The sequence below is a fragment of the Plantactinospora sp. KLBMP9567 genome, from assembly GCF_033446045.1.
In the GTDB taxonomy this organism is placed as follows: Bacteria; Actinomycetota; Actinomycetes; order Mycobacteriales; family Micromonosporaceae; genus Plantactinospora.
Window position 1 is genome coordinate 170,401 of record NZ_JAWQRR010000038.1, and the last position, 55,160, is coordinate 225,560.

Consider the following 55,160-nt stretch of genomic DNA (forward strand, 5'->3'; position numbering starts at 1 on the left):
GATCACCGTACCGGCTGGGATCACCCTGCACGCGCTCAACGAGGTGCTCGCCGGACACGATTTGGCGCTGGCCAATCTCGGCGACATCGACGCGCAGACGCTGGCCGGGGCGATCTCCACCGGTACCCACGGCACCGGCGCCGGCTACGGCTGCCTCTCCACCTTCGTCGCCGGACTCACCCTGGTCACCGGGACCGGTGAGTTGCTGGAGTGCTCCGCCGACCGGAACGCCGACGTCTTCGCGGCGGCCCGGGTCGGGCTCGGCGCCCTCGGGGTGATCACCGAGGTGACGCTGAACTGCGTGGACGCCTTCGTGCTCCGCGCCGACGAGCGCCCGGCACCGCTGCCCGAGGTCCTCGCCGAGCTGCCCGAACTGGTCGCCGGAAACGACCACTTCGAGTTCTACTGGTTCCCGTACACCGACCGGGTACAGGTGAAGGTCAACAACCGGGTACCCGCCGACGACCGGCCGCTGCCCCGGTTCCGGAGCTGGCTGGACGACGACTTCCTGGCCAACTCCGTCTTCGCCGGAGCCTGCCGGCTCGGCCGGGCCGCCCCGGCCCTGGTACCGACGATCTCCGCCGTCTCCGCCCGGGCGCTCACCGCGCGCAGCTACACCGCCCGCTCCGACCGGGTCTTCTGCACCCCGCGCCGGGTCCGGTTCGAGGAGATGGAGTACGCCCTGCCCCGGCCCGCCCTGCCGGAGGCACTGGCCGGGCTGCGCCGGGTGATCGACGAGCTGCCGTTCCGGGTGCTCTTCCCGGTCGAGGTCCGGTTCACCGCCCCGGACGACATCTGGCTCTCGCACGGCCACGGGCGCGAGTCGGCGTACGTGGCGATCCACCAGTACGCCGGGATGCCCGCCGAGCCGTACTTCCGGGCCTTCGAACGGATCGCCACCGAACTGGGCGGCCGGCCGCACTGGGGCAAGCTGCACTACCGGGACGCCGGGTCGCTGCGCCCGGCGTACCCTCGGTTCGCCGACTTCCTGGCCGTGCGGGACCGGCTCGACCCGGACCGGCTCTTCGCGAACTCCTACACCGAGCAGGTGCTCGGGGCCTGACCCGGCCGGAAATCGTTCGGCCCCGGGCCGGGCGATGCCTTATACAGGCCCGGTGACGAGCCACATGCCGCGGATGCGACCCTACTCGGACGCCGACCTGCCGCGCCTGTCGCGGACCTTCGCGGCCTGGATCGCCGAGGCCGGCCGGTGCGGATACGACCACGTCGGCGAGGTGCCGCACCGGATCTACGAGAACCTCCGGGGCCGACCGCCGGGTGAGCTGGTCCAGCTCTGGGAGTCCGCCGACGAGATCGTCGGGCTCGCGGTCAACCTGCGCTTCGGCGCCGCGTTCGACGTCTTCACCGCGCCCGCGCTGCGCGGCACCGCCGCCGAGGTCGAGATGCTTCGCACGGCGTACCGGACCACCACCCGGGCGATGACCGCCGACCAGCCGTACGTGCTGACCGACGTCTTCGACTGCGACAGCATCCGGATCCGGCTGCTCACCGAACTCGGGTTCGCCCGGTTCCGCACCTGGGACGACGTCACCGTCCGGCAACTCACCGGCCCGGTCGACGCGCCGGTCGCACCGGAGGGCTTCGTACTGCGTACCGCCCGGCCGGCCGACGCCGGGCAGCTCGCCCTGGCCCGCAACTCGGCGTTCGACGCGGACTGGACCGCCGAGCTGTACCGGTCGGCGGTGATGACCCGGCCCGGCTACTCCGCCGAGCGGGAGATCGTCGCCGAGGCACCGGACGGGCGGATCGCCGCCTTCACCGTCTACTGGCTCGACGGGCGCAACCGGGTCGGCCACTTCGAGCCGGTCGGCACGCACCGGGACTTCAACCGGCGCGGGCTGGCCCGGGCGGTGATGCTGACCGCGATGCACCGGATGCGGGCGGCCGGGATGGCGACGGTGACCGTCAACTACAACGCGGACAACCTGCCGGCCCAGCGGCTCTACGCCTCGCTCGGCTTCCGCCGCGAACACCAGACGTACGGCTTCCGCCGTCCCCGGCCCGACCCGCCGACGACCTGACCGCCGCCGGCCGGCTTCAGTCCGAGCCAAGATCTCGGCGAGTTGTGGCTCGCGGGAACCCCCAACTCGCCAAGATCTCGCCGACCCACCCCCGCCGGGCGAGTGCGGGGGTCAGTCGGTCGGGTCGGCGGCGGTGGTGGCCTTCCGCGGGGCGGCCTTCTTCGCGGGAGCCTTCTTCGCCGCCGCCTTCGCGGCGGTGGTCTTCTTCGCGGCGGTCTTCTTGGCCGCGGTCTTCTTCGCGGCCGTCTCGCCGTCGGTCGCCTTCGCCGCCGCCTTCTTGGCGGTCGCCTTCTTGGCCGCCCGCTTGCGCGGCGCCGGACCCTTGGCCCGCTTCTCGGCCAGCATCTCCGACGCCTCCTCCAGGGTCAGCGCCTCCGGAGTCTGGCCGCGCCGCAACGACGCGTTGGTCTCGCCGTCGGTGACGTACGGCCCGAACCGGCCGTCCTTGATCACCAGCGGCTTCTCGGTCAGCGGATCCGCGCCCATCTCCCGCAGTGGCGGGGCCGCCGCCCGGCGCTGCCGGGTCTTCGGCGCCGCCAGCAGTGCCAGCGCCTGGTCCAGGGTGACCGTGAAGAGCTGCTCCTCCGACTCCAGCGACCGGAATTCGTCCCCGCGCTTCACGTACGGGCCGTAGCGGCCGTTCGCGGCCAGCACCTCGGCGCCGTCCGCAGCCACCCCGACCACCCGGGGCAGGGTGAGCAGTTGCAGCGCCTCGGTCATCGTCAGCGACTCCGGCGACTGCGAGCGGAGCAGCGACGACTTGCGCTCGCCACTGGCCACGTACGGGCCGAACCGGCCGGACTTGAGCACGATCGGCTCGCCGGTCTCCGGGTGCTCGCCGAGCTTGCGCTCGCCGCCACCGCCGAGGAACAGCTCGTGCACCTTCTCCGGGGTCAGCTCGTCCGGGGCCACACCCTCCGGGATCGGCGCCCGGTCGCCGGCCGGGGAGGTGTCCTCGGGCGGGCCGCCGTCGCCGGTGTCCCGGGCTGCCGGCTCCGCGCCGGGCAGGCTCCGTTGCAGGTACGGGCCGTACCGGCCGACCCGGACCACGACGTCGCGCCCCTCGTCGTCCCGGAACAGCGGGATCGAGTTCACACTGCGCGCGTCGATCTCGCTCAGGTTCTCGGTGACCATCTTCTTCAGCCCGCCGGACCGGGCCACCGACTGGTCGCCACCCATCTCGCTGCCGAAGTAGAACGAGGTCAGGAAGTCCACCGCCGCGTGGTCGCCACCGGCGATCTCGTCCAGCTCGTTCTCCATCGCGGCGGTGAAGTTGTAGTCGACGAGTCGCGGGTAGTGCCGCTCCAGCAGGCCGACCACGGCGAACGCCAGGAAGGACGGGATCAGCGCCTGGCCGCGCTTGAAGACGTACCCCCGGTCCTGGATCGTCGCCATGATCGAGGCGTACGTGGACGGCCGGCCGATGCCCAGCTCCTCCAGCGACTTGACCAGCGACGCTTCGGTGTAGCGGGACGGCGGCTGGGTGTGGTGCCCGGTAGCGGCCAGTTCCTCGGCGGTCAGCGGCTGGTCCTTGACCAGGTTCGGCAGCCGCCGCTCGGCGTCCTCGGCCTCGGCGTTCTCGTCGTCGGACGACTCCACGTACGCCCGCAGGAAGCCCGGCTCGGTGATGGTCTTGCCGGTCGCGCCGAAGTCGGCCTCCTCGCCCGCGCCGGAGACCGCCCGGATCCGCACCGAGACGCTGGAGCCGACCGCGTCGGTCATCTGGGACGCGATGGTCCGCCGCCAGATCAGCTCGTAGAGCCGGAACTCCTCGGCGGAGAGCTCGTTCGCCAGCTCACCGGGGGTGCGGAAGTTGTCCCCGGCGGGACGGATCGCCTCGTGCGCCTCCTGGGCGTTCTTCACCTTGCCGGTGTAGCGGCGGGGCTCCGGCGGCACGTTCCGCTCGCCGTACAGCTCGGCGATCTGCCGGCGGGCGGCCGAAATGGCCGTCTCCGACAGGTTCACCGAGTCGGTACGCATATAGGTGATGTAGCCGTTCTCGTACAGCCGCTGGGCGGTACGCATCGTCTGCTGCGAGGAGAAACGCAGCTTCCGGGCCGCCTCCTGCTGGAGCGTCGAGGTGATGAACGGCGCGTACGGGCGGCGCCGGTAGGGCTTCTCGTCCACCCGGGTCACAGTGAAAGGCCGCCCGTCGAGGCGGGCGGCCAGTCCACGGGCGCCCGCCTCGTCGAGGTGCATCACCCCGGCACCCGGCTTCACCTGGCCGGTGGTCGGTTCGAAGTCCTTGCCGCTGGCGATCCGGTCGCCGTTGAGCGCGACCAGGGTGGCGGAGAAGTTGCGCGGGCCCTCGGCGGTGCCCCGCACGGCGAGGGTGGCCAGGATGTCCCAGTATTCTGCCGTGCGGAACGCCATCCGCTGCCGCTCGCGCTCGACCACGATCCGGGTGGCCACCGACTGGACCCGGCCGGCGGACAGCCCGGAACGGACCTTGCGCCACAGCACCGGGGAGACCTCGTAGCCGTAGAGCCGGTCCAGGATCCGCCGGGCCTCCTGGGCGTCGACCAGGTCGCGGTCGATCTCGCGCGGGTTCGCCACCGCGGCCTGGATGGCCTGCCGGGTGATCTCGTGGAAGACCATCCGCTTGACCGGCACCTTGGGCTTGAGCGTTTCGACCAGGTGCCAGGCGATGGCCTCGCCCTCGCGGTCCTCGTCGGTGGCGAGGAAGACCTCGTCCACCTCCTTGGCCAGTCGGGTCAGCTTGCTGATCTGCTGCCTGCGGTCCGGCGACACGACGTAGAGGGCGGCGAACCCGTTGTCGACGTCGACCCCGAGCCGGGCCCACGACTCGCCCTTGTATTTGGCGGGCACGTCGTCGGCGTTGCGCGGCAGGTCACGGACGTGACCCAGGCTGGCCTCGACGACGTATCCCGGGCCGAGATAGCCCGAGATCGTCTTGGCCTTCGCCGGTGACTCGACGATGACCAGACGGGTACTCCTGGCGTTGCTCGGCACGTCTCTCCTGACCTCACTCACGATCTTTCCCCCTGCGGACCGCCCTGTCCGCGCTCGCCGCCGGGGCCGGATCGGCCGCCCGGTGGCCAGACGTCCAACGTAACGCGCTCCCCGACCGCAGAGTTGCGCGGCCCGAGAAGAGCACCGCTACGCTGCGGTAACACCGGGTGCAACAACACGGGACGGGCGGTCATGCCGGACGGCGACACCGTACACCCACGGGCGATCCGTGCGGGACCAACCGGACGGATCATGCCCCACTCAGTGGGCCGCTAACCGGATTAACCGAACAAATCTGACTTCCGGCTGTCCGGGATACGACACCGGTCGATCCCTCCGGGGCCTCCGGCGGGCACTCCATCGAGGGTACTCACGACGACAGACCACCCGGCCACTGGCTCGGCGGCGCGGTCGGTGGGCGGTCACCCACCAACTCGGCCAGCCGGGCCAGCCGGCGTCGCCCGGTGATCCGGTACGCCGGACCGCCGGCCCCCGCGTCGAGCAGCACCGCCGGCAGGCCGATCGCGGCCAGCGCCGCACCGACCGGCTCCCAGCACGCCTCGTCGGCGGCACCGAGCCGGAGCACGAAACCGAGCGGCTCGGGAGCGCCGGCCGCCGCCGCCCAGAGCCGCAGCCGGGGACCGGTCAGGAAGAAGTTGCCGGGCGGCCGCTTCACCGTGCCGCGCAGCCAACCCGCCGCCAGCGGGGCGAGCAGGGTGCTGTAGGAGGTCTGCACCCCGTGCTGCTCCGCCACCCGCCCCAGCCAGCTCGCGGTCAACCCCCGGCGGGCCAGCTCGGCGACGAGTACGTGCACCCGCCAGGCGGCGTCCACCATCGTGGTGATCCGGGCGGTGCCACCCATCCGGACCAGCTCGCCCGGCCCGGCCAGCAGCCCGGCGAGGTCACCGACGGACGGGTCGGCGGCCTCCACCCCGAAGAGCGAGAGCTGCCGTACCGGCGGGGCGGCCGGACTCCTCGTCCCATCCGGCCGCGCAGGCTGCTCCCCTGTTGCCCCGGCCGGCTCGGCACCCGGACCGGGCCGCTCCCGCACCACCCCGACCAGCTCAGGCTGCTCGCCCGTTGCCCCGGACCGCTCATCCACAGCCTCGGGCCGTTCGGCCGTTGCCTGGGACTGCTCATCCACAGCCTCGGGCTGCTCGGCCCCTGCTGCGCCGGGCGGCTGGGGCTGGGACTGCTCATCCACGGCCCCGGGCTGCTCGCCCCCTGCCACGCCGGGCGGCTGGGACGGGGGCGGGGCCGGGATCGGGCCGGTCGGCTCCGAGGGCGGGTCGGGCGGGTCGGGTGGCTCGGAGGCCATGCCGGCCGGGTCGGGCGACTCGGCCGGTACGGGCGGGACGGGGGGCGTCAGCGACACTCCGGAACCTCGTCGAAGGCCCGCTTCAACTCCACCGAATCCAGCTCGCTGGTGTCGAGCGAACTGGATTCGTACTCCTTGTTGAGGGTGTCGACCGCGGCCTTGACGCCGTCGTAGAACTCGCCGGCCTGCCCGGTGCCGAGTGCTTCGATCGCCGCGCCGGCCCGGCCGTAGGCGTCCCGGACGGCGGTCAGCGAGGCGACGAAGCCCTTGGAGACCGCCTCACCTTTCTCGGTGTCCGGTACGCCGGCCGCCTCCACCTTCTGCCGGGCGGTCTCGCTGGCCTGTTCGGCACCTCTGAGCAGCCGGACCAGATTCTCCTTGGCCTGCGCCGGACTGGTCTGCGCGGTCATCTGCTGCTGGGTGCTCCGGGTCAGCGTCCCGATCTCGGCCCGCCACGGTGCCAGCGCCGCACAGACCGCGGCGGCCCAGACCTGCGGGGTGGGTCCCCCGGCGCAGCCCCCGAGGAGCAGGGCGATCGTGCACAGGGCCGCCGTGAACCTTCCGGCGGATGCCGTGCGGGGGGTACGCATGCGTTGCAGCGTACGGGTTGGAGCGGGCTTCGCGAGGGGGGTAATCGGCCGAGCCGCCCCGGACCACCCGTCGAACCACCCCGACCCGCCAGCGGTGCCGCACATCGGGCCGCCTCCAGCCGGCCAGCGGTGCCGGACACCAGTCCACCCCGAGCCGGCCGGTGGGAGGGCCCGCCGTCGCCGGTGTGGGGAACGGATCCGGGCCCGTCACGCGTACGCGACGGGCCCGGATCCGGACTGTCCCGCCTCAGACGTTGGCGGTCTGCGGCTGCTGGTCGGAGCTGCCGCTGCCGGCGCCGGTGTCGGAGTCCGACATGGCCACCGGCTTGCGCTTGCTGAACACCACCGCCGCGACGATGATCAGCGCCGCGACGACCGCGACCCCGATCCGCAGCCCGGTGTTCTTGTCCTCGCCGACGCTCCAGGCCACCACTGCCGGGGCGATCAGCAGCGAGACCAGGTTCATCACCTTGATCAGCGGGTTGATCGCCGGCCCGGCGGTGTCCTTGAACGGATCACCGACCGTGTCACCGATCACCGTGGCCGCGTGCGACTCCGAACCCTTGCCGCCGTACGCGCCGTCCTCGACGAGCTTCTTGGCGTTGTCCCAGGCACCGCCCGAGTTGGCCAGGAAGACCGCCATCAGGGTGCCGGCTCCGATGGCACCGGCCAGGTACGCGGCCAGCGCACCCGGGCCGAGCCCGAAACCGACCGCGATCGGCGCCAGGATGGCCAGCAGCCCCGGGGTTATCAGCTCGCGCTGCGCGTCCCGGGTGCAGATGTCGACCACCTTGCCGTACTCCGGCCGCTGGCTGTAATCCATGATCCCGGGCAGCTCGCGGAACTGCCGGCGTACCTCCATCACCACGGCACCCGCCGAGCGGGAGACCGCGTTGATGGCCAGACCGGAGAAGAGGAACACCACCGCGGCACCGATGATCAGGCCGACCAGGTTGCGCGGGTTGGCCACGTTGAACAGCCCGTCGATCGACAGGTCGGAACCCGCGTCCCGCAGTGCCGTGCCCAGCGTGTCGGTGTACGACCCGAACAGCGCGGTGGCCGCGAGCACCGCCGTGGCGATCGCGATCCCCTTGGTGATCGCCTTGGTGGTGTTGCCGACTGCGTCCAGCTCGGTGAGCGTACGCGCGCCCTGCTCGTCGATGTCGCCGGACATCTCGGCGATGCCCTGCGCGTTGTCGGAGATCGGCCCGAAGGTGTCCATCGCGACGATCACGCCGACCGTGGTGAGCAGACCGGTACCGGCCAGCGCCACCGCGAAGAGCGAGAGCGTGAGCGAGCCGCCACCCAGCAGGAACGCGCCGAAGACCCCGGCCGCGATGAGCAGTGCGGAGTAGACCGCCGACTCCAGGCCGACGCTGATCCCGGCCAGCACCACGGTGGCCGGACCGGTCAGCGACGACTTGCCGATGTCCTGCACCGGTCGCCGGTTGGTCTCGGTGAAGTAGCCGGTCAGCGCCTGGATGGCGGCGGCCAGCACGATGCCGATCACCACGGCGCCGATGGCGAGGATCCGCGGGTCGATCGGGTCCGCCGCCCCCTCGGCGAGGCCGAGCGCGCTGCGCCACTCGTTGCCGAGCATCTCGGCCCAGGTGGCCGGCAGGTAGACGAAGGACATCACCGCGACCAGGATCGCCGAGACCACCGCGGAGGCGTAGAACGCCCGGTTGATCGCGGTGAGCCCGGACCGGTCGCCGGCCCGCAGCCGGGTGATGAACACCCCGAGGATGGCGATCAGCACGCCGATGGTGGAGACGATCAGCGGGAAGACCAGCCCGTGCTCGCCGAAGGCGGCCCGGCCGAGGATCAGCGCGGCGACCAGGGTCACCGCGTACGACTCGAACAGGTCGGCCGCCATGCCGGCGCAGTCACCGACGTTGTCGCCCACGTTGTCGGCGATGGTCGCCGCGTTGCGCGGGTCGTCCTCCGGGATGCCCTGCTCGACCTTGCCGACCAGGTCGGCGCCGACGTCGGCCGCCTTGGTGAAGATTCCGCCGCCGACCCGCATGAACATGGCGAGCAGCGCGGCACCGAAACCGAAGCCCTCCAGCACGGTCGGCGCGTCACCCTTGTAGATCAGGACGACCGCCGCCGCACCGACCAGGCCGAGGCCGACGGTGAGGAAGCCGACCACGCCGCCGGTGCGGAACGCGATCTGCATCGCCGCTTCCCGGCCGCCCTGGTGTTCCCGGGCGGCGGCCGCGACCCGCAGGTTGGCGCGGGTGGCCAGGGCCATGCCGGCGCCACCGATGAACGCACTGAACAGGGCACCGACCACGAAGAAGCCCGATCGGCCGATCTTCACCAGCGTCTCGCTGCCCTCGGTCTCGTGCACCGGCAGCAGGAAGAGCAGGATCACGGCGGCCACGACGAAGATGGCGAGGGTGCGGAACTGCCGGAGCAGGTAGGCCGAGGCCCCCTCCTGCACGGCCCCCGCGATCTCCTGCATCTTCTCGGTGCCTCTGCCGGTCGAGAGCACGGCCTTGGTCAGCGCACCCGCGAAGCCGAGCGCCACCAGGGCGATAACCGCCGCGACGACGACGTACGACAGGTTCTCGCCGCCGAGGGACAGCCCGCCACCATCGGCGGCCCTATATACGGACATCTATGTCCTCCTGTACCGAACACTCGCGCCGGGCCGGCGGACGAACCGGCCAGACGTCTCCACGCGTGGAGCGACAAATTCGCAAGCGTTCCGCCGACCCACGGCCCCCGCGATCGGCGAAGCTCCCCCACCCACAGGAGCGGGACCAGCACACTTGCTGATAACCCCGGGTACTCTAGCGGGCCGTCGTGTTGGAGGTCACACAGAGGACCCGCCCGGTCGCGATGATCTTCGTCGCTGTGTTAGCCGCGCGGTTCTGATAATGCGGGTGCCGGCGAGCAGCCGGGCTACCGCCCGAGCGGCCAGGCCATCCGGACCTCGGTACCGACGCCCTCGTCGACCGGACGCACCTGGAGGTCCTCGACAAAGCCCGCGAGCAGGGCAAACCCGACACCCACCGTCAGCGCCTCGTCGGTCAGCGACTCGTCGGCCAGCTCGTCGGGGGGCAGCGCGGCCAACCCCAACCCGGCCTCGATCGGCGCCCGGTCGATCACCCGGACGGTGTACGCCGGACCGTCCGACATCTCGACCAGCACGAGATCGCTCAGCCCGTACTGGCGGTGCAGGGCGACCGCCCGGGCGCAGGCCTCACCGATCGCCAGTCGTACCTCGTCGAGCAGTTCCTCGGGCACGCCGGCCCGCCGGGCCACCGCGACCCCGACCAACCGGGCGGTGCGGACGTGGACCGGGGCCGGGGTGAAGGAGAGTTTGACCTTCGACATCACGCGTCGGCCGTCGACATCAGGCATCGGCACCGGAGGAGTCGGCCGACGTGGCGGCGTCCAGCGTGGGGTAGATCGGGAACACCTGGTCGAGGGCGGTGATCCGGAAGATCTTGAGCAGCGGCTCCTTGTCGCAGATCAGCCCGAAGGTCCCGCCGACGGGACGCAGCCGCTTGAGCGCCCCCACCAGCACGCCGAGGCCGGTCGAGTCGAGGAAGTCCACCCGACCCAGGTCCACCACGATCGCCCGGGACCCGCCGTCGATCAGCTCGACCAGACGTTCGCGCAGCCGCGGAGCGGTGTAGACGTCGACCTCGCCGCCAACCTCCAACACCGTGTACTCACCGATGGCGCGGGTCGTCAGCGACAGATCCATCAGTCCTCCTCTGACCGGCCTGGAACGCTCCTGGGCATCTAACCATCGACCAGCGGACCGTGCAGCGACGGCGGCCCGACCGCGACCCGGCCTTCCGACGCACGTACGAGAGTGCGAGAGTGCAGGGCGTGACGTTTCCCGCAACAGTATCGGCCGGTACCGGGGTCGGGGACTCCCGCCCGGCCGGTCGCCCCGGCGCGGGTGAGCTGCTGGACCTGCTGCGCGCCCGGGCGCACGGCGGCACGACCGGGACCCCGGTGACACATGTCGAGCGGGTGCCGGCCCGGCCGGGCACGGTGGTCGACTGGCCGGAGTGGGTGCCGGCGGAGCTGCGCGCGGCCCTCGCCGGGCAGGGCGTGGTCGCGCCGTGGCGGCACCAGGCCGAGGCGGCCGGGCACGCGTACGCCGGCCGGCACGTGGTGGTCGCCACCGGCACCGCGTCGGGAAAGTCGCTCGCGTACCAGCTCCCGGCGCTGGCCACGCTGCTCGCCGACCCCCGGGCCACCGTCCTCTACCTCGCCCCGACCAAGGCGCTCGCCGCCGACCAGCTCCGGGCCGTCGCCGCGCTGGGCCTCGACGGGGTACGGCCGGCGTGTTACGACGGCGACACCCCGCGCGCCGAGCGGGACTGGATCCGAGCGCACTCCCGGTTCGTGCTGACCAACCCGGACATGCTGCACCACGGCATCCTGCCCGGGCACGCCAGGTGGTCCGCCTTCCTGCGCCGGCTGGCGTTCGTGGTGGTCGACGAGTGTCACACCTACCGGGGCGTCTTCGGATCGCACGTGGCACACGTACTGCGCCGGCTGCGGCGGCAGGCGGCGCGCTATCCGGGTACCCCCAGGTCGGTGCCGGGGCAGCGGGGCGCGGCCGGCGGTCCCGGGCCGGCACCGGACGGGCCGGTCTTCGTGCTGGCGTCGGCGACCTCGGGCGACCCGGCCGCGGCGGCCGAGCGGCTGACCGGGCTGCCGGTCACCGCAATCACCGAGGACACCGCGCCGCGCGGCGGGTTGACCTTCGCGCTCTGGGAGCCGCCGCTGCTGCCGCCCCCGACCGGCGGCCCGGACCCGGCCCACCTCGCCGACGAGGTGACAGCGGGCGCCGGGCTCGACGCCGCCCCGGTACGCCGCTCCGCGTTGCGGGAGACCGCCGACCTGCTCGGCGACACGGTCGCGGCCGGAGTCCGGACGCTGGCCTTCGTCCGGTCCCGGCGCGGGGCCGAGGTGATCGCCACCACCGCCCGGCGCTCGCTTGACGAGGCCGTGCCCGGCCTGGGCGCCCGGGTCGCCGCCTACCGGTCCGGCTACCTGCGCGAGGAGCGCCGCTCGCTGGAGCAGGCGCTGCTCGGCGGTGAGTTACTCGGGCTCGCCTCGACCAGCGCGCTGGAACTCGGCGTCGACCTGGTCGGCCTGGACGCGGTGCTGATCTGCGGCTACCCCGGCACCCGGGCCTCGCTCTGGCAGCAGGCTGGCCGGGCTGGGCGCTCCGGCGGGGAGGCGCTGGCGGTGCTGGTGGCCCGGGACGACCCGCTGGACACCTATCTGGTGCACCATCCGGAGGCGTTGTTCGGCCGGCCGGTCGAGGCGACCGTGCTCGACCCGGCCAACCCGTACGTGCTGGGGCCACAGCTCTGCTGCGCGGCGGCGGAGTCCCCGCTGACCCCGGCCGACCTGGAACTCTTCGGCGAGGGGGCGAAGGAGGCGGTCGACGCGCTGGTGGCCGGCGGCGCGCTCCGGCGGCGCCCGACCGGGTGGTACTGGCGGCACACCGGGCGGCCCGAGGTGGACCTGCGCGGCACCGGCGGCGCCCCGGTGGACGTGGTCGAGTCGTCGACCGGCCGGCTGCTCGGCACGGTCGACCCGGCGTCGTCGCACTTCCAGGTCCACCCCGGCGCCGTCTACCTGCACCAGGGCGTGTCGTACGTGGTGGACGACCTCAATCTCGACGACGGGTGCGCGCTGGTGCACGCCGAGGAGCCGGACTGGTCCACCCATCCCCGGGACGTCACCTCGCTCTCCGTCGTCTCGGTCCGCTCCTACCTCGACTGCGGCCCGGTCGGGATGTTCCTCGGCGAGGTCGACGTGACCAGCCAGGTGGTGTCGTACCAGCGCCGCCGGCTCGCCTCCGGCGAGGTGCTGGCCACCCTGCCGCTGGACCTGCCCGCCCGGGAGCTGCGTACGGTCGCGGTCTGGTTCACTGTCTCGCCGGAGTCGCTGGCGGCAGCCGGAGTGGAGGCGGCCGAGGTACCCGGCGCACTGCACGCGGCCGAGCACGCAGCGATCGGGCTGCTGCCACTGGTCGCCACCTGCGACCGCTGGGACATCGGTGGGCTCTCCACGGCCAACCATCCGGACACCGAGGCGCCGACCGTCTTCGTCTACGACGGGCATCCGGGCGGCGCGGGCTTCGCCGAGCGGGCGTACCGGGCGGCGTCGGCGTGGCTCTCCGCGACCCGGGACGCGATCGCCGAGTGCGGCTGCGAGGCCGGCTGCCCGTCCTGCGTGCAGTCCCCGAAGTGCGGAAACGGCAACAACCCGCTGGCCAAGCCGGAGGCGGTCCGGGTCCTCGACGTGGTGCTGACCAACCTGGCCAAGATGGCTCCGGCCGAGCCCGCTGACACCTGATCGCGCTTGATCACCAGGCCGATCGCGGATAGTCGGTATTCGCATGCATGGATCTATGCGGATCCGGTTAAGTTACGCTGGGAGCGCTTCCACGGATCCGCCTGAGGAGGACGTCGTGGCCGACACCATCGCCGAGACCGTCGAACTGCTGTACACCATCGACCAGGCACATCTGACCGTCGACCAGCAGATCGCTCTCTCGCAGGCGTACGCGGCACTGGCCCAGGCGGAACGCCTGGACCAGATCCACCAGATGCTGCACAGCATCCACCAGGTGCTGAACAGCTGGGTGGTACGCCGGGCCACCGAGGGCAGCATCCGCTGACGGCGTTGGCAGCGGGTCACCCGGTCAGCCACCGGCAGTCCGCCGAGGCGCGGCACCGTCCGCCGAGGGACACACAGAAGGGACCCCGTCCCGCGGATCTTCCGCGAAGGGGTCCCTTCCGCGCAGCCCGAGTTGCCCTCAGCCCGACTTGCCCTCAGCCGGACTTGGCCTCAGCCGGACTTGGCCTCCGGACTTGGCCTGCCGGACTTGGCTTCAGCCGGAGACGGAGAAGCTGTTGGTAACGAAGTCCCGGCCGCCGGCGGACGAGGTGATCTCGTAGCCGAGCTGGACGTCCCCGATCGTGACGTCACCGAACCAGCCACGGTCGCGGATCCAGGTGGCGATGCCCCGGATGTCGACGGTGCCGGAGTTGGTGTTGCTGGTCCGGATGAACGAGTAGACCTGGTTGGATCCGTTCGAACCGCGGTAGATGTCCCAGGAGTGCCCACCGACAGATGCCCTGACCTGGAAACTGCCGAGCGGGCCGACCGGCCCGTACTTGTTCATCCAGAGCATGATCTCGTGCCCGTGGTCGGTGGTCCAGATGTCGTACGCCGTGGTGTAGGCGATGCCGCTGCCGCTGGTCGGCACCGTCACGTTGAAGCTGCTGGTGACGTTGCCCAGGGCGCTGACCCGGCGACCGATGTACCGGGTCGCGTTCGGGTACGCCTTGATCCCACCGGTGTTCGGGTGGTCGGCCCAGACTCCCCAGTTGCTCGGCGAGTTGGCCCAGATGGTCTGCGGGCCGTATCCCGAGCCCCAGATGTTGTTGTAGAGCGTGTAGCCGCCACTGGACCAGGTGCCCCAGCGGTCGCTGGAACTCCAGACGGCAGCCTGGACGGGCGCGGGTGCGGCGGTGACGGTCAGCACGACGGCGAGCGCGAACGCGCCGATCGTCAGACGTGCGGTGCGCAGCACGATGACCTCCTTGTCGGCCCGGCGCTGACGGGACGGACGCCGGGATAGCCGGAGCAGTCGAGGGCTCGACTGCGGCCTGGAGATGGCGCGCGCGACATCGCTCACCGAAAATTTAGTTTTGGTTCCAAACTAAGTCAATAGATGTCCACCGATCACATTCGGGCGAAGCCGCGCCCCTCGCGATCGGCTACCGTCGGCGGATGGCCACCCCGGCGCCGCTAGTACCGATATCAGCTGCCCGGCGGACTTCGCACGCTGGGTGGCGTCGGTGGCCGTACCGGGGTTGGCCGAACCGGTCAGCTACGTGGTGGACCTGACCGGTGTACTCCGGCTGGCGCCGAGGCGCAGTGAGCACGTCGCCTGCGCCGGTGGGCAGGACGTACTCGGTGCCGGGGAGGTCGCCTTCACGCACGAGCGGGCCGGCGGGCGGAATGCTCCGTCTGGTCATTGGGTCGTCAGTTATCTCAGCAACCAGTCGACCGGCTACTGCCCCGACCTCGACTCCTGGCCGGCGGTGGCCTCCGCGCTCGACCGGGCCGAACTGCCGCACCCGGACGGCTTCACCGCCGGCCTGGTCTTTCGCCGCTGCCCGGACTGCGGATTGCGCAACGTGGTGCGGGACGACGACTTCAGCTGCGTCGCCTGCGTTGGGGACCTGCCTCGACGGTGGAACCTCGACCGGAGGTAGCCGAGCCGAACGAGGCGGCCGAACGCATGCAGCACCGGGGCGGATTGTCGCCGACGTGTCAGCCGGGCTGGCTCCCTCGCCCCGGACTGGTCCGGCTCGGGCTGTCGCGCGGGCAACCCTGGTCATCCCGGGCAGTGGTTCGACCGTCACCTCGGCGGTGACCTGGAGGTCGAACCCGTCGAGCGTGCAGCCGGTGATCCGGGCGCTGTTGGCGGCGGCGATGACCGCCGCCCGGGCACAGGCTCGATCCGGGCCGTCCAGCGCGTAGGCCGCGCCAGCGAGCGCGCCGAGGTCTGCCGCGACCCGAGCCTGGTGCCCGGCCACCCGGGCGGCGCCGATCGCCGCCGCGCCAAGGCTGAACACCACCAGTACCAGGCCTACGGCGAGCAGCCACACGGTGGCGCTGCCCCGATCGGATCCGCCGCCGTTCGAGCCCGGCCGGCAGCCTGCTGCGGAACGTCTGGCCGAGCGGAGTTGCCGATCAGGACCCTGGACCGATCGGCGGCACCGAGCCCGCCTCCGCCGGGTCCAGTCGAGTCCGGAACGCGCCCGGGTCGCGCTCGCGGCGCGGTCGGTCGTCATGACAGCGGCTCGGGTGCACCGGGCTCGACGGCCGCCACCGCGATCGCACTCACCGTCAACCGGGGCAACCGCGCACCGAGCGCGCGCACCGGTGCCCGTACGGTGGCCACCACCCGGTCGCCGTCCACCGAGACCGACACCTCCGCGCCCGGTGGTGCCGCCCGGGCACCGGCAGGTACTCCCGGGGCACCGCGGGAGGCGGCCAGGGCCGCCTCCCGCGCCGCGTCCACGCACTGTCCCTTGGTGGTCACCGCGTTCACGGCGGTGAGCCCGGCGAGCAGCAACAACAGCAGCGCCGGCAGGCCGGCCGCCAACTCGGCGGTGAACGAGCCCCGGTCGCGGTCGCCCAGCCAGCGCCGGCTCACGACAGGGCCCGGTCGATCACGCTCGCCAGTGCGGCCTGCACCCGGCCGGAGGTGAGTACCTTCAGCAGGATCCCGGCGAAGGCGACGGCGGCGAGGGTGCCGACGGCGTACTCGGCGGTGTTCATCCCGGCGTCGCCGCGGAGCCGGGCAATCAACTTGCGCAGCATTGAGTTCCCTTCTCGAATCGGTCACAGCACGTCGCCGAGTACGGCGACGATCACCGGCACCAGGCCGGCGAGAATGAAGGCGGGCAGGAAACACAGGCCGAGCGGCAACACGATCAGCACACCGGCCCGCCGGGCCGCCGCCTCGGCGCCGGTCACCCGGTCGGCCCGCAGGTCGTCGGCAAGTCGGGTCAAGGCTCCGGCCAGTGCCGCGCCACTCGTCGAGGAGCGGACCGCCGCCGACGTCAGCCGCTCCGCGCCCGGCACCGGCCCGAGGCGCGCCCACGCCTCCTCCGCCGTACCGCCGAGCCGGAGGGTCCGGCCGACCTCGGTGAGGCGCTCACCGAGTGGGCCGGCGAGCGCCTCCGCGACGGCGCAGACGGCACGGTCGACCGGTGCGCCGGCCCGTAGCGCCGCCGCGAGCAGGTCGGCGGCGAGCGGCAGGTCGGCTGACTCGCGCAGCCGACGCCGCCGGACAGCCGCTGGCTCGAGCCGGCGGAGCAACCGGTCGAGGCCGACCGCCGTCGTCACCCCGAGCAGTACGCCCAGCCAGCCGCCAAGCAACACTCCAGCCGCGAGCCCGGCCAACCCGGCCGCGAGCCGGACGAGATCGATCCGGCCCGACCAGCCCGGCCGGCTCTCGTCCCACCCGCGCCGGCTCTGCCCCGACCCGCGCCCAGACCGTCCGTCGGCGCGCTCACCGACGTCGTCGAGCGCGTGGGTCGTGACGTGGCGCGATCGACGACCGGTCAGCCCGGCTGCCCGAGTGGACAGTCCGGCGGGATTACGTGGCCGCGGCCGTTGGCGGAGTCGACCGAGCGCGGAGAGCCGCCGTCGGGACGACCGGCGAGCGGGCACCCCGACCAGCGTCAGCAGCAGAGCGAGACCGGTCAGAGCTCCCGGGACAAGGGTCCGCACCGTCGTCAGCGCCCCGAGGTGGCGACGGACGCGAGCCGGCCAGCCTCATCGACTCGGCCACCGAACCTGTCGACCCCACCGCCCTCACCAGCGAGCCCGCCGAACCCACCACCGAACCTGCCGATTCCGCCGGACCTGTCGGCCCCGCCGAACCCGCCGAACCCGCCGCGCAATCTGTCGGCCCCGCCGGCACTTCCGCCAACCCCGTCGCCCCGGTCAGCCCGGTCGACCCCGTCAGCCCGGTCGTCCCGGTCGGCCTCGCTGCCGATCCGGTCCGCGCGGCCGGCGCCGCTGAGGCGACTCGCCCAGACCAGGCCGGTGAGTTGCAGGAGGATGGCGCCGACCGCGCAGGCGGCGCCGATCGGGGTGTGCAACAGGATCTCCAGCGGGTCGACGCCGATGCCGTAGCCCAGGGCGATGCCGCCGGCCGGTAGTCCCGCCAGCAACCAGGCGGTGGCACGTGCACCGGCTGCCTGCGCCTCGGCGGCGGCCAGCCCTCGGCCCATCGCCCGCGCGTCGGCCTCGATCCGCTCCAGCAGGTCGGCCAAGGGCGCCCCGGTCTGCTCGGCGAGGCGCACCGCCGACCGGGCAAGACCGGCCAGTCGGTCCGATCCGTCGGCCGCCAACATGACGGTCGACGGTGGCAGCCCGGCTCGCAGGTCGGCAGCGAGGCCGCAGAGTGCGTCGAGTTGGCGGCGCTGTGCCCGCTCGGCCGACCGGCCGGCCCGGCGGCGCAACAGACCGTGTATCGCCAGTCCGGTGTAGGCAGCGACGGCGAGTCCCGCGACCGGACCGCCGGCGAGGGTCCCGCCGACGCTGCCCAGCACGACACCGACGACCACGGCCCGCCGAGGCGGCACAGAGGCCAACAGCCGATCCAGCGCGGTCGACCAGGACTTCCGCGACTTCGCCGAGCCGACCTCTGCCGGCCAGCCTCTCGGGTCGGGCCGGTGGGCGGTGCTCTCCATGGCATGGCGCCCGCCGATCACCGCCCGACGCCGGGCCCGGGCGCGGCTGACCGGCCAGCCGACCAGGATCGCCGCGCCGGCCAGGCAGACGGCCGCCAGCCACCAGGCGATCACGGCGTACCCCGGGTGATCTCCCGCCGGCCGGGGGAGGGTTGTGGCCAGGACCGGGACGCGGCGTCCAGCAGGGGCGGTACCGGCACTCCCCGCTCGGCGATCAGCGCGGCCAGCGCCGGAGCAGCCGGCCCGAGACCCCGGTCCCGGCGCCAGGCCGGTACGACGGTGACCAGGCGCTCCGGCCCCGCCGGCAGCAACAGGCAGACCGCCTCCAGCACCCGCCCCGTCGACGCGCGGCGGACCTGGAGCAGCACCTGGAGCGCGGCGGCCACCTGGGCGTGCAGGGCCGGCCGGGGCAGCCCGCCGAGCAGCCCCAGTGCCTCCAACCGGGCCGGCACGTCCGCCGGAGCGTTGGCATGCAAGGTGCCGGCCCCGCCGTCGTGCCCGGTGTTCAGGGCGGAGAGCAGGTCGACCACCTCCGCGCCTCGGCACTCACCGACCACCAGCCGGTCGGGCCGCATCCGCAGGGCTTGGCGCACGAGGTCGCTCAGCCCGACCGAGCCGGCGCCTTCCACATTCGAGGTGCGGGCCTGGAGGCCGACAACGTGTGGATGCACGGGCCGCAGCTCGGCAGCGTCCTCGACCAACACGATCCGTTCGGTCGGCGGTACCAGGCCGAGCAGCGTGTTCAGCAGCGTCGTCTTGCCCGACCCGGTCCCGCCGACGACCAGGTAGGCGAGCCGGGCGGCGACCACCGCCGCGAGCAACGTGGCGGCGGCGCGGGGCAGGGTGCCGTGGCGTACCAGGTCGTCGAGGGTGAACGGACGCTGGCGGAAGGTACGCAACGACAGGTAGGGCCCGCTGGTCGCCACCGGCGGCAGTACGGCATGCAGCCGGGTACCGTCCGGCAGCCGCGCGTCGACGTACGGGCTGCCCTCGTCCAGCCGTCGACCGCAGGCGGCGGCGAGCCGCTGGGCCAGCCGGCGTACCTCGTCGGGGCCGCCGAGTGGCACCGACACCGGAGACAGCCCGGTGCCCCGGTCGACCCAGACCTCGCTGCCGTTGACCAGTACGTCGGTGACCCGGTCGTCGGTGAGCAGGGGCGTCAGCGGGCCGGCACCGACCAGGTCGTGGTGCACCCGGGTGGCCATGCGCAGCACGGTGGTGTCGCCGAGGACGGCGGCGCCGGGCTCGGCACGTACCGCCGCGACGACGGCGGCCGGGGTCACGGTCGTCCCCTCGGCGGCGAACCGGCGCCGGACCCGGGCGGCCAGATCGTGCCTCATTGCCGGGCCGCCTCGGCGCGGGTGCCCCGACTCCGGGCCACGTCAGTGCGGGCAACCCGGTCCTGCCGCGCGCCGGTGTGGGAGGCCCGACCCTGGACCGCGTCAGTGTGGGCGCGTCGGCCCTGGGCCGGGTCGGTCCGGGAGACCCGCTTCCGGGCGGTCATCGCGCCTCGGCCGGAACGCCGGCCGCACCCGTGAGGTCGGTGATGATGCGCTGGCAGAGCGCCGCCAGCGGACCGCGCCCGGCAGCCGCCGGGGCCTCGCCGCGTTCCAGGTTGCGACAGAGCCCCGGCTCGGGTCGCAGCGTGCCGACCAGTGGCAGGTCAAGTACCCGGGCGACCTCCCGAGCCTTGAGCCGGCCCGGGGCCGGGCCGCGCACGATGACCGAGAGGTTGGCGCAGTGCAGCCCGGCGACCGCGGCCACCCGGGCCGCCGCTGCGGTAGCCCGCAATTCGGCGGGAACGAGTACGAACGCCTGGTCGGCAGCTTGTAGTGCGATCACCGCCGCGTCGTCGAGCTGTCGGGGCAGGTCGACGACGACGATGTCCCGGCCACGCCGGCCGGCGTCCATGGTGGCCGCCATCGCCTCGGCCGGCAACGCCAGCAGGTCGCCGCGATCCCAGGAGAGCATCACCAGGTCGCCCCGACTCGGCAGTGCCCGGACCAGCGCGGGCGCGTCGACCCGACCGTCCGCTTCGGTCAGCGCGGGCCAGCGCAGGCCCTCCAACTGCTCCCAGCCGAGCACCAGATCGAGGCCGCCGCCGAGCGGATCGGCGTCGACCAGCAGCGTGCGCAGGCCGCACCGGGCCGCCGTGATGGCGAGCCCACCGGCCAGTACGCTCGCGCCGGCCCCGCCGCGCCCGCCGATCACCGCGACGATCCGGGCCGGGCCACCCACGGCACCCTGACCGGTGACACACTCGCCGAACCGGTCGACCAGCCAGGGCTCGGCCGCCGGCAGCACGGCGACGTGCTCGGCGCCGAGCAACTCGGCCACCTCCCAGCCGCCATCCCCTTCCCCGGCACGGCCCACCAGAACCATCCGGGGCCGGCGGGGCAGCCTCGCCCGTAGGCAGGCCTGCGCCTGGTCGGTGCCGACCACCACCAGCGGCGCGGCGGCCCACCGGGACCGGGCCGACGCCGGATCGGCGGCCACCTCCACCTCGCCGCCACCCGCCGCGGCGAGCCGGAGCAGTTCGTCGAGTAGCTCGTTGTCCGAGGTCACGACCAGGGGCAGGCGCGGTCCGGGACGGACCGGGGTACGCGGTGGCATCACGTCCTCCAGCGGTGGGATCCGGCTCCAACGGGCGGTCCGGTTACCGCCACACCCTGGCGTCCCGAACCTCCGTTCCAGGCACCGGAAAGCTGCGCTGTGGATAACTGGACCGGCTGTGGATAACGCCCGTCGGGTCGGTGGATCTGGTATGTGCACCGGGGGCGGTCAGCGGCGGTCCCGGCAGCGGGCGCGGGCGGCTGTGTGCGTACCCGATGGGGTTTCGCCCCGGATGCGGCGGGCCGGGCGCGGCGGGCGGTCACCGAGCGGGACAGACCCCGCGGGGCCGGTCATATTCGGGACCGGCGGGGGTACCCGCGACGTGCGGGTCGCTACCGGCGCGACGCAGCGGTGAAGATCGGGGAGGAAGCCGTCATGGCGCAGTCCGTGAGCACGACCTCGGTGGTGCTGGAACCAGCCGCGGAGGAGGTAATCCGGATGACGGCGAATCCGCCGTTTCCGTTCCAGCTCGCTCCGGAAAAGGGACGGACGAAGCTGGTCGAGATGCAGTCGGGCAACATCCCCCGTCCAGAGGTCGACATCGAGGACATCATGGTGCCCGGCGGCCCCACCGGGCAGGTACCGGTGCGGATCGTCAAGCCCCGGGGCGCCGGCCGGTTCGGTGGCGCGGGCGGCGGGCTGGGCGACCGCCTCCGCTCCGCCGCCCAGGAGATGATGCGGCCGCGCGGAGTCGGCGGCATGCTGCCGGCGGTGCTCTACATCCACGGCGCGGGCTGGGTCTTCGGCGACTCCCTCACCCACGACCGGCTGATCCGCGAACTCGCGGTGCAGTCCAACTCGGCCATCGTCTTTCCGGAGTACAGCCGGTCGCCAGAGGCGCGGTATCCGACCGCGATCGAGGAGTGCTACGCGGTGGCGCAGTGGTTGACCAGCCAGGGCGACGACTACGGCCTCGACCCGACCCGGATCGCCATCGCGGGTGACTCGGTGGGCGGCAACCTGGCGACGGTGGTGGCGATGCTGGCCACCCGGCGCGACGGTCCCCGCTTCGCCCGGCAGGTGCTGCTCTATCCGGTGACCGACGCCGACTTCGACACCGCCTCCTATCGGGAGTTCGGCACCGGCTACTACCTGAGTCGAGAGCTGATGATGTGGTTCTGGAACCAGTACCTGCCGGACCGGGCCGAACGGGCCGATCCGATGGCGTCACCGCTGCGGGCCAGCCCCGAGCAACTCCGGGGCATGCCGCCCACCCTGGTCACCACCAACGAGGCCGACGTGCTGCGCGACGAGGGCGAGGCGTACGCGGCAAAGCTGCGCAGGGCCGGCGTACCGGTGACCCAGGTGCGTTACCAGGGCATCATCCACGACATGGCGATGCTGGACGCGCTGGCAACCACCCAGGCCGCGCAGGCGGTCACCGCCCAGGCCGCGACGACGCTGGCCCGGGCCCTGCACCACGAATAGCCCCGGCCTTACCCGGCCACCCCGGCCCCATGAAGGCTCCGGAAGCCTTACGACGGGGGCCGACCGGGACCGGCAGCGGGAACCGAGCCGTATCGGCCGCGTCCTCGTATGGTTGGCCTGGTGAAGACCCTCCACACGGCGTACCGCGTATCGGACCTCGCCGCGTCGCTCGCCTTCTACACCGCGCTCGGATACACCTTGGTCGGTCGCGTCGACGTCGGGGACGGTGCAAGTCTGACCGTCCTCAAGTTCCCGCACGAGAATGTCGTCACGCTGGAGTTGGTGCACCGGCCGGCCGACGGGCCGGTGGACGTCGGTACCGGGTTCAGCCACCTCGTCGTCCAGGTCGACGACCTCGCCGGCACCGTCGAGGCGCTGATCAGAGCCGGCCTCTGGCCCGGCCCCGTGGAACAGCCCGCCGGCCCGGGCGGCCCGCAGACCTCGTGGCTCACCGACCCGGACGGTTACCGGATCGAGTTGGTGCAGTGGCCACCCGGGCACGCCGACGGGATCACCGCCGCCGACTTCGGGTAGCTGCCCGTTCGGCCGCTCGGTCGACACTTGAGCAGGGGCGCCGGATCACTTGAGTAGCAACGGGGCCGGCGCCGGCCGATACCGCTGGGTCGGCGACCGCGCGACGGACGGCGTGGCCCGACCCGCGTCGAGCCCGGACAGGTCGGCCCGACCCGACCGCGCGCCGGAGATAGCCGGACGGCCGTGACCAGTGTGAATGCGCTTCACCGGATAAAGCGACGACCCCCGTCGGGGGGAGACGGGGGTCGTCTGGGGTTCGGCTCCGGGGGGGTCGAGCCGAACCCGCTCGGCGGTCACGGGGGGTGCGACCGCCGAGGTCTACCGAGCACAGAGGATATGAAAGTGTGTCGCAACTACAAGCATGCCTGAGTCGACCCGTATACGTCGAGTGGCGTTAACTTCCACTCCCTGCGAAAGTCCGCCCTCAGGCTGTGACCGTGATCACCCTGGGGCTGATCGGCCGATCAGGGGGTAACCGGTCAGCAGGTGCCAAAGGTGACCCCGCGCACCCGCTGACCATAGACCATCCGGCTAGACTTTCGCGCCGTGGGCCGAAGCGCCGCTTTCTTCGATCTGGACAAGACCGTCATCGCCAAGTCGAGCGCGTTGGCGTTCGGTCGGCCGTTCTACCGGGACGGGCTGATCACACGCCGCGACGTGGTCAAGTCCGCGTACGCCCAGCTCATGTTCCGGCTGGGCGGCACCGACGAGCAGACGATGGCGCGTACCCGCGACTATCTGGCGACGCTGTGCAAAGGCTGGCCGGTGGACCAGGTCCGACAGATCGTCGCCGAGACGCTGCACGAGCTGATCAACCCCTACGTGTACGCCGAGGCCGCCGCCCTGATCGAGGAGCACCAGGCGGCCGGCCGGGACGTCGTACTCGTCTCCGCCTCCGGCGAGGAGATGGTCCGGCCGATCGGTGAGCTGCTCGGGGTCGCTGACGTGATCGCCACCCGGATGACGGTGGTGGACGGGCGGTACAGCGGCGAGGTGGAGTTCTACGCGGCCGGTCCCAGCAAGGTCGACGCGGTCGGCGAGCTGGCCAAGGAGCGCGGCTACGACCTCACCGCCTCGTACGCCTACTCCGACTCCGTCAGCGACCGTCCGCTGCTGGAGTGTGTCGGCCATCCGAGCGCGGTCAACCCGGACCGGGCGCTGCGCAAGCTCGCCGTGGAGAACGGCTGGCCGGTGCTGGAGTTCCGGCACCCGGTGCCGCTCGGTCGCCGGCTCCGGGAGCGTCCCGCCGTGCCGGTCGCCGCGGCGGCCATCGGAGTCGGCGTCGGGGTCGCCATCGGCATCGCCTGGTACGGCCGGCACCGCCGGACCCGCACCCCCACCGCCTGACAGCTCGCAATCAGGCAGGGCCCGGGTCGACCGGTCCCCGCCCACCGGGGCTCGAACTGCCCGCCGCCGACCCGTTCGGCGTGGAGTCGGCGGGTGCCGGATCCGCCAGTACCTCGTCGCCGATCTCGGTCAGCCGCTCCGCGCCGACCTCCACCGCCGTCGCGTAGTGCCGGAGCCAGGAGCGGAGCCCGTCCGGGGTACCGGTGGCGAAGGCGCCGGCCGCGCCGACGTACTCCGGCTCGCGTTCCGAGTGGCCCAGGTCCACCGCGATCAGGCCGCGCGGGTCGAACCCGGTGGCGAGCAGGGTGAGCCGGGCGGCGGCCCGGGCGACCACCCCGGACGGGCCGGCGAAGGGCCGCAGCGCCAACAGCTCCCCGTGTACGACGGCAGCCAGCACCACCGGCGACACCGACGTCCCCCCGGCGACCAACCCGGCCAGCCCGTCCAGCCGAGCGCCGAGCGCGGCCGGCAGCACGGACGCTCCGGCGGCGGGGCCGTGATCCGGTACCGGCCGGCCGAGCGCCTCCTCCGGCACCGTTCCCCGGGCCGCCAGGGTGTGCAGCCGGGCGAGCACCTGGCGGGGCGCCTTCGGCCACAGGTCGGCCAGCCCGGGCAGCGCTCCGGCGACCCGGAGGGCACCTTGCAGCACGGGATCGGTCACGGTGCCGGCGCGGACCGTCTCGCGCTCGTGCGCGTACCCCTCCAGCGCGGAGCTGGCCACCGCGGACCGCAGGCTGACCTCGGCCGCGACCTGGCCGCCGTGCCGGCGCAACGCGCGGTGCCGCAGCGCCTGGTCGACCCGCTCGCGGGCCCGGTCGACCGCGGGCGCGACGTCGGCGAGGTCCAGCAGCGGGGCGAGCGGGTCGGTGGCCATGCTGTCACCGTAGTTCCCGGCCCGGTCAGGCCGGCGCCGAGCGCCGGAACCTGCGCCCGTCCAACGCCTCGGCGTCTTCCAGACGGAATCAGCCGGACAGCTCCGGCGTCTTCCGGACGAATCCGCCGGACGGTCCGCCGGTGCCGGAACGTACGGTGACCGGCGAGCGCCGGAACGCCGCCATTCGGCGCGTCTGATCGCGCGAGTGGTACGGACCCCTCGCCCCAGCTACCAGGCCCGATTAACCTCCTACCGAACGACACTGACGCGACGCCTGAGGAGCCATCCACCATGAGCGAGACTCTGGCAAACCTGTTGCAGGAGACCCGGCAGTTCCCGCCGCCGGCCGGCCTTGCCGCTGCCGCCAACGTCACCGCGGACGCCTACGACGAGGCTGCCGGGGACCGGCTGGCGTTCTGGGCACGCCAGGCGGGCCGGCTGGACTGGTCGAAGGAGTGGGACGAGACCCTCGACTGGTCGAATCCGCCGTTCGCGAAGTGGTTCGTCGGCGGCCGACTCAACATCGCCTACAACTGCCTGGACCGGCACGTCGCCGCCGGGCACGGCGACCGGGTGGCCATCCACTGGGAGGGCGAGCCCGGCGACACCCGCACGATCACCTACGCCGACCTGCTGGCCATGACCAGCCAGGCGGCGAACGCGCTGACCGACCTCGGGGTCACCGCCGGTGACCGGGTGGCGATCTACCTGCCGATGATCCCGGAGGCGGCGGTCGCGATGCTCGCCTGCGCCCGGATCGGCGCCACCCACAGCGTGGTCTTCGGCGGCTTCTCCGCCGACGCGCTGACCAACCGGATCCAGGACGCCAGCGCCAAGGTCGTGATCACAGCCGACGGCGGGTTCCGCCGGGGCAAGCCGTCGGCGTTGAAGCCGACCGTCGACGAGGCGGTCGGCAAGTGCCCGACGATCGAGCGGGTGCTGGTGGTCCGGCGTACCGGGCAGGAGGTGGCCTGGAGCGACAAGGACGTGTGGTGGCACGAGACGGTGGAGACCGCCTCGACCGAGCACACCGCCGAGGCGTTCGACGCCGAGCACCCGCTGTTCATCCTCTACACCAGCGGCACGACGGCGAAGCCGAAGGGCATCCTGCACACCTCCGGCGGCTACCTGACCCAGGTCGCCTACACCCACCACGCCGTCTTCGACCTGAAGCCGGAGACCGACGTCTACTGGTGCACCGCCGACATCGGCTGGGTGACCGGGCACTCCTACATCGTGTACGGCCCGCTGGCCAACGGCGCCACTCAGCTCATGTACGAGGGCACCCCGGACACCCCGCACAAGGGCCGCTTCTGGGAGCTGGTGCAGAAGCACAAGGTGACGATCCTCTACACCGCCCCCACCCTGATCCGCACCATGATGAAGTGGGGCGACGACATCCCGAAGGGGTACGACCTCTCCTCGCTGCGCCTGCTCGGCAGCGTCGGCGAGCCGATCAACCCCGAGGCATGGATCTGGTACCGGGAGAACATCGGCCGCGGCGCGTGCCCGGTCGTCGACACCTGGTGGCAGACCGAGACCGGGGCCATCATGATCTCCCCGCTGCCCGGGGTGACCTCGGCCAAGCCCGGCAGCGCGATGCGCCCGCTGCCGGGGATCAGCGCCGACGTGGTGGACGACCAGGCGCAGTCGGTGCCGGACGGTGGCGGCGGCTTCCTGGTGCTGCGCGAGCCGTGGCCGTCGATGCTGCGCACCATCTGGGGCGACGACCAGCGCTTCCTCGACACGTACTGGTCCCGCTTCGAGGACCTCTACTTCGCCGGTGACGGGGCGAAGAAGGACGACGACGGCGACCTGTGGCTGCTCGGCCGGGTCGACGACGTGATGCTGGTGTCCGGGCACAACATCTCCACCACCGAGGTGGAGTCGGCGCTGGTCTCGCACCCGTCGGTCGCCGAGGCGGCGGTGGTCGGCGCCACCGACCCGACCACCGGGCAGGCGATCGTCGCCTTCACCATCCCGCGCGGCTCCGTCGACGCCGAGGGCACCGCGGGCGAGGCGCTCATCGCCGAGCTGCGGGAGCACGTCTCGAAGACCCTCGGCCCGATCGCCAAGCCCCGGCAGATCATGCTGGTGCCGGAGCTGCCGAAGACCCGGTCCGGCAAGATCATGCGCCGGCTGCTGCGCGACGTGGCCGAGAACCGCTCGCTGGGTGACGTCACCACGTTGCAGGACTCCTCGGTGATGGACCTGATCGCGTCCGGGATGCGTTCCGGCAAGTCCGACGAGGACTGACGGTCTCTCGGCCGCAGCGGCGACGATCGCCGCACGGCCGAACCAGCACACCTTCGCACGATGGGCGGATCCGCTCCGGGTCCGCCCATCGTCGTGCGCGCCGGTGGTGGTCGGACCGGTCGGGGGGTACGGGTGGGTACGCGAGCCGGCGCCATTACCGATTACCGGCCTGGGGACGTGGCACGAACGGTCGGGGTTCCTGCCGTAGCCGAATCGTGACATTCCTATGTCCGAAAATAGGTGACCGTTGGAATGCTTTCGCCCTGATTAGACGTAGATCTGACTACCCCGATGAGCCGTCCCCGACCCGTGACAGCGTTCGGTCCATCTGCAATGGTGATGGTCGCGTCTGATGACAGTGCCCGCCAAGAGCCGGCCTGTCCTGTAACACTTCCACAAAGGAGGAGGACCTTTGAGGAGACGAGTCACAGCGGGCCTGGCAGGTGCCACGGCCACGCTGTTGGCCGCCAGCGCGCTCTCCGCGCCGGCGTACGCCGCTCCGTCGGCGCCAGCCCCGGTGGACCGGGAACCCCAGGGTGCGGCCCACCGGGCCGACAACCTGCCCGACCCGCTCGCCGAGCAGCACCAGCAGGTTCGCCAGGAGGCCATCGCCGCGCTGCTGTCCGGCAAGGCCAAGCTGCAGACCCGCAACGGGTCGAAGGTCATCCAAATCAAGGCCGACCGGTTCGTCGAGTACCAGCAACCCCCGAAGTCCGACCCGATCTTCACCATCCTGGTGGAGTTCGGGAACCAGAAGGACTCGCGCACCGGCGGCACGGACGGCCCGTTGCACAACCAGATCAAGGAACCGGACCGGGTCTACGACGGCGGGGCGACGGACGACAACAGCACCATCTGGAAGCCGGACTTCAACCGGCAGTCGTTCCTCGACCTGTTCTACGCCAAGGGCAAGGAGTCGATGGCCGACTTCTACCTGAAGCAGTCGGGTGGCCGCTACACGGTCGGCGGCGACGTCAGCGACTGGGTGAAGGTCCCGTTCAACGAGGCCCGCTACGGCAGCAACAACATCCCGGAGTCCGACGGCTACTGGAACTTCGTCAGGGACACCGCCACCTCCTGGTACGAGTCGCAGGTCGCTGCCGGCAAGACCTCCGAGCAGATCAAGTCCTACCTCGCCCAGTTCGACATCTGGGACCGGTACGACTTCGACGGTGACGGCGACTTCAACGAGCCCGACGGCTACGTCGACCACTTCCAGGCGGTGCACGCCGGTGAGGGCGAGGAGGCCGGCGGCGGCGCCCAGGGCGCGGACGCGATCTGGTCACACCGCTGGGCCGCCTTCCCGAACCTGCAGGGCAGCGCGGGGCCGGAGAACAACAAGGCCGGCGGCGTACAGATCGGTGACACCGGCCTCTGGATCCGCGACTACACCACGGAGCCTGAGAACGGCGGTCTGGGCGTCTTCGCCCACGAGTACGGCCACGACCTCGGCCTGCCCGACCTGTACGACACCCAGGGCGGCGACAACGGCGTCGGGTTCTGGAGCACCATGGCCTCCGGCTCGTGGCTCAACCACGGCAAGCAGGACATCGGTTCCACCCCGGGCTACTTCGACCCGTGGTCGAAGCTCTTCATGGGCTGGCTGAACCACTCCACCGTGGAGTGGGACAGCGGCACTACCTTCGCCACCCTCGGTGCGGCCGGCAAGACCGACGGCCTCGCCCAGGCAATCGTGGTCAACCTGCCTGACCAGGAGGTCAGCACCGACTACAACACCCCGTTCGCGGGTGATTACGAGTGGTGGGGCGGTAGCGCCGACGACCTGAACAACACCATGACCCGGACCCTCGACCTCACCGGGGCCAGCACCGCCGCCATCACGGCGAAGGCCCAGTACGAGATCGAGGAGGACTACGACTACCTCTACGCGGAGGTGTCGACGAACAACGGTTCGACCTGGACGCCGCTGGCCAACGAGCTGATCGAGGAAGGCGAGACCGGCGTCGACGGTTCGACCGACGGCGAGTGGATCGACCTGACGTACGACCTGTCGGCGTACGCGGGGCAGACCGTGCAGTTCCGCTACCGCTACCAGACCGACGGCGGTGTGCACTTCGCGGGTCCGTTCCTGGACAACATCTCGCTGGTCGTCAACGGTACGGCGGTCTGGACCGACGGCGCCGAGACGGCCGACCCGGCGTGGACCGCCCGCGGTTTCACCCGGTTCACCGGTAACGTCACGGAGACGGTTCCGCACTTCTACATCGCGGAATACCGGACCTACTACGGCTACGACAAGACCCTGAAGACCGGTCCCTACAACTTCGGCTGGCAGAACACCAAGCCGGACTTCGTGGAGCGGTTCTCCAACCACCAGGGTCTGCTGATCTGGTACGTGAACTACGCGTACGGCGACAACGACACCATCGCTCACCCGGGCTCCGGCCTGAACCTGCCGGTCGACGTCCGGCCCGGCCCCATCACGGTGCCCGGGGTCGGCAACGTCACCAACCGGCGCAGCAGCTACGACGCCACGTTCAGCCGGTTCGCCAAGCCGGCGCAGACGTTCCACCTCAACGGGGTGGCGACCACGGTGCCGAAGCTGAACCCGGTGACGGTCTTCAACGACTCGGACCCGAACCGGTACTGGACGGCGCAGAACCCGATGAACTCGGTCAAGGTCGCCGGCACCGGCACCAAGATCGAGCTACTGCTGGAGAACCGCCTGATCAGCGACCTGGCGATCATCAAGATCACCAACTGATCCGACGTACCACGGTCGGGGGGGGGCGGGCGGGCCGGGGGCGCGTCCCGGCCCCGCTCGCGTCCACGGGGACGGCGGTCAGCCTGCGGCCAGGTCGAGCCAGCCGTACCGGTGCTCGCACGGGGGCCCGGCCGCGATGCCGAACCGCCGGTCGTCCAGGTCCAGCAGCACCGAATAGACCGTCTCGGAGCGCTCGGCCAGCGGCATCCGTTCGTCGACGTGCCGGCAGATGCCGTGCGGAAAGCTCGCGTGGTCGCGGAAGAGCGCCGCGAGGTCGCCCTCGCCGACCTTGCCGACCGCCGCCTTCGGCGCCAGCAGCCGCCTGGCCCGGGCCGACCGGAACAGCGACGAACCGCCCCAGTCCTTCATCGCGTCGTGCACCGGCAGCCCCGTCTCCAGATGGTTGGCGTGCGTGAGGTACCCGTCCACCGGGTGCAGCCAGCCGGCATCGCCGGGCACCAATTCCAGGTCGATCAGCTCGCCGCCTGCCTCCGCCGCCTGGCCGAGCAGCAGGTTGATCGAGCTGTTCCGGGTGCCCCGGACGGCGGCCTTCAGCGCCTCGGCCAGGCTGTCCGCCTCCAGCGCCGCCCGCAGGAGTACGTGGTACGGCACGCCCGGCTCGACCCCGGGGCCGGGCAGCCCGTCCCGGTCACAGCCGAGCATGTTCACGCAGACGCCGACCCCGGCCGAGTTCAGCCCGGTCTTGGCGACCATGCCCGCCTCGGTCAGGGTCAGCACGGTCAGCCCGCGCTCGTCCCGGGTGGCCAGCAGCAGCATCACGTCACGCTGGTCGGGGTGCCAGTCCCAGTTCTGCCCGAGCAGCAGGTGACCGTTGCCGGTGTGGGTGCCGAGCACCCCGACCGCGGTACAGCCGCCGGCATCGGCGTCCGGCGGGGCGGCGGACCCGCCGTCCGGGTGCCGGCCGTAGATCAGCTCGGTACGCGCGTTCAGCGCGTAGACCTGCTCGACCCGGGCCCCGGCCCCCTCGGCCACCCCGTCCAGCAACTCGGCGACCCGGGGATGGTGCCGCCGGGTGGCCTCCCGGAACGCCCGCCCGGCGACGGTCACCGCCGCCTCGTCCCAGCCGCCCTCCTCGCGGAACCGGCGCAGGTAGAACTCCAGGTTCGCGGTGATCAGGTCCCGGGCCGCGGCACCGTACCCGGCACCGCACTCGGCCGGTGTGCCCTGCACCCGGATCAGCGGGACCGGCAGGTCGGAATGGTCGAGCCGACGGCCGGAAGTCATCCCAGCACGCTAACCGGATCACCCGGTCGACGTCACCGGCGTTCCTGATCCCCTAGTCATGACCACCCCAGACCGGCCCGGGCGGCCCGGGAAATTCCCGGACGATCCCCTGATCCGTAGGTTGTGCCGGATCCGTCCCGCGCCGCTGGCCCTAGGCTGTGGACATGAGGGAGCGAACCGGCCAGGTCAGCAAGGAGCGGCGAAGCGAGCGCAGCCGGCTGTGTCCCGACTCTCGGGGCACCGTGCAGTCGTGGGAAGTCGCCGGGCCCGCCGGCACACCGGGGGAGGCGGCATGAGCGAGCGCGGCGGCGGCCGCAGGTCCGTCGTCGACGAGTCCTGCGTACTGGTGGACGGGCCGTGGACGCACCGCTTCGTAGGCGCCAACGGCAGCCGGTTCCACGTCGTCGAGGCCGGCAGCGGGCCGCTGGTGCTGTTCCTGCACGGCTTCCCCGAGTTCTGGTGGGCCTGGCACGAGATGTTGCCGGCGGTCGCCGACGCCGGCTACCGGGCGGTCGCGGTCGACCTGCGCGGTTACGGCGCCAGCGACAAGCCGCCCCGGGGGTACGACGGCTACACCCTCGCCGCCGACGTGGCCGGACTGATCCGGGCACTCGGCGAGCGCTCGGCGATGCTGGTCGGCTCGGGCGCCGGCGGCATGATCGGCTGGACCGCCGCCTCCTTCCACCCCAGCCTGGTCCGCCGGCTGGTGGTGCTCGCGGCACCGCATCCGCTGCGGCTGCGCGCCGGCATCTTCGCCGACCCGCGCGGCCAGTTCGCGGCGGCCACCCCGACGCTGAAGTTCCAGATTCCCCGGTACGAGCACGTGCTGACCCGGGACGACGCGGCGCTGGTCGGCTACTTCCTGCAACGCTGGGGCGGACCGCACTGGGTGCGGAGTCCCGGCTTCGCCGACTATGCGGAGCGCTGCCGGCAGGCGATGCGGATTCCGCAGGCCGCGTTCTGCGCGATGGAGGGCTACCGCTGGGCGTTCCGGTCAGTACTCCGGCTGCACGGCTACCGGTTCGTCAAGCTGATGCAGAAGCCGCTGGTCACCCCGACCCTGCAACTGCACGGCGCGCTGGATCAGGCGTCGCTGCCGCGTACCGCCCAGGGCTCCAGCCGCTACGTGGTGGCCCCGTACGAGTGGCGGCTGCTCGACAACGTCGGCCACTTCCCGCACGTCGAGGCAACCGACCTGGTGCTGGGCGAGGTGCTGCGCTGGGCCAAGTCGTGACCGCCGTACCGGCCCCGGGGCGCCGGCCGGCCGCCTGCGAGCGCAGGTCAGGCGCGGTTCTCCCGCAGGTCGGTGACCTCGGCCGCCGGTGCCCAGCCCTGGTAGACCCCGAAGTCGAACGCCTCCAGCCCCATCGCCTCGGCGACCGGCCAGCGTCCGCCGGTGTATTCCACCCGCAGCCAGTTGTCGTGCTGGGCGAGCACGATGAACGGCTGGCCCTGCCACGAGCACCTGGTCCGGACGTAGACCAGCTCGCCGACCTCGGCCGCGGCCACCACCCGGACGTACCGCCCGGGCCGGACCTCCTCGAAGCCCTCGCCCGGTTCCGCCTGGTAGAGGCGCACGTCGTCACCGGCCGGGCTGGCCTCGTACTCCCGGCCACGCCACTGGGCCACGTAACCGTCGCGCATCAGCCCTCCTCGGCCCGGCGCCAGAGGGGTACGTCGCAGTCCAGCGTCGCCACCAGCCGCTCGGTGCCGTCGAGCCCGATCCGGTGGAGCTGCGCGCCGTGCGGCAGCCGTACACTGTCCACCTTGAACTCGGCCACCACGTCACTGCTCTCGCCCGGCGCGAACCCGTTGCCCCGGAACGGCGGCCGCTCGATCACCCAACCCTCCATCGCCCGCATGGCGGCCTCGTTCTGGCCGCCGTACGGTATCCGGTAGAGGCTGGGCCGGTACGCCGGCCAGCGGAGCACGTAGATCTCCTCGGCGTCCCGGTCGAAGGGTGAACCGGGGTAGTGCAGGCCGAGCGCGGCGTAGAGCTTCGCCGGGGTACGCAGGTGGGCGACCTCGGAGGCCCGGTGCACGAAGCCCGACACCCGGTCGTAGCCCCGGTCGAGATAGTAGGAGAGCTGGCTGGGGGCGATGGTCTTCTGCATCATCGTCGGCCGCCCCGGGTCGTCCCGAGCCGGCGCGTACGTCGGCCGGGGCGCCTCCTCCTCGGCGGGCGCCTGCGGCGCCGGCTCACCGGTGTCGTCGCCGAGGCCCACCTCGGCGGCCCAGTTCGCCAGCGCGACGATCTGTCCACCCGGAAGTTTGGCGCCGACCGGCGTGCCCGGGTTCACCGCGAAGGAATAGTTGTCGTCCGGCCACCGCCGGATCAACTGGGCGAACTTGACCTCGACGGTGTCGATGGTCTCCGGCAGGTGGTCGCCGAGCCGCTCCGGGGAGGTGAACACCACCACATAACGCTCCCCGTCCAGCAGCTCGGTACGCCACTCGAAGCCGTCGTCACCGGGTCGGGCGCCCGGAGCCGAGTTGAACGCCACCGGCAGCAGCACCCTGGCGAGCAGCAGCGTGGAGAGGAACGTGTCGGTGCTGCCGTCACCGGCCGCGTCGAGCAGGCTCCGCTCGACCTCGTTGGCCGGTACGAAGTCCGACGGCAGCCGGCGGGCGGGCACCGGATCGGCACCGGCCGGCGGCTCGGCGGCGACCGGTCCGGTCGTACCCCAACCGGCGGCCGGCGGCCGGGCACTGGCCGGAATCGGCTCGGTCGGGGCCGACCCGGGGCCGAACTGCTCGGTGACCGCCGGATCGTTCGCAAACCGCTCGGTCGGCTGGGAACCACCGGCGAACTGGTCGCTGACGGACGGAGCAGCGGCGAACTGCTCGCGGACCGATCGACCGGCGGCGAACTGCTCGGTGGCGGACGGGCCGGCGGTGAACTGCTCGGTGGGTGCCGGGCCGGCGCCGAAGCTCTGGGTGGGCAGCGAGCCCATCGTCAGGGACTCCGTCGCGAACGACCGGCCGGAGAACGACTGGGTGAGACCCGTACCGGTGAGGATCTGTTCGGTGGGACGAGCCTCGGTGGGTTCCGGATCGGCGGCTGCCCGGCTCGCGGGAACCGGATCGGTGCCGGGCCGTCCGGAACCGGCCAGCTCGTAGGCCGTCGTCGGACCCTCAGCGGTCGCGCCGGACCACGGCTCACCGGCCACGGACGGCGAGTCACCGGCCGGACGTCGAGGAACCGGGGTGAACAGTGACGGCTCGGAGCGCGCGACCGGTGGCGTCCAGGTCTCCGGGGCCGGGACCTCCGGGGCCGGGACCTCCGACGGGGGCATCCACGGGGCGACGGGCGTGCCGGGCCACTCCTCCGGCGTCCGGGTCTCGACCGGCTCGGCGGGTCGGTCGACCTGCTGGCCCGCGTACCCGTGCCAGGCCGGTGGCGGGCCGCCCGGCGCACCGCCGGACGGCGGCGCGGACACCGACGACGCCGGACCAGCCGACCCCTGCACGGCTGCCGAACTGCCGTTCGCCGTGTTCGCCGAGGTGGGTCGGGTCGGACCCGCTGGTGTCATCCAGCCCGCCGAGGTGTCCTCCGAGATCTGGCTGCCGAAGTCTCCGCCCAGCCCGCTCCGGGCCGGCGTCGGCGCGATCACCGGCACCGTGGCCGGGGTCCCGCTCGCCGTGGCCGGGGCCGGGGCGGGTTCCGGAGACGACAGGAACGCTGTCGGTTCGCCGGTCGGCGGCACGATCGGGGCCTGCTCGTCGGAGGCCTCGACCGACCGGGACGCCTCGGCCGGCTCCCGGGACGACTCGGCCGGCCGGAACGGGTGCGCCGGTGACTCCGGCTCCATCGACCGGAACGACTCGGCCGCCTCCCGCGACGCCCCCGGCGACCGCAGCGGCGGCCCCGGTGAGTCCGGGTCCGTCGACCGGAACGCGTCGGCATCCATCGACCGGAACGCGTCGGCATCCATCGCCCGGAACGAGTCGGCGTCCGTGGCCCGGAACGCGTCAGCACCCGCCGCCCGGAACGGCTCGGCGTCCGCCGCCCGGAAGGCATCGGCATCCATGGGCCGGAAAGAGTCGGCGGACTCCCGCAACGCCCCAGGCGAGCGCGAGGGCAGCCCGTCCGGGTCGATCGGCCGGAGCGGCAGCCCGTCCGGATCGACCGCCCGGAACCCCCCGGCCGGTTCGGGCTCCGCCCTCGGCCCGTCCGGCGGGCGACGCGGTACGGCGGCCGTGGCCCGGGCTCGGGCGGCCCGCTCGACCTGCTCCAGCCGTGCCCGGGCGCCCACGCTGCGGCCGGGCAGCCGTACGTCACCCCGGGAGAGCTGGGAGACGAACCAGGCCGGCAGGTAACCCTCGATCGGCAGCCCGGGGTTCACCGCGAGCCACCACTCCGGGTTGGGCCATCCGGTGGCCAGTTCGGGATAGGGTGCCTGCCGGGTCGATCCGGCGTTCTCGGCGAGACACGCGCGCAGTGCGGCGGTGGACGTGAATGCGAGTACGTGCGTCCGGCCACCGGTGGTCCAGGTGCCCCAGCCCATCGGCGCACGACCGGCGAGCGCCTCGGCGGAGACCGGCAACAGAAGATCGGTGCGGGCGAGAATACGGAAATAGAGTTCCTGGTCGCCCGCCCGCAGTGCGTCCCGCATCGCGGCCTCGGTCTCGGTGGCTGGCTCCCATTCGGTCACGGCCACCTCCCTCTCGCCGAACAGGCCACAAGCATCGCGTACAACCTACAAGGTGGGGACCGGATCACAATGGTTGGCTGGCGGTGGATGCCGTCCGCGGCGATCCACCGATAGCATCCGGTGGGCGGAGCCGGACCGATGATCCGGCCCGATGACGGACCGAACCGATTCGGAGGCGACCGATGCGTGGCCGGACAATACGACTCACGCTGGTTGGCGCCATCACCGTGCTGGCGGTCCCGCCGATCGCCGCCGGTCCGGTCACGGCGGCGCCGCTCGCCCCGCCGGTCGCCCAGCGGACCCTGCCCGGCTGTGACAACAACACCCCACCCGCCCAGCCCATCACCACGCTGCCGTGGGCGCAACAGCGGTACGCCCCGGAGCGGCTGGCACCGCTGGCCGTCGGAGCTGGCGTGACGGTGGCGGTGATCGACTCCGGCGTCGACGACACGCACCCGCAGATGCGCGGCCGAGTCCTACGCGGGCGCGACTTCCTCGGCTCGGACTCCGACGGGAAGCGGGACTGCGCCCGGCACGGCACCGGCGTGGCCAGCGTCATCGCGGCCACTCCCCGGGAGGGCACCCCCTTCCGGGGGCTCGCGCCCCAGGTCAAGATCCTTCCGGTACGGGTGAGCGAGAAGAAGGTCATCGAGGGCAAGGAGAACGGCGAAAGCGTAACCGTCGGGACATTTGCCCAGTCGATCCGCTGGGCGGTCGACAACGGCGCAGACGTGATCAACCTCTCGGTCGTGTACTACCAGGACAACCCGGAACTCAAGCGGGCGGTGGAGTACGCCCTGGAGAAGGACGTCGTGATCGTCGCCGCCGCCGGCAACCTGTACGCGGACAAGAACCCGAAGCCGTACCCGACGTCGTACGACGGGGTGATCGGGGTGGGCTCGGTCGGCGAGGACGGGCTGGTCTCCCCCTTCTCCCAGCGCGGCGACTACGTGGACCTGGTCGCCCCCGGTGGCAACGTCGTGGTCGCGGTGCCGGAGCGTGGGCACGTGCTGGACAACGGCACCAGTTTCGCCACCCCGTTCGTGACCGCCACCGTGGCGCTGATCCGGCAGTACTGGCCCAAGCTGAACGCGCGGCAGGTGGCGCAACGCCTGATCGCCACCACCGATCCGGTGCCGGGCTCCGACCGGAGCGCCTACGGGGCCGGGATGCTCAACCCGTACCGGGCGGTCACCGACACGGCGGCGCCGGCCCGGCGCCCCGAGGCGGCCGGGCTGCCTCCCCACCAGGTCGACCCGGCGGAGGTGGCCCAGGCGGAGCGGCGCTCGGAGAGCCAGCAGCGGGCCCTCTGGGTGGCCGGCCTCGCCGGCACCGTCGCGCTGGCGGCGCTGCTGCTCGCCGTGGTACTGCCCCGGGGTGCCCGCCGCGGCTGGCGCCCGGCCGGCCCGACGCCCTAGCCCTCGGGGGGCGCCGGCACCCGCAGGCGCGGTACAGCCAGCCATGGAGCCGCTGTCGCAGCGTGAGCTGGAGGTCCTGGAGCGCAAGCAGATGCCCCGGGTGCGGCACGGATCGCGCGGCAGCCCGGGGCAGTCTGGGCGGTACGGAAGGCCCTACTGGAACAGGCCGGTGTTCTTCTTCTCGGTGCTGAGGTAGTCCGCGGCGGACTCGTCCAGCGCCATCTTGATGTCGCGCAGCATGTTGGACATGTCCTGCGCACCCTGACGCCACTTGGTCTGGCGCTGGAAGTACGCCTGCTGCGCGTCACCCTCCCAGGTGTTGACGAGCGGCGCGGCGTCCGACTCGAGCTGGTCGAGCTGCGAGTCGAGCGTGTTCAGCGCCTTCTGGATGTCCGCGCTGGCCTGCTGCAACGCGGCAAAATTGACGACAAGAAGGCCGTCACTCATCGGATCTTCCCTCCCCGGTCCAAATCAGAGCGGCAGCGTCATGCCGCCGGCGTTGGTGGCGTTCATCCGGCTCGACGCCTCGGTGTCGGACGCGTCGTACTGCTGGCCGGAGGTACGGATCGCAGTCGCGGTCTCGCGCAGCGCGCGGTGGATCTGCTCCTGGTTCTGCGACCACTGCTGCTTGACCTGCTCGAACGACCGGCCACCAGCACCACGCCACGCGCTCTGCAGCACCTCAAGCTGACCCATCAGGCTGCTCAGCATGCTCTGCAGCGACTGGTCGACCGACTCGAACTTCGTGGCGGTCTGTTCCATCACCGCGGCTTCTGCCTGCGTCTGGGACACCCCCGAAGTCACCCCGCTCCCTTAACTCGTCGTCAACCGGAACGCCCACTGTGGACTTCCCGGCTCGTGTCCGCTCCCCCGACGGGTCACGGCACAACTTGGCAATTACTTCCGTAGCCGACGGTAGCGGGCCAGGGCAAGCCTTGGATACCCCTTCGGGCCACCCTGTGGACAAACCCGTACCGCAATGAACCGGACCGGCGGTTACCGACGGTCACCGACATTCTTACCCACCAGCGCATTTTCCCGCTCGCCTATTGCACGCCGGCCCGGTCGCGGGCCTTCTCGGGATCCAGGGCCGGTCCGTCCGGAATGAGCGTGACCAGGATGCTCGGCATCCGTACCCGCTTGGCGGCGGCGTAGCCGAGGTTGCCCAGCACCTCGCCGCTGGTCACCGGATGCCGTCGTCCCTGGTCGGTGACGATCGAGATGGCACCGCCGGTGGCACCGGGCGCGGCAGCCGCCTCGACCACCACACCCCGGCCGGGCTCCAGCACCACCTGGTCGGCGAGCGCACCGCCCCGGGCCGACTGTGCCGAGGTCGCGGGCGGATCGGGGATCCCGGACATGTCGGCGCCGATCCGGATGCCCTGCACGCCACGGTCGTCCGGCACGTCGCCGCAGATCACGCCGCCCTCCGCGGTCGCCATCTCGGGCGTGTCCGCCGGTGCCGCCGCGTCGTTGCCGGGCACCAGGTCGCCCTTCTTCGGCAGTGCGCCGTACTGGCCCTGGGAGAGCCGGGTGGCGTCGCCCTGCTTCACCGCGTCCGTGGTCAACAGGATGTTGGCCTGCACCTCGGTGATGTTGTAGAGGCCGTCCCGCCTGGCCACCGCGTACTGGCCGTCGCCGCCCTGCCGCTCGACCAGGAAGACCTGACCGATCTTCGCGCCGTCCACGGCGTCGGACGGCTCGCCCGCGTCGGGAATCCGGATCTCGCCCAGGTCCGCCCCGGCGGGCAGGGCGTTGAGCAGAGCCGGTGCCACCGCCACCTGCCGCTGGCTGCCCCACAGGGCGCCGACCACCAGCTCGGGATTCTGGATCAGGTGCCGGCGGTTGTGCCAGATCAGGAAGAGCTGGCCGTTGGGGTGCTCCGCCAGCAGTCCCTCGTCGCCCAGCTCCTGACCGCCGGGCGCCGCCCTGCCGACCAGCAGTGTCGACTGTGGCTGCCCGCCGCCGCCACCCGTACGCGGCTCGGAGCAGATCGTCCAGCCGCCGGAGACCAGCCGGTTGCTCGGGGCCAGCGACTCCGGCAGGTCGCGGATGCCCAGCGTCACACCGCGCGGCTGCCCCTCCAGCGACTTGCGCGACACCGACACCGTCTTCGGGGCGGGCTGGCCGACGATGAGCAGCGCCGAGGCGTAGTTGAGCACCGGATGCAGGGTGTTGTCGACGTAGACGTACTGCGCGCCGGACTCCTTCTCGACGATCACCACCGAGGAGTCCTTCCACTTGGTGGCACCGCCGCCGACGAAGACCCCGTAGACCACCGAACCGCCGATCCCGATCAGCGCGATCAGCACACTGGCCAGGGTGGCGCCGGCCGCCCGCCGGAACGGCGACTGCGCGGGATCGGTCTCCCGCATCACCAGCGCGCCCACCACCCGCTGGACCATGAACTGGTAGGAGTGCAACTGATCCTGCCGCGACGGCATGCGGGCCCCCTCTCCGGTTGTCCGGCCCATACGATAGGCCTCTGAGCGAATTGCGGGGGGCGGGCCCACGGCCTACGCCCATCCAGGGGAGGCTATCGCGGTGACGCTAACTGCGGCAGACAACCGGACCCGGCCCACCGGCACCCCGGGCAGCCGGATCGACCGGTCGCCACCGGCGCCACTGCCGGCTTCGTCCACGCCGACCCGGTCCGGCCTGTTCGGCGTACGGGCGGGGCAGATCGTGGCCATCCAGGTGGCGTTGGCGCTCGTGCTCGCCGCCGCCGGTCAGGGCCCACTGCTGCTCGTCGGGGCGGCGCTGCTCGCCGTCGCCCTGGTGCTGCTGACCTGGATCCGGATGCGCCGGCGCTGGCTGTTCGAGTGGATCGCCATCGGGGTGCGCTACTCCGCCCGGCAGCGGACGCTGCCGCAGGCCGCGCCGCCGGAGGCCCTGCTCGACCTGGTCAACCCCGGTGCCGTGGTGCTGCCGGTCGACCTCGCCGGCGACGCCGCCTGCATGGTCAGCGACGCCTACGGCCTGACCGCCGTACTCGAACTCGGTGACCAGGTCGGCATGCTCGCCGACACTCCGCAGTCGCTGCTCTCCCCGGCCAGCCTGCTGCCGGCGGCGAGCGCGGAGACCCCGCCGATGCGGGTGCAACTGGTGCTGACCGGTGCTCCGGCGCCGATGCTGGGCGCGGGCACCGGCACGCCGGCCACGTCGTACCGGCAGCTCACCGACGGGCGGCTGCTCGGGCACGAGCGGGCCCTGCTCGCCGTCCGGGTGCTGCGCGCCGACGGCTGGTCCGACGAGGACCTGCGCCGTGCGCTCTCCAGCGCGGTACGCAAGGTGCGCCGCCGGCTCGCCCCGGTGCCGACCCGGGCGCTCGGCGAACGCGCCGCGCTCGGCGTACTCGCGGAGATGGTGCACCACGACGGCGCGCAACCGGCTCGGGAGAACTGGCAGGGCGTCAGCCTGGGCGGGCTGTTGCAGTCCACCTTCCGGCTGCGCCGCTGGCCGGACCTGCGGACCGAGACCGGGCGCCGCTTCATCCCACGGCTGCTGGCGCTGCCGGCGACCGCGACCACGGTCTCGGTGAGCGCCGGCCCGTGGGCGGGCGGCGGCATCGACAGCATCCGGGTGGACGTCACCGTACGGCTGGCCGCCGACACTCCCCAGGCGCTCGGCACCGCCGTCCAGGCGCTGCGCCGGCTGCTCTCCGCCGAGCACGCCGTGGCCCGGCGGCTGGACGGCGAACAGCTCGACGGCGTCGCCGCCACCCTGCCGCTCGGGGTGCTGGGTGCCGGCCCGACCGCCCCGGCACCGGCCACCACCCTGCCGGCATCCTCTGTGGACTCACTCGACCTGCCGATCGGCCTGGCCGGGCTGATGCTCGGCGCCAACCGGCACGGCGCGGCGGTGGTCGCCCGACTGTTCCGGGCCGAGACCACCCGGGTGGTGCTGATCGGCGGCGTACGCGCCGCGCAGCTCATCGCGCTGCGGGCGATGGCGCTCGGCGCCCGGATCGTGGTGCAGACGGCCAGGCCACGCGCCTGGGAGCCGTTCGTCCGCGGGGCCAGCGGGCCGGGCTCGCCGATCGCGATGATCCCGCCGGGGCGGCCGGTGGGCGGCCCGCCCGGCACCCAACTGCACCCGCTGCTGGTGGTGGTCGACGTCGGCCCGGTGGCCGCCGACTCGCAGCCGGGGCCGGGCTGGCAGACCAGCCTGGTCGTACGCGACGAACTGGCCCCGGTCGACGTCGACGCCGTCTCCCGGGCCGACCTGGTGGTGTTGCAGCCACTCCGGTCGCACGAGGCTCAACTGGCCGGCGTGGCGCTCGGGCTCGGCGACTCGGCGGACTGGCTGACCCGGATCCGGGCCGACATGGTCGGAGTGATCAACCGTCGGGTGCTGCGCTGGGCGCTGCTCTCGGCCACCCCGATCGAGGCCCAACTGATCGGTCCACCGGCCCGGTAGCCACATCGCGGCGAGGGCCGTCGGATGTGATCCGGCCAGTGTTTGATCTGGGCGGATTTGGGATCACGTGGCACTATCTGCGGGCATGGGTTTCCTGACAGGTCTTCTCGTCCGACTCGGCAGCACCGCCCTGGCCTTCTGGCTCGCCACGCTGATCATCCCGGGGATCACCCTGGACACCGACTCGATCGGCGGGGCGGTAGGCACGCTGGTCCTGGTGGCGATCATCTTCGGGGTGGTCAACGGCGTACTCCAGCCGATCATCAAGACCCTCGGCTGCGGGCTCTACCTGCTCACCCTCGGCCTGATCGCACTGGTGGTGAACGCGCTGCTGTTCCTGCTCACCGGCGCCATCGCCGGCGGGCTCGGCCTGCCGTTCGAGGTCGACGGGTTCTGGCCGGCGGCGGTGCTCGGCGCACTGTTCGTGAGCCTGGTCACCTGGCTGCTCGGCCTGCTGATGGACCGGGACTGAGCCGTCCGCCCCGGGACGGCGCCGACCGTCGGCCGGCCCGGGGCGCACGCCGACCACTGGTCGGGAATTGGCTCGGGCCGACCTGGCGGGGCGGGGATAGCGTCGCGGCGTGCTGACTGTGACACGAGACGACGGGTACGAGCTCTGCACCGATCCCCGGCGGGTGGAGGTCGACCGGGTGCACCACTGGCTCGCCACCGACGCGTACTGGGCGCTCGGCCGGCCCCGTGAGGTCCTGCTCCGGGCGATCGACGGCTCGACCGTCTACGGGGTGTACGCCCCGGGCGACGGCCGTCAGGTGGCGTTCGCCCGGGTGGTGACCGACGGGGCGACCTTCGGTTGGCTCTGCGACGTCTACGTCGACCCGGCCGCCCGGGGTCGGGGGCTGGCCCGCTGGATCGTGCGTACCGTCCGAAAGGATCTCGGCCGGCTGGGCGTACGCCGGATCCTGCTCGCCACCTCGGACGCGCACGGCGTGTACGCCGAGGTCGGCTTCACCCCGCTGGCCAACCCCCCGCAGTGGATGGAGCTGATCCTGCGACCGCTGCCGCCCGAGGCGGACGGCGCCGGTGCCGGGTCGGTCGGCGGGCCCGGCCCCGATCCGGTGAGACCGCTCACTGGAAAGGACTCTGGTCCGAGTCAGCCCCTTACGGTAGAGCGATGAACCAGGTGCGGCGCGGATACCTCTACGGGCTCGGCGCGTACACCCTGTGGGGGTTCTTTCCGCTCTACATCCGGCTACTGAAACCGGCCGGGCCGATCGAGATCCTGGCCCACCGGGTGGTCTGGTCGATGGTCTTCGTCGCGCTGCTGCTCGCGGTGGCCCGCAACTGGGGCTTCCTGCGCGCGCTGCGGCACCGCCCGGGCAAACTCGCCGGGATCGGGCTCGCCGCCGCGCTGATCGCGGTCAACTGGGGCACCTACATCTATGGCGTCAACTCGGAACGGGTCGTCGAGACCGCGCTGGGCTACTTCATCAACCCGCTCTTCGTCGTCCTCCTCGGGGTCACCGTGCTGCGCGAGCGGCTGCGCGTCGGCCAGTGGGTGGCGCTCGGCATCGGCGGCATCGCGGTCGCGGTGCTGACCGTCGACTACGGCCGGCTGCCCTATCTGGCGCTCACCCTGGCGGCGAGCTTCGGCGGGTACAGCCTGGTGAAGAAGCGGCTCGGGCTGCCGGCCGCCGAGGGCATGTTCATCGAGTCCGCGGCGCTCACCCTGCCGGCGCTCGGCTATCTGGGCTGGCTCACCTGGCACGCCGAGTCGAGCTTCGGTCAGGTCTCCGCCGGGCACACCGCCCTGCTGATGCTGGCCGGCGCGGCCACCGCCATCCCGCTGCTGATGTTCGCGGGTGCGGCGAACCGGCTCCCGCTGACCGCGCTCGGCATGTTGCAGTACCTGGCGCCGATCCTCCAGCTCGGCTTCGGCGTACTCGTCTTCCACGAGCCGATGCCTCCGGCCCGGCTGGCCGGCTTCGCGCTGGTCTGGCTGGCCCTGGTGGTCTTCACCGTGGACGGAATCCGCAACGTCCGGCGGTCCCGTACCGCGCTGCTCTCCGCCACCCCGGAGCCCGCGGCGGCCACCGCCGTCCGCTGACCGGGGCTACCCGGCCTGCCTGGCGGCCACGCCGACGACGGCCCGCCGACCCGGCTGGGGCTACGCCGGCAACCGCACCCGGTCCGGCCTGCCGGGGCGGCCGGCGGCCACCGACTCGTACAGCTCTTCGAGCAGCCGGGTCTGCTTGTGCAGGTCGAAGTGCTCGGTCACGAACCGGCGGGCCTGGTCGCCGAGCCGGGTCCGCAGGTCGTCGTCGGCGAGGAGTTGCCGGATGTTGCCGGCCAGGGCCGCCCGGTCGCCCTCGGCGCCGAGCAGCCCCGTCTCGCCCGGCAGCACCGCCTCCGGAATTCCACTGTGGTAGGTCGAGACCGTCGGCAGGCCCAGGCTGGCCGCCTCCAGGATCGTCGTCGGCAGGCCCTCGGCGTCCCCGTCCGCAGCCGTCTTGGACGGCGAGACGAAGACCTTCGACTCGGCCAGGTAGCGGGCGACCGCCGACGGCTCCTGTGCGCCCAGGAACGTGGCGTCCAGGCCGAGGGCGGCGGCCCGCTCCCGGATCGGCCACTCCAGCGGGCCGGAGCCGATCAGCAGCACCCGGGGACGCCGGTCGGTCAGCGTGCCGAGTGCCTCGACGAGGTCGTCAACGCCCTTCTTCTCGACGAACCGGCCGACGAAGACCACGTCCCAGTGCTTCGGCACGTCCGGCACCTCGGCCGGGATCGGTACCCCGGTGTGGTGCACCCGGACCTTCGCCGGGTCCGCACCGGCCGCGATCGCCTTCTCCCGGATGAACCCGCTGACGGCCAGGATCAGCGCGGCCCGGTCGAACGCCTGGTGCAGGTTGCGCCGGTAGCGCACGCCACGCAGGCCCGGCGCGTGCGGCTGCCGCGTCACGTCGTAGCCGTGCACGGTCACCACCAGCGGCACCCCGAGTTGTGCGGCCGTGCGGCTGATCAGCCAGCCGTCGTTGCCGAAGTGCGCGTGCACCACCGCCGGACGCAGGCCGGCCAGCAGCCGCCGCAGCCTCGGTGACTCGCCGGTCAGCCGGAGCCGCAGGAAGGCCCGCTGGTCCGGTCCACCGTCCGGGAATGCGATCACGTCGGTGTCGGCGGCCAGCGGCGAGCCGACCCGGGTGGCGCCGAGGAACCTCGGCTGCCAGCGGGGCAGCGCGAGGCCCTGGTTGCGGATGAACGTCTCGGATCCGGCGAGCAGGCCGCTGCGCCAGATCACCACGGTCGGCGCCGGGCCGGTCGTACCGGGCAGGGACGGCGTGCTCACGCGCCGATCTCGCTCGGCCTGCCGGAGTCACCGGAGACCCGCCGGGTCGGGCCGACCGGCTGCCGGGCGTCGGTGCTGGCGGCCGGGCCGGGCCGGGCCGCCGGGGCCGCCGCGCGGCTGGCGCCGGGCTTACGCAGGATCCGGTCCCGCAGGGTACGCCGCAACTGCGGCGGGATCAGCCAGATCTGCCCGAACGCCAGGTAGTCGAAGATCCCCGGCTGACCGTGCCGACGCGCCTCGCGCAGCAGGGTGCGGAACGCCGACGCGCTCCGGGTCGGCGCCGCCATCGAGCTGATCACACTCATCGTGAGCGCAGCGTACGCCCGGCGGGTGAGCAGCGGTCGGCTCCGCTGGAGCCACTCGAACTGCTCCTCCCAGACCGTGTCGAAGGTGATCCGGGGCCGGTCCTCGTCCTGGTGCCAGATCACCAGCGGCTCGGCGGCGTAGACGAGGTCGACGTCGGCGTGGCTCAACGCCCGGAACGTCCAGTCGAGTTCCTGGAGGCGGCGCAGGCCGACGGTGAACGGCACCCGGCGCAGCAGCTCGGTCGGGGCCAGGATGGTCGAGGTCTGGATGAAACCGTCGCCGTGGAACAGCCCGCGCCGCACCGTGAGGTACTCGGTCAGCGGCTCGCCGACCGCCGGCAGCCGGCGCGGCATCACGAACTCGGCCCGGGGCGTCCGGTTCAGTAGTCGGCAGGCCACGATCGGCATCGCCACCCGGGCGCCCTCGGCCAGCTCCAACTGCACGGCGAGCTTGGTCGGCAGCCACTCGTCGTCATCGTCGAGCAGGGCCGTCCAGCGGGCCCGCGCCGCACCGACCCCGACGTTTCGGGCGTTCGGCGCCCCACCCGACTCGGGCAGCACGATCACCCGGAGCCGGTCGTCGCCGAGTCCCGCCAGCGCGTCCCGGGTCGCGTCGTCCGGCCCGTCCACCACGACGACGACCTCGAGATCGGTCACGGTCTGCGCCAGTACGCTGCGGACCGCCCGGGTCACCAGGTCCGGCCGACCGCGGGTGGGGATCACGACGCTGACGTCAGGTGTGGAGGACATGGGACCCGCTAACTCGTCGAGGATCTCTGTCGGGCAATACCGGACGTGAACGTTATTTGGCGAACAGGATGCGCAGGTTAATTCAAAGCGGAGAATGCGCGTACATTGGTGGGGCGGCAGCCGACCGTACGGTGTCGGGGCCGCCAGGCGGCAGCCTTGGCGAATTGGGTGAACACTAGATGAACAACGGTGGCGGAGGCCTGGGACGGGTTGTTGACGTACACTCGCCGTCAATTCAGCCGAGGTCCGGGAAATCGAATGGGTGAATTCGAGGAATCGGGCAGGTGAACCTGCGGAGAATGGAGGCCAACGCCCGATGAGCGCGCCGGACGTCAGCGTGGTGGTGCCGGTCTACAACACCATGCCCTATCTGACCCGGTGCCTGGATTCGCTGGTCCGGCAGACCATCGGCCTGCCCCGGATGCAGGTCGTCGCGGTGGACGACGGATCGACCGACCGCAGCGGCGCCGAGCTGGAGCGGTACGCCGCCCGCTATCCCGAGGTCTTCACCGTCATCCACCAGCCGAACTCGGGCGGCCCGGCCGGCCCGTGCAACCGGGGCCTCGACGCCGCCACCGGCCGGTACGTCTTCTTCGTCGGTGCCGACGACCACCTCGGCCCGGAGGCACTGGACCGGCTGGTCACCGCCGCCGACGCCTGGGACTCCGACGTGGTGCTCGGCAAGGTGGTCGGGGTCAACAGCCGACACATCTACCAGGACATCTTCGCCCGCAGCGCGGTCGACGTGGACCTCTTCGACTCAGCCCTGCCCCGGTCGCTGGCCAACACCAAGCTGTTCCGCAAGGAGCTGCTCGACCGGCACGCCATCCGCTACCGGGAGGAGCTCCGGATCGCCAGCGACCTGCCGTTCACCCTGGAGGCGTGCTACCGGGCCCGGCGGATCTCGGTGCTGGCCGACTACGAGTTCTACTACGCCGTACGCCGGTTCAGCGCCACCAACATCACCTATCTGAGCCGGCACCTGGAACGGCTGCGTACCGTCGAGGCGAACCTCGCGTTCGTGGCCGAACTGATCGAGCCGGGCAAGCGCCGCGACGCAATCCTGGTGCGCCGGTTCGACCACGAGGTCGCCAAGCTGGTCGAGGACGACCTGCTCCGGCTCGACCGGGCCACTCAGCAGGCGGTGCACGACGGCGTCGGGCGGCTGGTGGCGGAACACCTGACCGAGGAGATCGCCGAGCAGTTGGGCGCCGAGACCCGGATCCGGTACGCGCTGACCCGGGACGGCAGCCTCGACGACCTGCTCGCGGTGATCCGGCAGGATGCCGAGGTGGGGGTGCCGGCGACGCTGGTCGAGGGTGCCCGGCGGTACGCGGCGTACCCCGGCTTCCGCGATCCGGCGCGTGGCCTGCCGGACTCCTGTTTCGACGTGACGGCGGTGCCGGAGTGGCCGGCCAAGCTGGACGCCACCGGTTTCGGCTGGGAGGACGACGAGCGGGGCGAGCGGGTGCTGACGATCACCGGGTACTCGCCGCTGCCGGACCTGACCGGGGCCGGTGCCGACCCGCTCACCGTGAGCGCGGAGGAGATCCCGGCCGAGACCGTGGTGATCGCCCGGGGCGACGCCGGCAGCACCGTACGGGTCAGGTTCCGCGCCGCCGACCTGCTCGACGGCGGAATCGCGACCGGCCGGCGCCGGATCGTCTCGGCCCAGGTCGGCCCCTTCGACCCCGACCGGGCGCTCGGCGCGAACAGCGCGGCGGGTGCGGGTGGCGCGGCCGCGTTGCGGGCGCCCCGGCTGGACCGGGCGGTGCCGCTGGTACGCCGCCGTGGCGCCCGGCTCTATCTGCTCACCCCGACCAGGGACGAGTCCGGCCGGCTGATGATCTCGGTCGTGCCGGTCACCCCCGGCCGGGTCACCGCCCGGTTGCGCCAGAAGCTCCGCCGCCGCTGACCGCTCCGGGCCGGCGATCGGCGGGCAGGCCGTCGAGCAGGTACGCCAGCCCGCGCCGGAAGGTGCCGTCCTCGTCCCGGTCGTCCAGGTGCCCGGTCTCGACCAGGGTGGGATAGCGCTCCCGCTGGGCGGCGAGGTGCTGCCGGGCGGCCTGCCGCGACCCGGGATCGCCGAGCCGCCGCCACGACGAGAGCGTGACGGCGGCCCCGATGACGTAGTTGGCCAGCGCATGCGTGGCGGCGCTCAGGTCCGGCTCGACCAGCCCGGCCCGACGCAGCGCGGACTGGAGGAACTCGGTCCGGGTCAACACGTTCGGCCCGAGCAGCGGCCGGCCGACCAGTGCCGCCGACCACGGGTGCCGGAGCATCGCCGCCCGCCAGCCGAGCAGCAGCGTCTCGACGTCGGCCCGCCAGTCCCCGGTCGGCGGCTCCTCGGTCGTCGTCGACGCCGTCGTCCGATCCGTCGTCGCCACCGTCGTCGCCGTCGTCGTCGAATCCGGTTCGGGGAGGAGCACCTCGCCGAAGATCTGGTCCAGCGCCAGGTCGAGTACGTCGTCCTTGTTGGTCACGTGCCAGTAGAGCGTGGTCGACCCGGCACCCAGCCGCTCGGCGAGCCGGCGCATGGTGAGCCCGGCGACGCCCTCCCGGTCGAGCAGCTCGACCGCCGCAGCGACGATCCGGTCCCGGTGCAGCGGCGGCCCGCTGCGGCCCGGGGAGCGCGGAGGCCGCAACCACACACCTGTCATGGCCCGGATTCTAGTCCGGCGTTCCGGCTCTAGAACGTCGTTCTAGACTCTAGAACGTCGGTCTAGATGCCTCGCCGGAGGTCCCCGTGGCACACGTCGAGATCAGGCACCTGCACCACCGGCTGCCGGACGGGCGGCCACTCCTCGACGACGTCTCGTTCCGGGTCGCCGACGGGGGCACCGCCGCGCTGGTCGGGCCGAACGGCGCCGGCAAGACCACCCTGCTCCGGCTGGTCGCCGGAGACCTGACCCCGACCGCCGGCGAGATCGTCACCTCCGGCGGGCTCGGCGTGATGCGGCAGTTCATCGGCACCATCCGCGACCACCGCAGCGTCGGCGACCTGCTGCTCTCGGTGGCACCCGCGCGGATCCGCCAGGCCACCGCCGAACTCGCCGCCGCCGAGCACAGCCTGCGCGAACGCGACGACGAGCCGGCCCAGCTCCGCTACGCGCACGCCGTCACCGAGTACGTCGAGGCCGGCGGCTACGACCTCGAAGTCGTCTGGGACGCCGTGACCACCGAGGCGCTCGGGCTGCCGTACGAGCGGGCTGCCGGGCGGGACGTCAACACCCTCTCCGGCGGCGAACAGAAGCGACTCGTACTGGAGGCGCTGCTTCGCGGCCCCGACCAACTGCTGCTGCTCGACGAGCCCGACAACTACCTCGACGTACCCGGCAAGCAGTGGCTGGAGCGGCAACTGCGGGCCAGCGCCAAGACGGTGCTGCTGATCTCGCACGACCGGCAACTGCTCGCCGAGGCGGCCGACCGGATCGTCACCGTCGAGGACCGGCAGGTCTGGGTGCACGGCGGCGGTTTCGCCAGCTATCCGGCCGCCCGGCAGGACCGGGTCGACCGGCTCGACGACCGGCGCCGCCGATGGGAGGAGGAGCACGCCCGGCTCCGGCACCTGGTGCACACCGCCCGGCAGGGCGCCGCCCGCAACGACGCGCTCGCCTCGGCGTACCGGGCGGCGCGGAGTCGACTGGCCCGGTTCGAGGAGGCGGGACCGCCGACCCGGCCGCCGAAGGAGCAGAACGTGCGGATCCGGCTGCGCGGCGGGCGTACCGGCAAGCAGGCCCTGGTCTGCCAGCAACTCGAACTGACCGGGCTGATGCGCCCGTTCGACCTGGAGATCTGGTACGGCGAGCGGGTCGCCGTGCTCGGCTCCAACGGCTCCGGCAAGTCCCAGTTCCTCCGGCTGCTGGCCGGGGCCGATCAGGTCCCGCATCGGGGCACGGTACGGCTCGGTGCCCGGGTCGTACCCGGGCTCTTCGCCCAGACCCACGCCCGCCCGGACCTGTACGGCCGCACCCCCGCCGAGATCCTGATGACCGGGCATGCCCTGCCCCGCAACGACGCGATGGCGGCCCTGGCCCGCTACGAGATCGCGCCCGCCTGGGACCAGCCCTTCCAGAGCCTCTCCGGCGGCGAGCAGGCCCGGTTGCAGATCCTGCTGCTCGAACTGGCCGGGGCGACCCTGCTGCTGCTCGACGAGCCGACCGACAACCTCGACCTGGCCAGCGCCGACGCGCTGCAACGCGGCCTGGAGGGCTTCGCCGGCACGGTCCTCACGGTCACCCACGACCGCTGGTTCGCCGCACACACCGACCGCTACCTGCTGTTCGGCGCCGACGGCCGGGTGGTGGAGACCGACGAACCAGTCTGGACCGAGGGCCGGGTGGAACGGGAGCGCTGAGTTATCTGCCGGCGGCAGCTTCGGCCTGGAGTCTTGACACTACTGCCCGTGTCTCGATAAGGGTCGTGTCTGGACAAACGACCTCGTCCGGGGCGGATCCGCCAGGCCACCGACCGACCAGCGATCATCGGTGCCGAAGCGCCAGCTCGGCCGCACACCTGACCACAGAACGAGTCTCGCGGACCGTGGGGGGTACGGTCCGCGAGACGGCTGGGGAGTCGTGGGCCGCCGCCGGGGCGGCCACTGGTTGGTCAGATCATCCAGCGGTGCCGCTGCACGAAGGGCAGCCGCGCCCACACTCGACCCAGTCCCCAGGTGTGGCCGGCGTACGTCGCGGCCAGCACGATCAGCACCGCGGCGTAGACGAAGTGGTAGTCGGTCAGCGGGTTGGTGGAGCCGGTGGGCTCACCGGCGCTGGTGTGCTGGGCGAGGGGAAACTCCGCGAACCACATCAGCACCATGATCAGTGCGCCCGAGGCTGCGGCGACCCGCAGGCCGATGCCGGCGATCAACGCGACGCCGACGGCGAGCATGCCGAGCATGAAGAGCCAGTTGGCCCACCAGGTGCCGGCGATGCTGTGCGCGATCGACTCGAACGGGCCGACCGAGACGTGCGAGAGGAAGCCCTCGGTCGGCGAGCCGCCGTTGATCCAGGCCCTGGCCGACGGCGTCGAATAGTTAAGGCCGAAGGCCTTGTCCAGGAAGGCCCAGAGGAACACGAAGCCGGTCGAGATACGCAGCACGGCGAGCGCCTTGGCGCCGGTCTTGGTCAACATCGCGCCGGGCGAGTCGGCCCGCTCCAGCGGCGTGGTGATCGGGCGGATGGAGTGGCGGGTGGTCATCGTGGCCTCCGAGGTCGACCCTTGTCCTGACACCCATCACTCTGCTCGGCCCGGCGCCGCCGCACCCGGGTCCGAACACCTCAATGGGCGGGACCAAGGACCGGGCCGGATCCGGGACCAAAGGCCCGACGGCGTCCCGGGACCGGATCACCGCGACCTACGGCACGTCGTAGGCGAGCAGCGGGGTGTTGTCGTACCGGAGGAGTTCCAGGCGGATCAGCTCGGACCTGGTGAACCGGGTGACGCCGGTGAAGGTGGCGTCGTCGCCGGGAGCGGCGAGCCAGGAGCCGACTTGCTCCGTCTCGCCGTTCGGGCCGTGCGCCACCAGCCGGAAGGTGTACGCCTTGGTGTAGTCCCTGGTCTTCGCGTACTGGCAGCGCATCGTGATCACGGTGCCCCAGCGCGTACCGTCGAAGCCGATCTCGGCACTCACCGGCACGTTGCCGCGGACCGGCTGCATGGCGACCATCCGCACCTCGACGTCGGTGCCGGGGTTCCGGTCCCCGACCACCGGTACGGCGACCCCGAACCCGAGCACGGCGGCCAGCGCGGCGGCGACCAGGGCCAGTCCACCGGTGCGGAGCCGGCCGCGTCGGCGCTCGCGGTGCCGATGGGCCCGGGCCTCGTCGAGCAGCCTCGGCAGCCGTTCACCGGTGCTCGGTGCGGTGGCGATCTCCTCCAGCCCGGCCGGATCGAGCCGGCCCAGCAGTCCCGGCAGTACGGCGATCTCGGCGACCGCCTCCCGGCATGCCGGGCAGCCGGCCAGGTGCCGCTCGTACGCGGCCCGCTCGGCGGGAGACAGGGCGCCCAGCACGTACGCCCCGTCATCGTGGGCGTACTCGCAATTCGTCACCCGGTCACCCCCATCTCCGCCAGTACCAGTCGCAGCGACCGCAGCGCGTAGTGCGTCCGCGACTTCACCGTGCCCGGCGGTACGCCCAGCCGGGCGGCCGCCTCGGTCACCGACCGGCCCTGGTAGAAGCACTCCACCAGCACCTCCCGGTGCGACGGCGAGAGCCGGTTGAGCGCCTCCGCCACCGTCCAGGCCTCCACCGCCCGGTCCGCCTCGTCGACCACCTGCGGCGGCTCGGGCAGTTCGTCGGTGATCACCTCGCCGATCCGGGCGCTGCGCCGCCGCCAGGCGTCGATGGCGAGGTTGCGGGCGATGGTGAAGAGCCAGGCCCGCACCGGCCCCCGCTGCGGGTCGAGCGCCTCCGGATGCCGCCACGCCCGCAACAGCGTCTCCTGCACCAGGTCCTCGGCCCGCTGCCGGTCGCCGCCGGTGAGTCGCAGGGCATGCGCCAGCAGCGCGTCACCGTGCTCGTCGTGCATGGCGCGCAGCAGTTCGGCGTCCTGGTCGCTGATGTCTCTCCGCCTCCCGCCCGCTCCGTCCGACCAGCCCCGGCTCTCGGTTTCACGCATCCGCCGCCAGGACGGTTCAACCGAAGGCGGGCGAGATGCTCGGACGGGGTGAACTCAGGACGGGACGGCGGGCGGCATCGGCCTACCGGCCGGGCCCGATCACCCTGCCGGACACCCCTGCGTCAGCCCGACGGACGACAGCGTCCGGAACAGCCCGCTTCCTGGGGATGTTCACCCGTGGTTCACCGGACCGCCGGACGCCGCTCACGGCGTGCTCCTAGCGTCCGGCAGGCACGCGCCCTCGTGCGCATTACCCGAGGCGTCAAGGGCGCGCATCCCTGACATTGGCGAGGAGGCTCCATCTCCATGACCGAGCGACCCCGGCTGCTCCCCCTGCTCGGCCCCTCGGGCCACGGCGGGCGCGACGCCATGACCTGCATATACCGTTGCGGAAACGCCTGTGCGCACCCGGTGCCCAACGAGTCCGACAACCCGTACTTCGGCGACGTGGTCCAGGCCGAGGTGAGCCGGCGCGGAGTCGTCCGGGCCGGCGCGGTCGGCGCGCTGGTGCTCGGCTTCGGCGGCGCGGCGGCCGGCGCGCTCGCCGGATCGCCGGCGATGGCCGCTCCTGGGAACGGATCCGGCCCGGCACTGCCCGAGGTGGACAGCTTCACGCCGGCCCGGCGGCCCGGCAACTCGGCGCTCACCTTCAAGCCGATCCCGCCGAACAAGCTCGACAACCTGGTGGTGCCGAACGGGTACGACCACTCCGTGGTGATCCGCTGGGGCGACCCGGTGCTGCCCGGCGCACCCGGCCTGGATGTGCACAAGCAGACCGCCGCCCGGCAGTCCCAGCAGTTCGGCTACAACAACGACTTCGTCGGCGTACTCCCGCTGGACCGCAAGGGCGAGCGGGCCCTGCTGGTGGTGAACCACGAGTACACCAACGAGAACCTGATGTTCCCGAACTTCACCACCTTCGACGCGATGAGCGTCGAGCAGATCCGGGTGGCAATGGCCGCGCACGGGCTCTCGGTGCTGGAGCTGGAGCGGGTCGGCGAGAGCGGCGCGTGGAAGCCGGTCCGCAAGGGCAGGCTGAAGTACAACCGGCGGATCACCGCGCACACGACGAAGTTCGAGTTCACCGGCCCGGCGGCCGGCTCGGCCTGGCTGAAGACCGCAGCCGACCCGAGGGGCCGGACCGCGATCGGCACCCTGAACAACTGCGCGGGTGGGATCACCCCGTGGGGCACGGTGCTCTCCGGCGAGGAGAACTTCAACCAGTACTTCGTCGGCGCCGACGGCGCGCCGGAGACGCTCAAGCCGAAGCTGGCCCGGTACGGCATCAGCACCACCGCCCGCTACCCGTCGGACAGCCGCAAGTGGGAGCGCGCCGACGAGCGGTTCGACCTGGCGAAGCACCCCAACGAGGCGCACCGGTTCGGCTGGGTCGTCGAGGTCGACCCGTTCGACCCGGAGTCGAAGCCGCGCAAGCACACCGCGCTGGGCCGGTTCAAGCACGAGGGCGCGAACGTCATCGTGGCCAAGGACGACCGGGTCGTGGCGTACATGGGCGACGACGAGCGGTTCGATTACCTCTACAAGTTCGTCTCGGACAAAAAGTTCAAGAAGGGTGACTCCTGGACCGCCCGGGAGCACAACCTCACCCTGCTGGAGTCCGGCACCCTCTACGTCGCGAAGCTCGACCAGACCAGCGCCGGTGAGATCGACGGCTCGGGCAAGCTGCCGGCCGACGGCGCGTTCAACGGCCGGGGTAGGTGGATCAAGCTGGTCCGGGGCAACACGTCGTACGTCCCCGGCATGACCGCCGCCGACGTGCTCACCTTCACCCGGCTCGCCGGTGACGCGGTCGGGGCGACCAAGATGGACCGTCCGGAGGACGTCGAGCCGAGCCAGCTCACCGGCAAGGTGTACGTGGCGCTGACCAACAACACCAACCGGGGGGTCGGGACCAACCCGAAGGCCGACGAGGCGAACCCGCGGACCAACAACAAGCACGGGCACGTGCTGGAGCTGGTCGAGGACCGGGGCGACAACACCTCGGAGACCTTCGCCTGGTCGGTGCCGATCGTCTGCGGCGACCCGACCGACCCGTCGACGTACTTCGCCGGCTACGACAAGACCAAGGTGTCGCCGATCTCCTGCCCGGACAACGTGGCGTTCGACGGCTCCGGCAACCTTTGGATCTCCACCGACGGCAACGCGCTGGGCAGCAACGACGGCCTCTTCGCCACCGCCATCGAGGGACCGGAGCGCGGGCACCTCAAGCAGTTCCTCACCGTGCCGCTCGGCGCGGAGACCTGTGGGCCGTTCATCACCACGGACAACCGCTCGGTCTTCGTCGCCGTGCAGCACCCGGGCGAGCTGACCGGGGCGTCGCTGGAGAACCCGGCGTCGAACTGGCCGGACGGCGACTTCGCCAAGCCCGGCGTGGTGGTCACCTGGCGCCTCGACGGCGACGTCGTCGGAAGCTGACCGCCGGAACCTGAGCATCGCCTCCTCCGTGGTGTCC

At 72.3% G+C, this 55,160-nt stretch carries 44 protein-coding genes and 2 pseudogenes (1 of these 46 running past the window's edge); 19 read left to right on the plus strand and 27 right to left on the minus strand.

Annotation, left to right across the window (positions count from 1 at the left end):
* Window positions 1-1,063 carry the 3' portion of a D-arabinono-1,4-lactone oxidase gene (locus R6Y94_RS28130; protein WP_318398857.1) on the plus strand. The gene continues 260 nt to the left of window position 1, outside the view, so 1,063 of the gene's 1,323 nt are visible here — the last part of the coding sequence; the start codon falls outside the window, past its left edge; its stop codon occupies window positions 1,061-1,063.
* 73 nt (window positions 1,064-1,136) lie between these two features.
* On the plus strand, window positions 1,137-2,042 hold the full coding sequence (locus tag R6Y94_RS28135; protein WP_318398858.1) for a GNAT family N-acetyltransferase: 906 nt from the start codon (window positions 1,137-1,139) through the stop codon (window positions 2,040-2,042).
* Window positions 2,043-2,153: 111 nt separating this feature from the next.
* Here R6Y94_RS28135 and topA read toward each other — a convergent pair whose 3' ends face one another.
* From topA to R6Y94_RS28165, 6 genes are all read right to left on the minus strand, one after another.
* Window positions 2,154-5,015: a type I DNA topoisomerase gene (topA, locus tag R6Y94_RS28140; RefSeq protein WP_318398903.1), complete on the minus strand. Its 2,862-nt coding sequence runs from the start codon at window positions 5,013-5,015 to the stop codon at window positions 2,154-2,156.
* A gap of 370 nt (window positions 5,016-5,385) precedes the next feature.
* Entirely contained in the window at window positions 5,386-6,078 is a 693-nt protein-coding gene (locus tag R6Y94_RS28145) for a hypothetical protein (RefSeq protein WP_412102910.1), read from the minus strand.
* 302 nt (window positions 6,079-6,380) lie between these two features.
* Complete coding sequence (locus R6Y94_RS28150; protein WP_318398859.1) at window positions 6,381-6,923, minus strand: hypothetical protein; 543 nt, start codon at window positions 6,921-6,923, stop codon at window positions 6,381-6,383.
* A 247-nt stretch (window positions 6,924-7,170) separates the two neighbouring features.
* Window positions 7,171-9,546: a sodium-translocating pyrophosphatase gene (locus R6Y94_RS28155; RefSeq protein ID WP_318398860.1), complete on the minus strand. Its 2,376-nt coding sequence runs from the start codon at window positions 9,544-9,546 to the stop codon at window positions 7,171-7,173.
* A gap of 287 nt (window positions 9,547-9,833) precedes the next feature.
* Complete coding sequence (locus tag R6Y94_RS28160) at window positions 9,834-10,271, minus strand: ATP-binding protein (protein ID WP_318398905.1); 438 nt, start codon at window positions 10,269-10,271, stop codon at window positions 9,834-9,836.
* A 16-nt stretch (window positions 10,272-10,287) separates the two neighbouring features.
* The gene (locus R6Y94_RS28165) at window positions 10,288-10,644 is read right to left on the minus strand and encodes an STAS domain-containing protein (protein ID WP_318398861.1); all 357 of its coding nucleotides are present in this window, start codon (window positions 10,642-10,644) and stop codon (window positions 10,288-10,290) included.
* Window positions 10,645-10,703: 59 nt separating this feature from the next.
* On the opposite strand from R6Y94_RS28165, the gene R6Y94_RS28170 reads away from it, so the two are divergent.
* Entirely contained in the window at window positions 10,704-13,268 is a 2,565-nt protein-coding gene (locus tag R6Y94_RS28170) for a DEAD/DEAH box helicase (protein ID WP_412102902.1), read from the plus strand.
* A gap of 115 nt (window positions 13,269-13,383) precedes the next feature.
* A complete protein-coding gene (locus R6Y94_RS28175; RefSeq protein WP_107262234.1) occupies window positions 13,384-13,593 on the plus strand; it encodes a hypothetical protein in 210 nt (69 codons plus the stop codon).
* A gap of 213 nt (window positions 13,594-13,806) precedes the next feature.
* Here R6Y94_RS28175 and R6Y94_RS28180 read toward each other — a convergent pair whose 3' ends face one another.
* Window positions 13,807-14,616, minus strand: a complete 810-nt coding sequence (locus tag R6Y94_RS28180; protein ID WP_318398862.1) for a GH12 family glycosyl hydrolase domain-containing protein — start codon at window positions 14,614-14,616, stop codon at window positions 13,807-13,809.
* 163 nt (window positions 14,617-14,779) lie between these two features.
* Here R6Y94_RS28180 and R6Y94_RS28185 point away from each other — a divergent pair, with 163 nt between their 5' ends.
* On the plus strand, window positions 14,780-15,199 hold the full coding sequence (locus tag R6Y94_RS28185) for a hypothetical protein (protein ID WP_318398910.1): 420 nt from the start codon (window positions 14,780-14,782) through the stop codon (window positions 15,197-15,199).
* 78 nt (window positions 15,200-15,277) lie between these two features.
* Here R6Y94_RS28185 and R6Y94_RS45340 read toward each other — a convergent pair.
* The 7 genes and pseudogenes from R6Y94_RS45340 to ssd form a co-directional block, all read right to left on the minus strand.
* Window positions 15,278-15,781: pseudogene (locus tag R6Y94_RS45340) on the minus strand (Rv3654c family TadE-like protein); the annotation flags it as partial.
* Window positions 15,778-16,146, minus strand: coding sequence for a TadE family type IV pilus minor pilin (locus R6Y94_RS28195; RefSeq protein ID WP_318398863.1), 369 nt, complete (start codon window positions 16,144-16,146; stop codon window positions 15,778-15,780). The pseudogene R6Y94_RS45340 and the gene R6Y94_RS28195, both read right to left, overlap by 4 nt.
* On the minus strand, window positions 16,143-16,313 hold the full coding sequence (locus R6Y94_RS28200) for a DUF4244 domain-containing protein (protein ID WP_101368449.1): 171 nt from the start codon (window positions 16,311-16,313) through the stop codon (window positions 16,143-16,145). Before R6Y94_RS28200 ends, R6Y94_RS28195 begins: the two co-directional genes overlap by 4 nt.
* Window positions 16,314-16,334: 21 nt before the next feature.
* Window positions 16,335-16,925, minus strand: a complete 591-nt coding sequence (locus R6Y94_RS28205) for a type II secretion system F family protein (protein ID WP_318398907.1) — start codon at window positions 16,923-16,925, stop codon at window positions 16,335-16,337.
* Between the two features lie 308 nt (window positions 16,926-17,233).
* Complete coding sequence (locus R6Y94_RS28210) at window positions 17,234-18,310, minus strand: hypothetical protein (RefSeq protein WP_318398864.1); 1,077 nt, start codon at window positions 18,308-18,310, stop codon at window positions 17,234-17,236.
* Window positions 18,307-19,536 carry a TadA family conjugal transfer-associated ATPase gene (locus R6Y94_RS28215; RefSeq protein ID WP_318398865.1) on the minus strand — a complete coding sequence of 410 codons (1,230 nt, stop codon included), beginning with the start codon at window positions 19,534-19,536 and terminating at the stop codon, window positions 18,307-18,309. Before R6Y94_RS28215 ends, R6Y94_RS28210 begins: the two co-directional genes overlap by 4 nt.
* A gap of 160 nt (window positions 19,537-19,696) precedes the next feature.
* Window positions 19,697-20,761 (minus strand): septum site-determining protein Ssd, encoded by a 1,065-nt coding sequence (gene ssd, locus R6Y94_RS28220; protein ID WP_318398908.1) that lies wholly within the window; start codon window positions 20,759-20,761, stop codon window positions 19,697-19,699.
* Between the two features lie 423 nt (window positions 20,762-21,184).
* Here ssd and R6Y94_RS28225 point away from each other — a divergent pair, with 423 nt between their 5' ends.
* The 3 genes from R6Y94_RS28225 to R6Y94_RS28235 all read left to right on the plus strand — a co-directional run bounded on the left by R6Y94_RS28225 (window position 21,185) and on the right by R6Y94_RS28235 (window position 24,118).
* Window positions 21,185-22,237: an alpha/beta hydrolase gene (locus R6Y94_RS28225; RefSeq protein ID WP_318398866.1), complete on the plus strand. Its 1,053-nt coding sequence runs from the start codon at window positions 21,185-21,187 to the stop codon at window positions 22,235-22,237.
* A 120-nt stretch (window positions 22,238-22,357) separates the two neighbouring features.
* A complete protein-coding gene (locus R6Y94_RS28230; RefSeq protein WP_318398867.1) occupies window positions 22,358-22,771 on the plus strand; it encodes a VOC family protein in 414 nt (137 codons plus the stop codon).
* 546 nt (window positions 22,772-23,317) lie between these two features.
* Window positions 23,318-24,118 (plus strand): HAD-IB family hydrolase, encoded by an 801-nt coding sequence (locus R6Y94_RS28235; RefSeq protein WP_318398868.1) that lies wholly within the window; start codon window positions 23,318-23,320, stop codon window positions 24,116-24,118.
* Window positions 24,119-24,221: 103 nt separating this feature from the next.
* Here R6Y94_RS28235 and R6Y94_RS28240 read toward each other — a convergent pair.
* Window positions 24,222-24,992, minus strand: a pseudogene (locus R6Y94_RS28240) (hypothetical protein); the annotation flags it as partial.
* Window positions 24,993-25,283: 291 nt separating this feature from the next.
* On the opposite strand from R6Y94_RS28240, the gene acs reads away from it, so the two are divergent.
* The gene (gene acs / locus R6Y94_RS28245) at window positions 25,284-27,248 is read left to right on the plus strand and encodes an acetate--CoA ligase (RefSeq protein WP_318398869.1); all 1,965 of its coding nucleotides are present in this window, start codon (window positions 25,284-25,286) and stop codon (window positions 27,246-27,248) included.
* Window positions 27,249-27,660: 412 nt separating this feature from the next.
* Entirely contained in the window at window positions 27,661-29,973 is a 2,313-nt protein-coding gene (locus R6Y94_RS28250) for an immune inhibitor A domain-containing protein (RefSeq protein WP_318398870.1), read from the plus strand.
* 78 nt (window positions 29,974-30,051) lie between these two features.
* On the opposite strand, the gene R6Y94_RS28255 is transcribed toward R6Y94_RS28250, so the two are convergent.
* The gene (locus R6Y94_RS28255) at window positions 30,052-31,218 is read right to left on the minus strand and encodes a C45 family peptidase (RefSeq protein WP_318398871.1); all 1,167 of its coding nucleotides are present in this window, start codon (window positions 31,216-31,218) and stop codon (window positions 30,052-30,054) included.
* Between the two features lie 292 nt (window positions 31,219-31,510).
* Between R6Y94_RS28255 and R6Y94_RS28260 the strand changes: the two genes are divergently transcribed.
* The gene (locus R6Y94_RS28260; RefSeq protein ID WP_318398872.1) at window positions 31,511-32,452 is read left to right on the plus strand and encodes an alpha/beta hydrolase; all 942 of its coding nucleotides are present in this window, start codon (window positions 31,511-31,513) and stop codon (window positions 32,450-32,452) included.
* Between the two features lie 47 nt (window positions 32,453-32,499).
* Here R6Y94_RS28260 and R6Y94_RS28265 read toward each other — a convergent pair whose 3' ends face one another.
* The gene (locus R6Y94_RS28265; RefSeq protein WP_101368460.1) at window positions 32,500-32,865 is read right to left on the minus strand and encodes a hypothetical protein; all 366 of its coding nucleotides are present in this window, start codon (window positions 32,863-32,865) and stop codon (window positions 32,500-32,502) included.
* The gene (locus R6Y94_RS28270) at window positions 32,862-35,873 is read right to left on the minus strand and encodes an SseB family protein (RefSeq protein ID WP_318398873.1); all 3,012 of its coding nucleotides are present in this window, start codon (window positions 35,871-35,873) and stop codon (window positions 32,862-32,864) included. Before R6Y94_RS28270 ends, R6Y94_RS28265 begins: the two co-directional genes overlap by 4 nt.
* Before the next feature lie 182 nt (window positions 35,874-36,055).
* On the opposite strand from R6Y94_RS28270, the gene mycP reads away from it, so the two are divergent.
* Window positions 36,056-37,291 (plus strand): type VII secretion-associated serine protease mycosin, encoded by a 1,236-nt coding sequence (mycP, locus tag R6Y94_RS28275; protein WP_318398874.1) that lies wholly within the window; start codon window positions 36,056-36,058, stop codon window positions 37,289-37,291.
* Between the two features lie 153 nt (window positions 37,292-37,444).
* Here mycP and R6Y94_RS28280 read toward each other — a convergent pair whose 3' ends face one another.
* The 3 genes from R6Y94_RS28280 to eccB all read right to left on the minus strand — a co-directional run bounded on the left by R6Y94_RS28280 (window position 37,445) and on the right by eccB (window position 39,735).
* Window positions 37,445-37,738, minus strand: coding sequence for a WXG100 family type VII secretion target (locus tag R6Y94_RS28280; protein WP_318398875.1), 294 nt, complete (start codon window positions 37,736-37,738; stop codon window positions 37,445-37,447).
* 24 nt (window positions 37,739-37,762) lie between these two features.
* Window positions 37,763-38,083, minus strand: coding sequence for a WXG100 family type VII secretion target (locus R6Y94_RS28285; RefSeq protein ID WP_318398876.1), 321 nt, complete (start codon window positions 38,081-38,083; stop codon window positions 37,763-37,765).
* 254 nt (window positions 38,084-38,337) lie between these two features.
* On the minus strand, window positions 38,338-39,735 hold the full coding sequence (gene eccB / locus R6Y94_RS28290; protein WP_318398877.1) for a type VII secretion protein EccB: 1,398 nt from the start codon (window positions 39,733-39,735) through the stop codon (window positions 38,338-38,340).
* A 100-nt stretch (window positions 39,736-39,835) separates the two neighbouring features.
* Here eccB and eccE point away from each other — a divergent pair, with 100 nt between their 5' ends.
* From eccE to rarD, 4 genes are all read left to right on the plus strand, one after another.
* Complete coding sequence (gene eccE / locus R6Y94_RS28295) at window positions 39,836-41,710, plus strand: type VII secretion protein EccE (RefSeq protein WP_318398878.1); 1,875 nt, start codon at window positions 39,836-39,838, stop codon at window positions 41,708-41,710.
* Between the two features lie 85 nt (window positions 41,711-41,795).
* Window positions 41,796-42,182 (plus strand): phage holin family protein, encoded by a 387-nt coding sequence (locus tag R6Y94_RS28300; RefSeq protein ID WP_318398879.1) that lies wholly within the window; start codon window positions 41,796-41,798, stop codon window positions 42,180-42,182.
* Between the two features lie 109 nt (window positions 42,183-42,291).
* Window positions 42,292-42,846: a GNAT family N-acetyltransferase gene (locus R6Y94_RS28305; RefSeq protein WP_318398880.1), complete on the plus strand. Its 555-nt coding sequence runs from the start codon at window positions 42,292-42,294 to the stop codon at window positions 42,844-42,846.
* The gene (gene rarD / locus R6Y94_RS28310) at window positions 42,843-43,775 is read left to right on the plus strand and encodes an EamA family transporter RarD (protein ID WP_318398881.1); all 933 of its coding nucleotides are present in this window, start codon (window positions 42,843-42,845) and stop codon (window positions 43,773-43,775) included. The genes R6Y94_RS28305 and rarD overlap by 4 nt, the downstream gene beginning before the upstream one ends.
* A 60-nt stretch (window positions 43,776-43,835) precedes the next feature.
* Here the strand turns inward: rarD and R6Y94_RS28315 are convergent, their stop codons facing one another.
* Both R6Y94_RS28315 and R6Y94_RS28320 read right to left on the minus strand, forming a co-directional pair.
* Window positions 43,836-45,011 (minus strand): glycosyltransferase, encoded by a 1,176-nt coding sequence (locus R6Y94_RS28315; protein ID WP_318398882.1) that lies wholly within the window; start codon window positions 45,009-45,011, stop codon window positions 43,836-43,838.
* Entirely contained in the window at window positions 45,008-46,066 is a 1,059-nt protein-coding gene (locus R6Y94_RS28320) for a glycosyltransferase family 2 protein (protein WP_412102903.1), read from the minus strand. The genes R6Y94_RS28315 and R6Y94_RS28320 overlap by 4 nt, the downstream gene beginning before the upstream one ends.
* Window positions 46,067-46,382: 316 nt before the next feature.
* Between R6Y94_RS28320 and R6Y94_RS28325 the strand changes: the two genes are divergently transcribed.
* Complete coding sequence (locus R6Y94_RS28325; protein WP_318398884.1) at window positions 46,383-47,981, plus strand: glycosyltransferase family 2 protein; 1,599 nt, start codon at window positions 46,383-46,385, stop codon at window positions 47,979-47,981.
* On the opposite strand, the gene R6Y94_RS28330 is transcribed toward R6Y94_RS28325, so the two are convergent.
* Complete coding sequence (locus R6Y94_RS28330) at window positions 47,944-48,726, minus strand: TetR/AcrR family transcriptional regulator (protein ID WP_318398885.1); 783 nt, start codon at window positions 48,724-48,726, stop codon at window positions 47,944-47,946. The two genes, R6Y94_RS28325 and R6Y94_RS28330, sit on opposite strands and share 38 nt — an antisense overlap.
* A gap of 86 nt (window positions 48,727-48,812) precedes the next feature.
* Between R6Y94_RS28330 and R6Y94_RS28335 the strand changes: the two genes are divergently transcribed.
* Entirely contained in the window at window positions 48,813-50,423 is a 1,611-nt protein-coding gene (locus tag R6Y94_RS28335; protein ID WP_318398886.1) for an ABC-F family ATP-binding cassette domain-containing protein, read from the plus strand.
* Between the two features lie 251 nt (window positions 50,424-50,674).
* Here the strand turns inward: R6Y94_RS28335 and R6Y94_RS28340 are convergent, their stop codons facing one another.
* The 3 genes from R6Y94_RS28340 to R6Y94_RS28350 all read right to left on the minus strand — a co-directional run bounded on the left by R6Y94_RS28340 (window position 50,675) and on the right by R6Y94_RS28350 (window position 52,687).
* The gene (locus R6Y94_RS28340; protein ID WP_318398887.1) at window positions 50,675-51,265 is read right to left on the minus strand and encodes a DoxX family membrane protein; all 591 of its coding nucleotides are present in this window, start codon (window positions 51,263-51,265) and stop codon (window positions 50,675-50,677) included.
* A gap of 157 nt (window positions 51,266-51,422) precedes the next feature.
* The gene (locus R6Y94_RS28345; RefSeq protein WP_318398888.1) at window positions 51,423-52,118 is read right to left on the minus strand and encodes a zf-HC2 domain-containing protein; all 696 of its coding nucleotides are present in this window, start codon (window positions 52,116-52,118) and stop codon (window positions 51,423-51,425) included.
* Window positions 52,115-52,687 carry a sigma-70 family RNA polymerase sigma factor gene (locus R6Y94_RS28350; RefSeq protein ID WP_318398889.1) on the minus strand — a complete coding sequence of 191 codons (573 nt, stop codon included), beginning with the start codon at window positions 52,685-52,687 and terminating at the stop codon, window positions 52,115-52,117. Before R6Y94_RS28350 ends, R6Y94_RS28345 begins: the two co-directional genes overlap by 4 nt.
* A gap of 306 nt (window positions 52,688-52,993) precedes the next feature.
* On the opposite strand from R6Y94_RS28350, the gene R6Y94_RS28355 reads away from it, so the two are divergent.
* Window positions 52,994-55,123 (plus strand): PhoX family phosphatase, encoded by a 2,130-nt coding sequence (locus R6Y94_RS28355; RefSeq protein WP_318398890.1) that lies wholly within the window; start codon window positions 52,994-52,996, stop codon window positions 55,121-55,123.
* The last annotated feature ends 37 nt before the right edge of the window (window positions 55,124-55,160 follow it).

Coding starts and splice junctions, on each gene's coding strand:
- R6Y94_RS28320 (WP_412102903.1), bottom strand. CDS start 46,066: ATGTCCTCCACACCTGACGTCAGCGTCGTGATCCCCACCCGCGGTCGG.
- R6Y94_RS28340 (WP_318398887.1), bottom strand. CDS start 51,265: ATGACCACCCGCCACTCCATCCGCCCGATCACCACGCCGCTGGAGCGG.
- R6Y94_RS28300 (WP_318398879.1), top strand. CDS start 41,796: ATGGGTTTCCTGACAGGTCTTCTCGTCCGACTCGGCAGCACCGCCCTG.
- R6Y94_RS28325 (WP_318398884.1), top strand. CDS start 46,383: ATGAGCGCGCCGGACGTCAGCGTGGTGGTGCCGGTCTACAACACCATG.
- rarD (WP_318398881.1), top strand. CDS start 42,843: ATGAACCAGGTGCGGCGCGGATACCTCTACGGGCTCGGCGCGTACACC.
- R6Y94_RS28150 (WP_318398859.1), bottom strand. CDS start 6,923: ATGCGTACCCCCCGCACGGCATCCGCCGGAAGGTTCACGGCGGCCCTG.
- R6Y94_RS28200 (WP_101368449.1), bottom strand. CDS start 16,313: ATGCTGCGCAAGTTGATTGCCCGGCTCCGCGGCGACGCCGGGATGAAC.
- acs (WP_318398869.1), top strand. CDS start 25,284: ATGAGCGAGACTCTGGCAAACCTGTTGCAGGAGACCCGGCAGTTCCCG.
- R6Y94_RS28350 (WP_318398889.1), bottom strand. CDS start 52,687: ATGCGTGAAACCGAGAGCCGGGGCTGGTCGGACGGAGCGGGCGGGAGG.
- R6Y94_RS28215 (WP_318398865.1), bottom strand. CDS start 19,536: ATGAGGCACGATCTGGCCGCCCGGGTCCGGCGCCGGTTCGCCGCCGAG.
- R6Y94_RS28165 (WP_318398861.1), bottom strand. CDS start 10,644: ATGGATCTGTCGCTGACGACCCGCGCCATCGGTGAGTACACGGTGTTG.
- R6Y94_RS28155 (WP_318398860.1), bottom strand. CDS start 9,546: ATGTCCGTATATAGGGCCGCCGATGGTGGCGGGCTGTCCCTCGGCGGC.
- R6Y94_RS28225 (WP_318398866.1), top strand. CDS start 21,185: ATGGCGCAGTCCGTGAGCACGACCTCGGTGGTGCTGGAACCAGCCGCG.
- mycP (WP_318398874.1), top strand. CDS start 36,056: ATGCGTGGCCGGACAATACGACTCACGCTGGTTGGCGCCATCACCGTG.
- R6Y94_RS28255 (WP_318398871.1), bottom strand. CDS start 31,218: ATGACTTCCGGCCGTCGGCTCGACCATTCCGACCTGCCGGTCCCGCTG.
- R6Y94_RS28355 (WP_318398890.1), top strand. CDS start 52,994: ATGACCGAGCGACCCCGGCTGCTCCCCCTGCTCGGCCCCTCGGGCCAC.
- R6Y94_RS28280 (WP_318398875.1), bottom strand. CDS start 37,738: ATGAGTGACGGCCTTCTTGTCGTCAATTTTGCCGCGTTGCAGCAGGCC.
- eccB (WP_318398877.1), bottom strand. CDS start 39,735: ATGCCGTCGCGGCAGGATCAGTTGCACTCCTACCAGTTCATGGTCCAG.
- R6Y94_RS28135 (WP_318398858.1), top strand. CDS start 1,137: ATGCGACCCTACTCGGACGCCGACCTGCCGCGCCTGTCGCGGACCTTC.
- R6Y94_RS28260 (WP_318398872.1), top strand. CDS start 31,511: ATGAGCGAGCGCGGCGGCGGCCGCAGGTCCGTCGTCGACGAGTCCTGC.
- R6Y94_RS28330 (WP_318398885.1), bottom strand. CDS start 48,726: ATGACAGGTGTGTGGTTGCGGCCTCCGCGCTCCCCGGGCCGCAGCGGG.